Here is a 57,671-nt window from a genome sequence, read left to right on the forward strand (position 1 = left end):
CGCCGCCAGCGTTCGTCCTGAGCCAGGATCAAACTCTCAATAAAAGTATGATAACATCTTGCGATGTTTAGCTCATTAAATATTTTGCTAGCGAATTGACTTCACTAAATTTAGTTTGGTTTTACTACAAGTAAAACCCCCTACACATTTGGTTCGTCTTATTCATTGTTCAGTTTTCAAAGGTCTACATGACAACCTGACAGGCTGTCTGTTGTCTTTTTGCGACAACTTCTAAATATTATCATTATTAGTTGAGTATGTCAACTAATTTTTCTAACTTTTTTTAAAAGTTTTTTTCGCACAACTTTTCTGCCTTTCATTTAGACAGCTTCTGAATTATAGCCCATATAGAAATAAAAAGTCAACAGTTAAATCTGATTTTTATTAATAATCTGTATTTTCTTTTATTTTCTTTAATGAATATTGAAATCAAGCACTTCTATTTCCTTTTGAAACACTTTAATGGTGGAGATACTTGCATTTTCAACTATGCCGCCTTTACGCAAGTTTTCTAGCGGGACTCCGGCTAGCGAACGGACCAAAGTTGTAATGGTAATCCCATGAGAGGTCACTAAAAGATTTTCTGCCCCTGAATTTTCTTCTATAATATTAAACAATGCTTTTTCAGCTCGCTCAATAAGTTCTGGATAGCTTTCTCCTCCGTGCGCGGCTGGATTATATAGTTGGGGAGAGGTTCTCAAATGCACGAATTCTTTTTCTTCTTTTATTTTTTCAACGTAACGGCCTTCCCATGTGCCAAAATACAGCTCTCTAAAACCTTTCTCCGGAACAGGTACTAATTCATTTCGCTTGTTTTCATCTATAATATATTTCGCAGTGTCCATTGCTCGTTGCAAATCACTGGAATACACTCGATCAAAAACAGTATCTTTCAGCATGATGCCAGCTGTCCGTGCTTGTTGAATGCCTTTTTCTGTCAAAGGGGAGTCAACTTTTCCGCCTTGCATTCTTCCTATGTAGTTGTACTCCGTCTGTCCATGTCTGACAAAATAAATTTTCATCATTAACCCCTCTTTTCTTTTTCAAGCTCTGCGCTCTCTATACTATTATTACTCAAAAAAGGGATTTACTCAAACATTTTAAAATTTTCGTTTAATTGTCTCAAATTAATCTGATATTTTAACAAAATTTGTTACAATGATAGGAAGAAATCCAACGATGGAGGAAAAGTCATGAAGATATTAGTTGTAGATGATGATAAAGAAATTGTAGAGTTGCTGAGTATTTATATTAAAAATGAAGGCTATGATGTTGTGAAGGCCTACGATGGAAAAGAAGCGATGACAAAAGTCATTACCAATCCTGATATCGATTTGATGATTTTGGATATCATGATGCCAAAAATGGATGGTATGGCGGTTGTCAAAGAATTACGTAAGGAATCGCAAATCCCCATTATTATGTTGACGGCAAAAATAACCGATATGGATAAAATCCAAGGTTTGGTCGCCGGGGCAGATGATTATGTCACCAAGCCTTTCAACCCTCTTGAAGTGATGGCACGCATCAAATCTTTGTTGCGCAGGACTCATATGCAGATCACGACTGACACACCAGACATTTTGGAAATTGGTCCGCTAATCATTAAAAAAGATTCCCATGAGGTGATGACAGAAAGCGGCACCGAAATCCAATTAACTGCGTTAGAGTTTGGCATCCTACATCTTTTGGCCAGTCACCCTAACCGGGTCTTTAGTGCCGAAGAAATTTTTGAACGGGTCTGGCAGCAGGAAAGTCTAGTGTCTGCTAAAACGGTGATGGTCCATGTCAGCCATTTACGAGACAAAATCGAAACCGCAACTGGCGGAGAAAAAGTCATTGAAACGGTTTGGGGAGTGGGCTATAAAATAAATGAAAATTAACAGGCAACCCACATCTAGGATTCGCTTGACCTCTAAGGAAAAAAGCGAACTCGTCCTTGAAGCGATCGTTACGATTATTTTACTGATCCTGCTGAACATTGCTATTTTAGCTGTCAGCCGTCTCGTTATCGACGGCAGTCAAGATTTGACGGATATCATCTACGGCTTCAAGGAAGTTTTATTTGAGAAGTTTCTCAACACTGCCGTCTATTCTTTGGGAAAAGTAGCCATGTTTTTTTTGATCATCATTGATATTTTCGTTTTGTTGTGGCGGCTGGTCCGGCGCTATCGTCAAATGCAGCTGCGCCATATCATCACAGAACTGCATTATATCGCAGACGGTAATTATGATCACAGGATTCCCTTTAAATTAAAAGGAGATCTAGGCAAAGTGGTTTCTAGTGTTAACGGCTTAGTAAACAGTACCGTCAATGCCATGGAAGAGGAACGGAGAATCGAAAAATCGAAAGATGAATTGATTACCAATATCAGCCATGATATTAGGACACCGTTAACTTCTATTATCGGTTACTTAGGTTTGATTGAGGAAGGACGTTACAAATCAGAAGCCGAGTTGCTCCGTTACACGAATACTGCTTATTCAAAAGCGAAGCAGATGAAAATATTAGTCGATGATTTATTTGAATATACTAAAGTCCGGCAAAAAAATACGCAGCTGAATATTATCACGTTTGATTTGCATCAATTGATGGAACAGCTGGTCATCGATTTTGAATTAGAAGCTGAGAAAAAAGACATGACGATTGATGTGATTTGTACACCTACCCCTTTCATTATGCAAGGGGACACAGAAAAGTTAGTCCGTGTTTTCAATAACTTAATCATTAACGCTTTTAAGTATGGCCGAGATGGGGATCAAATCATTCTTATGGCTGAAAAAATCGGGTCTGAAGCTGTGATCACCGTTAAAAATAACGGCTCGACTATTCCTCAGGAAGCTTTGAATCTGGTTTTTGAGCGTTTCTATCGGGTGGAATCCTCCCGTTCACAGGAAACCGGCGGAACTGGTTTAGGTCTGGCCATTACTCAAAGCATAATTGTTTTACATGGCGGTTATATTTATGTAAAATCGGATGGAGGATGGACTTCTTTCGTTATTCACTTGCCTATCGAAAGACCCGCTGATAATAGTTGAACAGAAGGAGATTTTCATGAAAAAACGTCACTCTGCCCAATCGATACTAACTTTTAGCTTATTATTTCTTTTATTTTTTTTCATCCCCCAGCAGGCTGACGCTTCGGAAGGGGACGTTGAGTTTGCAGTAGACGTTTCCGCTGCTATCGCCATTGATGCCGATACAGGAAAAATATTTTATGCGCAAAATGCCGAGGAAGCACTGCCTATTGCTTCTACTACAAAACTATTGACCATGTACTTGATTTTAGAGGCCATTGATAATGGCAGTTTATCTTGGGATGAAGAAATCATTATTTCTAAACATTTAGAAGAATTAAGCCATAATATTAACTTATCCAATGTTTTTCTCTTTGAAAACTACGCTTACTCAGTGAGAGATTTATTCATCGCCACTGAAAAAGTTTCTGCCAATGCGGCAGCCGTGGCCTTAGCAGAAAGAATAGCAGGCAGCGAACCAGCTTTTGTGGAGCTTATGCGAGCAAAACTGAATTCGTGGGGGATTAGAAGCGGCTATATTATCTCTGCTTCCGGTATCAACAACGATGACGCCCTAGGTCAAATTTTCCCAGGCAGTCAACCCGGGGAAGAAAACTTAATGTCTGCACGAGACCTTTCAATCGTTGCCTATCACTTAATAAAAGATTTTCCTGAAATTTTAGATTATACCTCTAAAAAATCAGAAATATTTGCAGCAGAGACTGAATTTGAAACCCTTTTGGTGGGCACCAATCAACTGCTGGAAGATCAAAAGTTTTATAAAGAAGGGGTCGACGGTCTAAAAACCGGCACCACCGAGCTGGCGGGGACTTGTTTTGTGGGTACTATAGCAAAAGAGGACCGGCGTGTGATTACTGTTGTTTTAAATGTGGAAACTTTTGAAGAAGATAGCGGGAAACGTTTCATTGAGACTGGCCGATTAATGGACCACGCCCTCAATGATTGGGAATATGCCTTAGTGTATCCTAAGAATTCTCCCATTCCTTCCCTTGATGACGTGATAGTGAAAAACAGCATCCAAGAAACAGCCTCTCTAAGGTTAAAGGACGATATTTTTATGTGGGTCAATAAAAAGCAGCCGGGTGATTTATCCCTCCGCTTTGAACCAGAGGCATCCGGTACTGACATCGACGGAAATTTACAAGCTCCGATTGCAAAAGATGAATATATCGGAAATATCATCATCGAAAGCCCTAGTCATTCTATGGACACAGTTTTTTTTGCTGGCCAAACATTGACTGCTGCCGTTTATGCTGACCAAGACATCGAGGTGCTGCCTTGGTATCTTAAAGTTTGGCAGTCAATCCAAAACTTCTTCGACAATCTTTTTTGATAGGATTTGACAAGTTTCCGCCCCTTCGCTATACTTTAGACATTACAAATAGCAACCCTTTGCGAGAATAGTACTGTTTCGTTTTCTTCAAGAGAATTAGCGGCTGGTGAGAGCTAATAAGAAAACAGACAAGAATCCGCCTCGCCAGAAAGAAAGTGAAGAAATAATTCACTTCGGTGTTGGCCGTTATCCAGCAATACAAGTGCAGTATTTTGATACTGAATTTGGGTGGTACCGCGAATAACTTTCAGTTCGTCCCAAGAGCCGTGGCTCTTAGGGCGAACTTTTTTATTTTTCAAAAATTTTAAGGAGGGAAAACGATGTTAGACATTAAAAATATTCGTAATAATTTTGAGGAAGTAAAGAAAAAATTAGAAACAAGGGGCGTTGATCCAAAACAATTAGATGATTATTTAGATTTAGATAAACAACGACGTCATTTGATTGTGCAAACCGAGGAAAAAAAGAAAACTCGGAACAAAGTCTCACAAGAAATCGCTCAATTAAAAAAACAAAAAGAAGATGCACAGGAAAAAATCAAAGAGATGCAAGTGGTGGGAGAAGAAATCAAGGACCTTGATGACGCTCTTCATCAAATCGATGAAAAAATTCAGGCTATTGCTTCTGGTTTGCCAAATCTGCCCCATGACAGTGTTCCTATTGGAGAAGATGAGGACGCCAATGTGGAAGTTCGCCGCTGGGGGGAGCCGAAAACATTTGATTTTGAAGTTAAACCTCATTGGGATCTGGGAGAAGACCTGGATATTTTAGACTTTGAAAGAGGAGCAAAAGTTTCTGGCAGCCGGTTCCTTTACTACAAAGGACTCGGTGCTCGTCTAGAGCGGGCGTTAATCAATTTTATGATTGATGTCCATGTCAGCGAGCATGGTTACACTGAATTATTGACTCCAAATTTAGTGAATAGTGCGTCAATGTACGGCACCGGACAATTTCCAAAATTCACTGAAGATGTGTTCCAAATTGAGGGAGAGGATTTGACGTTAATCCCAACCTCTGAAGTTCCTTTAACCAATTATTACCGGGGAGAAATCATTCCAGATGAAAGCTTGCCCCAATACTTTACGGCTTTCAGTCCTTGCTACCGTTCTGAGGCTGGCAGTGCCGGAAGAGATACTCGGGGATTGATTCGTCTCCATCAATTCAATAAAGTAGAGATGGTGAAGTTCACTGATCAGGAATCTTCTTATGATGAATTAGAAAAAATGACACAAAATGCTGAGGAAATTTTACAAAAGTTAAATCTGCCTTATCGTGTCCTAGCTTTATCCACTGGAGATATGGGCTTCTCAGCTGCTAAAACTTATGACTTGGAAGTTTGGGTTCCCAGCCAAAATGTGTATCGTGAAATCAGCTCTTGTTCTAACTGTACGGATTTCCAAGCCCGCCGCAGTAAAATCCGTTACCGTGACAATGACGGGAATTTAAAACTGGCGCATACGTTAAACGGCTCTGGACTTGCTGTCGGTCGTACCGTAGTAGGGATATTAGAAAACTACCAAAATGAAGACGGCAGTATCACCATACCTGAAGCACTGGTCCCTTACATGGGCGGCGTCACTAAAATAAGTAAGTAATAAAAAAAGGGGTCGAGAAGATAAAATCTGTCTCGACCTCTTGTTATATCAATTCAGCTAAAGGCGTATAATTTCTGCCTTGATCTTCTGCCACTTCTTTAATCGTCAATATACCACTAATCATGTTCACACCCTTATAAATCGCTGGATTGTCCTTTGCTGCCTGAACCACTCCTTTATTTGCGATTTCCAAAGCATAAGGTAATGTGCTGTTCGTTAACGCCAATGTTGACGTACGAGGCACCGCTCCGGGCATATTCGGCACAGCATAATGAATCACCCCGTGCCTCAAATAGGTTGGCTGGTCGTGGGAGCCTATTTTGTCAGTCGTCTCAAAAACCCCTCCCTGATCGATGGCTATATCGACTACCACCGAACCCGGCCGCATACTTTTAATCATCTCTTCCGTCACAAGTCTCGGCGCACGACGTCCGGGAACTAGCACTGCTCCAATGACCAAGTCGGATTCCGTCACCGCTTTTTGAATCGTATAAGGATTAGAAATCAAGGTCTGGATGCTGTTGCCGAAAATATTTTCCAGTTCAGCTAAACGGGCAGGATTAATATCTAAAATCGTTACTCTCGCCCCTAATCCGATGGCTACTTTTGCAGCATTCAATCCGGAAACGCCACCGCCGATGATTGCAACTTTTCCTCGCTCTACACCGGGCACTCCAGCCAGTAAAATACCTGAGCCGCCATTCGTCTTTTGCAGATATTGTGTCCCGATCTGAGTCGCCATTCTTCCGGCAACTTCTGACATAGGTGTCAAAAGAGGTAGACTGCCATTTCTTAATTGAACAGTCTCGTAGGCAATCGCGGTCACTTTTCTTGCCATTAATTCTTCTGTCAAGTCAGCAGCTGGTGCCAAATGCAAATAGGTGAATAAAATCAAATCTTTTCTTAAATAGTTGTATTCTCTTGCATCTGGTTCTTTGACTTTTATTACCATTTCAGATGCCCATATGTGCGGCACATCTTCGGTAACAGTCGCCCCAACTTGACGGTACTCTTCATCAGAAAAACCCGACTCCGTCCCTGCCTTGCTTTCAATCAGCACCTCATGTCCCGCTTCGATTAATGCCATTGCTCCTGCAGGTGTTATTGCCACCCGGTCTTCGTTATTTTTAACCTCTCTAGGCACACCTATTTTCATATTTTTTGCTTCCTTTCTAAAAAAATCCACAGCTTACCTTATAGTTATACTACAAATCGTGCCTCATGACTATCCTTCAACGCAAATTTTTCTCATCATTTTTTCATTAAAAAACCCCCGAAAGTCGATAAACGACTCCCGAGGGTTTGTTAAAATTGATTAACTTTCAATTGAATAGTTTGGTGCTTCTTTAGTGATTTGAATGTCATGAGGATGAGATTCTCTCAAACCTGCACCGCTCATTTGAATAAATTGTGCGTTGTCCCGCAACTCTGACAAGTCCGCTGCCCCGACATACCCCATGCCGGCTCTCAACCCGCCGACCATTTGAAAGACGATATCAGCAATAGAGCCTTTATAAGCCACACGACCTTCAATTCCTTCTGGGACTAATTTATTGGCTTCATTGGTTCCTCCTTGGAAGTAGCGGTCGCTTGACCCTTTTTCCATGGCCGCCAAAGAGCCCATGCCGCGGTAAGCTTTGAAACGTCTGCCTTGGAAAATCTCAAACTCGCCCGGGGATTCATCTGTTCCAGCCAGCATACTGCCTAACATGACAACGTGCCCGCCTGCTGCTAAAGCTTTGACGATATCTCCTGAGAACTTAATCCCTCCGTCAGCAATAATCGTCTTGCCGTATTTTCTGGCAATTGATGCAGCGTCATAAATCGCTGTCAGCTGAGGTACACCTACGCCTGCTACTACACGAGTTGTACAGATTGAACCCGGTCCGATACCAACTTTGACCACATCTGCTCCCGCTTCGTACAAAGCTTTCGTTCCTTCTGCGGTTGCCACATTTCCTACAATCAATGTCGCCTCAGGGAAATGATTGCGGATTTCTCTGATTTTCCGCAATACTCCTGCACTATGACCATGGGCGGTATCAATCACGATAGCATCTGCCCCTGCTTTCAATAATGCTGTGGCTCGTTCAAATGTATCGCTGGTAACACCTACAGCTGCCGCTGCTAATAAACGTCCATGTTCGTCTTTTGCCGCATCAGGAAATTCAATCACTTTTTCGATATCTTTGATTGTAATCAACCCGCTCAAACGATATTCATCGTCCACAATTGGGAGTTTTTCTATTTTATATTTTTGCAATGTTTTTTCTGCATCCTTTAGGGAAGTGCCTACAGGCGCAGTTACTAGATTTTCTTTTGTCATGACTTCGTCAATATCTACGCTGTAATCTGTAATAAAACGCAAATCACGATTGGTTAAAATACCTACCAGTTTTCGATTATCCAAAGAGTCTACTATTGGGACTCCGCTGATACGGTAACGGGACATGAGCGTCTCCGCTTCTTTCACCGTATGATCGGGAGTTAAGAAAAATGGATCAATAATCACGCCGCTTTCTGATCGCTTCACCTTGCGTACTTCATCTGCCTGAGCATCAATGGACATGTTTTTGTGAATGACCCCAAGGCCTCCTTGACGTGCCATTGCAATCGCCATTTTACTTTCGGTCACAGTGTCCATACTGGCACTCATAAAAGGGATATTCAGTTGCAGATTTTTAGCCAGTTTTATTTTAAGATCGACTTCATTCGGTAATACATGACTTTCTGCTGGAACCAATAAGACATCATCAAAGGTATAACCCTTTTTTACAAACTTTGTTTCCCAATTAGACATTGTTGTTCGCCACTCCCTAACTTGTTTTTTATCTATTAAAGTACCAAATCCAACATCAGAAGTCAATGAATGAGTTGTTTTCTCATCGCCTTCTAAACAAACTCTCTTTCTTTAAACATTCTCTTTTCATTATTTGTCGATGTTACACAATATCCGCTGTAAATTCATGATGACTAATAAGTGTCTTGTTAGTAAATAAAAAAGACACTAGCTTAGTAAAAGTTAGTGTCAAAATAATCACCGTGTAAACATACTGCCGGTAATATTGTATTTTTTTCTGATGTACCAACGTATCAGAAAAGCTCCGCCCCCGATAATCACGTAGAAAACCGGATCAAGAATTGGGTTGACTTGTAAAGGTATAAAGATTGTTCCCATAAAGACAACCATCCAACCCAAAATAATTCCTGCCATCAAAAACATAGACTTTAACATCCCTGGTTTTTTGGCGTTGGCATCAGCCGTGCCATTGGAAAGATAGACATACTTGCCAATGAAATAAAAAGCGGCTCCGCCGGTAAAAGACCCGATAAGCAATGTCAATATACCGTACTGCTGAGCACTGCTTGTCTTACTGATCAGAGGCATCACACCTGAAATCAACCCGAGAAAACCTAATAACATCAAGGAGTTATCCAACCATAATTCTGTAAATTCCATTTTTTTGGTAGGTTCAGGGGCTGCCAAAATATACTCTGTTCTTTCCGAGACTGTTCCAAATAGCTGTCTAGCTGTTTGACCCGTTTTTTGTCCTTCTACCAATAAGGGCAGCATCTCAGACAAAGCAAACACTTTTTTCTCTTCTGTTAAACTTGCTAAATCAAGTGCTTTTTTCAAATCAAAAATATACTGTTGATTTCTTTTTGTCAGCTGTTCTTCCAATTCTCGATTTTTTTTCACAAGTTCTCTTAATTCTTGTGTTTCCAAAGAAATCCCTCCACAAATGACAGACTTGTATTTTCATACGATAAAACTATTATACATTAAATCTAAACAACATGACATCACCATCTTGAACGATGTATTCTTTGCCTTCCAATCGCACGCGTCCGGCTTCTTTTGCTGCCAACATGCTGCCATAATTTTTTAAATCTTCAAAAGACACTGTCTCAGCACGGATAAAACCTTTTTCAAAATCTGTATGAATGATTCCGGCAGCTTGAGGGGCCTTCATGCCTTTTTTAAAGGTCCACGCCCGGACTTCTTGTTCTCCTGCTGTAAAATACGTTGCATACCCTAATAAGTCATAGGAAGCACGAATCAGCTGATCTAAACCAGATTCCTCAATCCCCAAAGCTTCTAAAAATTCTTCGCGGTCTTCCGCATCTAGTTCAGCAATTTCTTCTTCGGCACTGGCACAGACGATGATTACTTTTGCCTTTTCCTTTGCTGCAATTTCTTTAACGACTTGTACGTGGTGATTGCCTTCTGGGTCGGATACATCTTCTTCCGCCACATTTGCCACGTATAAAACAGGCTTGGTAGTAAGTAAAAACATACCCTTGACAATAGGTGCTTCGTCATCTGACCATTCCAGCGAACGGACAGGCTGACCAGCTTCCAATGCAGGTTTGATTTTTTCTAAAACAGCTAATTCAGCAACTGCGTCCTTGTCTTTAGTTTTTGCGACTTTTGCCACACGGTTGTAGCGTTTTTCCACTGATTCCAAATCTGTCAGCACGAGTTCTAAATCAATGGTCTCTATGTCTGATTTAGGATTGACTTCACCGTCGACATGAGTGATGTTCTCGTCATCAAAACAACGCACCACATGACAAATGGCGTCGACTTGACGGATATGGCTTAAAAACTGATTGCCTAGCCCTTCGCCCTTGCTTGCACCTTTGACAATTCCCGCAATATCAGTAAATTCAAACGTTGCCGGGACCGTTTTTTTAGGCTTGACTAGTTTAGTCAGCTCTTCCAAACGATTATCGGGAACTTCCACCATTCCTACATTTGGGTCGATAGTCGCAAAGGGATAATTGGCAGCTTCCACCCCTGCTTTCGTTATTGCATTAAAAAGAGTCGACTTCCCAACATTTGGCAAACCAACTATTCCAGCAGTTAATGACATAAAACTTCACTCTTTCATCTTTAATTTGACAAGACAAAAGGAGAGTCACGGCTCTCCTTTGATCTTGCAGGTCCGATATCTTTAATTTTTCAAAACACTAACAGTCTATTGGTCTTCTTTTTTCACCAATACACGCTTCATTTTTTTTTCAAATTCTCGGCGAGGCATCATCACGATATGTCGGCATTTTTCACAGCGGATTTTGATATCCATGCCCATGCGGATGATTTCCCAGCTATTCGTCTGACACGCATGAGGCTTTTTCATTTCTACTATATCGCCTAAACCGTACATACAGTTTACCTCCCTCATTTATTCATCAAATGATATTTCTAGAATATCTAATATCCGCGTCAAGTCATCTTTAGATAAATATTCAATCTCGATTTTTCCTTTTCCGCCTTTTTCCTGAATATTGACTGACGTCCCGAATTTGTCCATCAGACGTTCTTCACTTTCAGAAATGTAGTAAGGTTTGACAACTTTTCTAGTAATCACTGTTTTAGTCTTGGGTTTGCCGTCATCATTGTTTAAATCATTGACCAGCTTCTCCAATTGCCGCACAGTTAAATGCTCTGCGATGACTTTTTTTGCCACAGGAACGATTTGATTTTCATCTTTTAACCCCAAAAGTGTACGGGCGATGCCCATGGAAATTTTTTCTTCCTGCAACAACGCTTTTACCGACTCAGGCAAAGAAAGCAGTCGAAGATAGTTGGCGATATAAGGCCGGCTTTTTCCAAGCTTTTCTGCCAGCTCAGACTGCGTCAAATCTAAATTAGTCATCAGCATATCATACGCTTCGGCTTCTTCCAAAGCATTTAAGTCTTCTCTTTGCAGGTTTTCCAACACTGCGATCTGCATCATGGCGGCTTCATCAAATTCACGGATGATCGCCGGTATGGTTTCTTTATTTGCTATTTTTGATGCTCTGAATCGTCTCTCTCCAGCAATGATTTCGTAACCCTTCACATCAGACTTGCGAACAATGATAGGCTGAAAAACTCCAGATTGTTCAATCGAGCTTGCCAACTCTTTCAAGCCTGCTTCATCAAATGTTTTCCGCGGCTGATAAGGATTGGGACGCAACTCAGAGAGCTTGATTTCTACGATTTGCTCTTTTTGCACATCTACTTCTTCAAAATTAGAAAAGTCCTGAAATAAGGCATCGATCCCTCGACCTAAGCCTTTACTATTTTTACTCATGAGCTAACACTTCCTTTGCTAAAGCAAGATACGTTTCAGCACCACGTGAACGAGGATCATAGTCAATAATCGGCAACCCGTGACTAGGAGCCTCAGATAATCTAACATTTCTCGGAATAATTGTGTCATAGACTCGTTCTCTAAAATATTTGCGTACTTCTTCGACTACTTCTGAGCCAAGATTCGTACGTGCGTCATACATTGTCAGCAACACGCCTTCAATCCTCAAATCCGGATTAAAATGCTTTTGGACCAGCCGGATCGTATTCAACAATTGACTTAATCCTTCCAATGCGTAGTATTCACACTGGACCGGAATCAAAATCGAATCACTCACTGTAAAAGCATTGATAGTTAAATGTCCTAGAGAGGGTGGACAATCAATTAAAATATAATCATATTCTTCACGAATATCCTTCAAGGCTGTTTTTAAGCGGGATTCTCTAGCCATCATCGGGGTCAGCTCGATTTCTGCTCCCGCTAATTGAATGGTTGCAGGGACAACATCCAAATTCTCTCTTGTTGTCTGATGGATGACATTGTCAACAGGTTCTTCATTTACTAATACATCATAAATATCCTTGCTTACATCAGATTTTCTGATACCCATCCCGCTCGTCGCATTTCCCTGAGCATCTATATCTATGATTAGCACTCTCTTACCATAATATGCAAGACATGCACCAAGATTTACTGTTGTTGTTGTTTTCCCAACGCCACCTTTTTGATTAGCCACTGAGATAATCCGTGCCATAGTCTTTCCTCCGATTCTTCTCACACTTAATTTCTCTTTCCACCTCTACGTCAACGTTCCTATTATAGCATAAGTTTTTCAATATTTCTTTAAAATCCTTCACTAAGTAAGAGGCTGTTTATTAGGGATTCCCGGCTTTCTGGGATACTTCCTTGGTGTTGCTTTTTTCTTTTGAACAACTACCAAATTACGTGTATCGTCCACTCCCGGCAACGCTATTTCGATTTCTTCGATAAATTTTCCGCCTAAGAGATTGATGGCTTTTCGCGCTTCCGCTACTTCCTCTTCGCTTTTCATGGCTTTCAAAGCCACAAAATACCCCTCTTGCTTTACTAAGGGCAGACATAATTCTGCCAGTACATTCAGACGGGCAACCGCTCGGGCAGTTACCAAATCAAACGATTCACGGAAGTCTTTGTTTTTACCAAATGTTTCTGCTCGATCATGGTACAAAAACACATCTGATAAGTTCAGCTTCTCCACTAGTTCCGTCAAAAACTTGATCCGTTTATTCAAAGAGTCAACGATCGTCACTTTCAACTCAGGAAAAGCTATTTTTAATGGGATGCTGGGAAATCCTGCCCCCGCTCCCACATCGCAAAGACTAAGATTTTTACGAAAAGTCTCTTCTGCGGAAACAAGCATCAGCGAGTCAAAAAAATGTTTTAAATACACTTCTTGCTTTTCGGTGATAGCAGTCAAGTTGATTTTTTTATTCCAATCCACTAACAAGTCAAAATAAAGTTCATATTGCTGCATTTGCTCATCAGTCAAATGGATGCCGTAATTTTCTAATCGCTCTTTAAACTCTTCAGGTGTCATGTCCATCCTCTTTCACTAGTCATTTTGTCTTAACTTTATCGTATCCTTACGCCAAGTTCAATAGTAGAGGTAGAATATCCTTCAATCATTTTCAATTAAGTTGTGTGTTTGTTATTTTATAGGTATCATAACAAATTTTTCAAAAATTGTTAGTTATTTGCATTTTATGGAAATACTAACTGTCAACAGCGGAAATTTGGCAGGGAGGTACTTATATCAAAAATAGTGAAAACAAATGCTCGCCTGACTAAAGGCATTAAAAAATTAGAATCAGCCAATAGTCTCTTGGCTGATTCTAGTTACTTAATATAAGGATGGTCCTTTGCCTCAGCTTAGTCAATAGCTTAATCCTTTTCAAAATGCTGCTACGACATAATTGATACCAGTAATCATAAAGTAAAAACCAACTAAAAATGCTAAAGTAAACGCGGATAGTAATGGATTGAACATCAATACGAACCCCAAAATGATTCCCAAGACATTCGCAGCAACAGTAAACCAATAAAAAGGGCGGCTGACTAACTTAATCACTTTTGCCACAGATAGTTCCCCCACAGAATCCATAATGAACCAAACAGCAAAAAAGTATGGAAGCAAAGACAAACTGACTCCAATATTAAAGATAAGAAGCACACCCACAACAATGTCCAGAATCCCAAGTACAATCAGAATTTTTGATTTATAGCCCGTGTACTCTTTCATTTTATTCCTGATCAATAACTCAAAAATACCTTTTGCCACGGCCGTCATTCCAAACATCATCACCACAGCAATCAAACTGCCCTCAGGATTTCTAAAAGACATCAGTGAGATAAGAATATAAAGAATGCCGATAATCAAGTAACTCCAGTTGAAATTTTTCCCTCGCTCCATTATTGACACCTCCCTTTTCTTTCCTTACTTTCATTCTATACCTTTTATGAATGTTTGTTAAAAAATTGCTGTTTTTTTAACAAACATTCAGGCCCTAACATGGGGCTAGAAATAGATAGTTCGCTGAAAAAGCCTTGCTAGTTTGAAAAAACCAAAAGTTCGGCTGCAAAAGTGTCCAAACGGTCAATAGTTTCTAACAAGTCTTCTTTTGTTACTTTTGGTGAAATTGTACAAATCCTAATAACTTTTTTGTTTTTTAATTCTGTTGTCAAAATGTTGGCCCAACCGCTTCCTTGAATTTTTTGGGCAATTTTACTATTCAATTGATCCAGTTCTTCTTCTGTTTTTGATTTATCTATATATCTGAAGTTAATCATTGCCAGTTGTGCAGAACTGACTATCTCCCAATGACTGCTTTTTTTGAGTTCCGTCTCCAAATATTTAGCCATCTCAATACTGTAGTCAATGTTTTCAGCCAGCTTATCCGTTCCCAATACTTGCAATGTCAGCCACAATTTTACTCCCAAAGCGGGGCGGGAAAGTTCAGGTCCGATATCCCAAGAATCTATCTGCTGTCCACTGTGGGCGTCCTGTAAATAAGAAGGGTCATCGCTAAAACTTTTCAACAGCGTCTTTTTATCTTTGACCAGTACCATGGCACAAGTATATGTTTGATAAAGCCACTTGTGCGCATCCAAGATGGTACTGTCTGCATACTCGATTCCTTTTAGAAGTGAGGCATTCTTTTTTGACATAATGACAGAAGCTCCAAATGCGCCGTCCACATGAAACCACACATTATGACGCTGACAAACTTTTCCCAAATCTTCCAACGGATCAATTGTGCCTGAATTTGTAGTTCCAGACGTTCCTATCACTACAAAAGGTATCAACCCTTTTTGCTGGTCTTCCTGAATCATTTCCTCCAAAGACTCAGGAATCATTTTCAGCGCCCCATCTGTTTTCACCCGGCGAATTCTACTATCGGGAATGCCTGCCATCCGCAAGCCTTTGTTGATACTATGATGAGCCTGAGCTGACACATAGGCGACACCTTTAGTAATTTGATCCAGCTCCAACTTATCATCTCTTGCGGCAATCAAAGCGGTCAAATTAGCTAGCGAACCGCCAGAAACGAAAACTCCGCCAAAATCCTTTGTATAACCCATTTTCTGACAAAAATAATCAATCAGCAATTTATGTATTTGCGCAATCACCGGTGCTGAAAACCAACCGGCGGCATTAGGATTGTATAAAGTCGTCAAGATGTCTCCCAACTTTGACACATCTTCTACGGGTGCCGGCACAAATGCAAAGCTTCGCGGATGCTCACCGACTACCCGATAAGGAAAGACTTCTTCTTTCAGCACTTGAACCATTTCTTTCAACGGCCGACCATCGGCTGGAAAATCTAATTGGATAATTTTTTCAAATGCTTCTGATGACGGTTCTTTATACGTCAGCTGTTGATTTTTATCCACTGTTTTTTCCTCAAAATAAGTTGATATGATGTTTGACAATTGTTCTTTCATTGGATGATGTCCCATTATTTCCTCTCCCTTAAATTAAACTTTTGTTTTTTCTATTATTATATACCTTTTTTGTTGCCTATCCTTCCATTGTATACCTCTCTTATCTCTTTTTAAAACCTTTCGTATCTCAAGCACAAATTAGTCGTCAGATTTTAGGCCAAAGCTGCTCCCTTGGTGAATTAAGCGATGAGCGACACCATTATGATTATCATTCGTACTGAGTTTCCATGATACATATTAGATAGCACCATAAGCTAAGAAGCGATTTTATGAATGAAAAATAAAAAACAACTGAAGCTTTCTCAGCTGTTTTTCACTAAAATAATGTCACAAAAACTGATAACTTTTATGTGCTTTGCCCAGTGCCTGAGCTTTATAAATCCATGAACCTCCCTCACCCTCGCCGTCATTAGAACAAATCAGAAGCTCTGATGTTTCCGGAATCAACATAGGATGTGTGGAACGGAGCATCTGATGATTCAAACGCTCCGGCAGCAGCACTTGATGGACTGGATAGCCAGAAGAATTAAAAACCAGCACCCGCCCTTGCATATACATAGCGACATAAAGATTGCCCTCATCATCAATACAGCAAGAATCCGGCCCTTCCAATCCTGTAAAATGATAAGGAACACTGCTGCCAAAAGCCGGAATCGTCACGCCATCTTCTTCCAGCGCCCAGTAATGTAAACGATTGTTGCTCATTTCAGTCACCCATAAAGCATTTTGTTCAGGCGCTAACGCAACACCATTAGGGACGGCTAAATTCCCCATCACTTTTGTTATTTGCTGATAATCAGGAGACACATAGTAAACTCCTCCCGCAGGTTCACAGGAATAGCCTTTAAAATCAGTAAAATAAAAACCGCCTTTCTGATCAAAAACTAAATCATCAATAACGAAATGCTGTTCCTTTCCTACAATAATAGACTGTTCTTTTCCGTCAGGAGACAATGCAATCACAAAGCCGGAGTCTTTAAAATTTCCTAAACAAGCCACAAATAATCGTCCATCTCGGTGGATTTTTATTGCTGCCGGATTCTCACCTGATAATTCAGCGATTTTTATCAGTTTCTTGTCAGGCAGTACCAATTTGAAGATAGTGCCTCCAAAAACTTCGACAAAATACAAATTTCCTTCCCGGTCAAAACATAGTCCTTCCAATTGAAGTTGTTTTTCAGAAACACAAAACCACGGCTCTGCAATTTGTGTCGGCAAATCTTTTTCTGACACAGGCAATTGATCTGCCCTTAACCAATCTTCAAGATTTTTTGATTTTTTATGCATGGCGTCAGCCCCCTTATCTTATATTTTTACTACTCAGCTCCTATAGTATACCAAAGAAAAGAAAGCGTTTTTCATGTCCGCCAAAAAAATAGAAATATTTAATAAGTTCCTTTAGTACATAGCAGATTCTTGTTTAATTAAAGACGGATTATTAGCCTTCTAGATGCTGAATATCTACTAAAACAATTTAATTTTAGCAACAAAAAAACAGCCACAATTTCTGGCTGTTTGATTGGATAGCTAACAAAATTTATTTCTTCTTTTCAACTTCAAAAATCCGCCAATCAGCAACAAAATAATGAGTTGTGAGAAAAACACAAGGACGAAAGGGTTCATCAATAAATTTTCCATGGTACATTCACTCCTCACATAAGAAAACCAGATGTTACTGTCAAGAAGAGCACATCATCTATGCTTTACTTCATTATAACGAGTGACTGTAAAATCAGGTTTAATTTCATGTAAAAAGAATGTAAACATGACTATCATTTGTTTTTATATTTTATTTAGAAAGGCGCTCTTTATAAATCGCGGAACGGTTCAATAATCTCATCAATTTTTCGATTCATTTCATCATCAAGAGACCAATCCAAACTTCCAAGATTCACCTCTAATTGTTCAACAGAAGACACTCCGGCAATAATGCTTGTAACTTCCGGCTGTTGTCTTAACCAGTTCAAACTCAACTGTACCAACGGTTTGCCAATATCACCAGCAATACTATCAAGTTTTTTTGCTGCTTCCAAGTATTGCATATATCTTAAATCATCATTGAGCTTGGGATTGCCTGCCCGCTCATCTTTATCAGAATAATACCTGCCGCCGTTAAAAAATCTCCCCGCTAACAACCCTTGAAATAATGGCAGATAGGGGAAAAACGCCTGTCCATATTTACGGACAATCGGGAAAATTTCTTTCTCTGTCTGATACTCAAGCGTGTGATTACGATAATCCAACGTGTTTCTTTCCAGCATATTATACAAAGACTGCTGACTATTTATATCAATCAAACTCATCATTTTTTCTGCATCCTGAGCCGAAAAATTACTTAGTCCCAAGTAACGTGTTTTTCCGGATTTTTTCAAAATATCCAACGCCTCAGCTGTTTCCTCAAGAGAGGTCTGATGATCCGGCCAGTGAAGATGAATCAAATCCACATAATCTGTTCCCAATCTCTTTAAACTGCGGTCAACTTCCCACAAAATACTTTCTTTTGTCAGATTATAAGCCGCACCCCCGCCAGTATTATCCCATACTCTGCCTACTTTTGTAGCGATAAATGCCTTATCCCGTTTTCCTTTGAGAGCTTTTCCGACAATTTTTTCTGATACCCCATTTCCATACAAAGGAGCTGTGTCTATCATGTTGATGCCTTCATCTAAACCGTAGTGAATCGTTTTGATAAATTCTTTTTCATCCCAATTATCCCAGCCTCCGCCAAATCTCCACGTTCCGATACCAATGGCTGAAAGTTTTTCAGGAATTTGTTTCGTTTCTTTATAAATCATCCTATCTTCTCCACCTCTCACTGTTATTTTTATCTGTTTTCTTTAATGTACCATAATCCCTTGTTTTATTAAAATAAGTTCCCTCCAACCGAATTTTTAAACAAAATTTGGTGAAAGAGAACTTTTTATCATCTAAAATCTTAGACAAGCGGCTATAAATAATCTTTTCTCAGAACATCATCGCTCAACTGTGTTAAATATTTTGGCGCAACATCAAAAACCGTCTGAGCACCGTAAACTTTTTCATCCGCTAATCTGACACATGCTCTAGCATAGGCAACAATCACGCTGGCGGTGAATTCCGGATTACTCTGCAAATCTAATGAAAAATCGTAAACTTGTTTCATTCCCTCTGAAGTCTCACCTACTCGGAGTACTTTCCCGCCATGGGGCATCCCCTGTTTGTGTTCCGATTCCAACGTCTTTTGAGAAATGAAATGCACCGTCGTATCGTAGTCGGAAAAATAATTCGGCATCTCGATAATTTCATTTTTTATTTTTTCTTGATCTGCCCCTTCCTCAAGTACCACAAAGCATTCCCGAACATGTTTATCCCTCGCTGTTAGTTCCAATTTCTCCCCAGCTTTCAACCGTTCGATAATTTCATCATTAGGAATTGTATACTGTACCGCATCTGCCACACCAGAAACACGCCGCAGTGCATCGGAATGCCCTTGACTAACCCCTTTCCCCCAAAAAGTTAATGTTTCCCCTTGGGGTAAAATACTTTTTGCAATCAATCGATTCAAACTAAACAATCCGGGATCCCAGCCAACAGAAATAATTGAAGTCTTTTGATGCTCTTTTGCTATTTTATCTACTGCCAAAAAATGCTCAGGTATTTTAGCATGAGTATCAAAGCTGTCCACAGTATTAAACCATTGTGTCAGTTTTGGCGTCTGTTCAGGCAAATCTGTGGCAGAGCCGCCGCAAAGGATGCAAACATCGATATCCTCTTTTTTGTTCATCAATTCAGCCATTGGAAACACTGGACTTCCTTCTGATGAGACTGTCTCCGGTTTTCTTCTAGTAAAAATTCCTATCAGGGACATGTCAGAATTTTTTTTGATTGCTTTCTCTACACCACGTCCTAAATTACCATAACCTACTATTGCTACTCTTATCATTTGTCTCATCTCTTTTCATTTGTCTATTCTTAATGTTGTAACTACTTAAGCTTATATAAAAATTTTACACTTTTTTCTTTTATTTAGCTAGCTTGGCATATAGGGAGCTAGATAAACATTGGCAAATTTATTTTGATTACACTTGAAAGTAGCCTTATTCTGCTTGGACATTCAAGTCTTTTGTTCGAAAAAATAACCCTCAACTTAATTAAAAATAGATTGAGCCGTTTCAACCAAATTATTTAGTCAACTAGCGGTTGATATTAAGAAATCAACCATCAGTGCATAGTAATTTCATTTTTACTGCAGTATCATAAGTTCAGGAGGTGAGAATATGTGTCCAATTGGAATCGGGAAATTTATCGCCAGTCGTCGTAAACAATCTAATATGACACAAATGGAACTTGCAGAGAAAGTTGGGGTTACCAACAGAGCTGTTTCAAAATGGGAAACAGGCAAAAGTATTCCCGATGTTTCGATCATGCTAGAGCTTTGCGAAATATTAAATATAAGTGTCAACGAATTACTTCGTGGAAAAAAATTAAATATCAGTGAAGAAAAAGAGGAAGCGGAACAACACACCTTGACAATGCTTGTCGCTAAAAACGAACTAGAAAACTTTCAAATTTTAACTGAGATACTCATCTTTGCAGGTATTGCGATTGCAACTACATTGACTTCTATTTTCGCAGTAACTACTTTACAAAAAATTATTACGCTATTAATTGGAGGGTTTGTCTGGGGATATGGTCTTTGGATGAGGATAAAAATAAAAAAAGCAATCAAGAAAATCAATTAACACCGAAATAACTTTCATAATCACAAAATGATTATTCAATAAAAAACAACCACAGATATTTATGTCAAAGTCACACTGTCTAGACAAAACAAAACTGCTGAATTATTTGCAAAATATATGACTTTTTAGCCAAATGGCATTCAATCAAAAGAGAGGTCGTCTCTGACCTCTCCTAAACGTTGATACATCAACACTTTATTCACTTATGGTCTGATACTTCCCCTGTTCCAGATAAACCATCAGAATACTGATATCTGCTGGGTTGACACCGCTGATACGGCTGGCTTGGGCAATTGTCGTCGGCTGTATTTTTATCAGCTTCTGACGAGCTTCTGTGGCCAAACTGTCGATAGCTTCATAGTCAATATTATCTGGAATTTTTTTAGCTTCCATCCGTTTCAGCTTGTCCACCTTGTCCATGGCTTTTTTGATATATCCTTCATACTTGATTTGTATTTCGATTTGCTCAATGACTCGGCGATCAAGTTTCTCGGAATCTTCAGCAAAAAACGGCAACAAGTCCAGATAGGTCATTTCTGGACGTTTTAATAAATCCGATACCAAAATACCATCTTTCAACAACGCAGAGTTTTTACTTGCCAAAAAGTCTTGCAACTCTGGGGTTGGTTTTAAACGTGTCTTTTTAAGACGCTTCAACTCTTCTTCCACTTGATGTTTTTTGTCTCTATACTTTTGATACTGTTCTTCAGAGACTAGCCCAATGTTATAGCCTTTTTCTGTCAAACGGAAATCAGCATTATCATGTCTCAAAATCAAACGATACTCTGCTCTGGAAGTTAACAGACGATATGGCTCATTCGTTCCCTTAGTGACCAAATCATCAATCATCACCCCAATGTAGCCGTCACTGCGTTTTAAAACAAAAGGTTCCTTGCCTTCGATTTTTAAAACAGCATTGATTCCTGCCATCAGTCCTTGACCAGCCGCTTCTTCATAACCGCTAGTACCGTTTGTTTGGCCAGCGGTGAAAAGATTTTCTATTGTTTTTGTCTCTAGTGTGGGCCAAAGTTGGTGGGGAACGACCACATCGTATTCAATCGCATAGCCGCTGCGCATCATTTCTGCCTTCTCCAACCCCGGAATCGTGTGAAGCATCTTGTGCTGGACGTCCTCTGGCAAAGAAGTGGATAACCCCTGAACATATATTTCTTCTGTATCTTTTCCTTCAGGCTCCAAAAATATCTGATGACGGGGTTTGTCGCTGAAGCGGACCACTTTATCTTCGATTGATGGACAGTAGCGTGCCCCCACTCCCTCAACGATACCTGTAAACATCGGCGCCCGATGTAAATTCTCACGAATAACTTCATGGGTCTTACCATTAGAATAAGTCAGCCAACAAGACCATTGTTGGGTTTTATAATCTTTATCTGCCGTAGCAAAACTAAAATGATTAGGCGTTTTATCTCCCGGCTGTTCTTCAGTAACACTATAGTCTATGGAACTGGAACGAATTCTTGGAGGTGTGCCTGTTTTGAAGCGGTCAATTTCCAAACCTAGGGATTTCAAATTTTCCGATAGTTTCAAAGAAGGCTGAGAATTATTCGGACCTGATGAATATTTTAATTCACCAATAATAATCTCTCCCCGCAAAGCAGTACCTGCAGTGATGATTACCGCTTGTGCATAATACTCTGCACCGGTCGAAGTCACGACACCGCGACAGACCCCCTCCTCTACAATCAGCTCGTCCACCATTCCTTGGCGGAGAATCAAGTTTTCTTGCCGTTCCAAAGTATGTTTCATGCTTTCTGAATAGTCATTCTTATCTGCCTGAGCTCTCAACGCACGAACGGCAGGTCCTTTGCCAGTATTCAGCATACGCATTTGAATGTATGTCTTATCAATATTTCGGCCCATCTCGCCGCCCAAAGCATCGATTTCCCTAACCACTACACCTTTTGCCGGACCGCCTAGAGACGGATTACAAGGCATGAATGCTACCATGTCTAAGTTAATCGTCAATAATAATGTTCGATGACCCATTCTTGCTGAAGCTAGTGCTGCTTCTGACCCGGCATGTCCAGCCCCCACAACAATGATGTCGTACTCTTCTGCAAAATATCTTTCCATCCTTGTCTTCCTTTCCTACTTTCCTAGACAAAATTGACTGAATAATTGAGTGATCAATTCATCTTGAACACTTTCTCCAATGATTTCCCCAAGCAAATCCCATGCACGGGTCATATCAATCTGTACTAAATCCACCGGCATTTCCTGCTCAATACCAAAGACTACTTCATCCAGTGCTGAGTCCGTTTCTTCTAATAAACCAATATGACGGACATTGGACACATAGGTTCCATCTTGTTCCCCTAGATTTCCGCCAAAAAACAAGTCGACGATTCGTTCTTCCAGCTTGTCCACACCAGAACTATCCAAGACAGATATCTCTACCACATCTTTTTCTTCTACATGTTGATATAAAACTGATTTATCCAGCTGGTTGACTAAATCCATTTTGTTCAAAATAACAATCCGTTTCAACTCAGCCGTATTTTGAAGCAGCTGGATATCTTCTTCACTTAATGGTTCCCCTTGATCCAGCAATAATAAAATAAAATCAGCTTCTTTCAAGGCTTTCAGACTGCGCTCTACCCCGATTTTTTCTACGATATCCTCTGTTTCTCTGATACCTGCTGTGTCGATTAATTTCAACGGCACACCCCTGACATTGACATATTCTTCAATCACATCACGGGTCGTCCCTGCAATATCGGTAACGATAGCTTTGTCTTCTTTTAATAAGTAATTCAATAAACTTGATTTTCCCACATTCGGCCGCCCGATGATGGCTGTTGCCAGACCTTCTCTTAATATTTTTCCTTGTTTGGCGGTCTGCAATAAATGACCTACTTGATTTTTAACAATCTGAGCTTTTTCTTTCAACATTTGTGAGGTCATTTCTTCCACATCATCATACTCAGGATAATCAATATTCACTTCCACTTGTGCTAAGGTTTCCAAAATCTCCTGCCTTAAATTCCTAATCAAATGGGATAAATTACCATCCAGTTGTGTCAATGCCACATGCATGGCTTTATCAGTTTTAGCACGGATCAAGTCCATGACTGCTTCCGCTTGAGATAAATCAATACGCCCATTTAAAAATGCCCGTTTCGTAAATTCACCGGGTTCAGCCAAACGTGCCCCTTGTCTTAAGAGCAGCTGCAAGAGCTGATTGGTGACTACCATGCCGCCATGACAATTGATTTCTACGATATTTTCCCTAGTGAAGGTACGAGGAGCTAATAATACCGTAACCATGACTTCATCAAGCATCTGGTGGTTTTTAGGATCCTCTATATGTCCATAATGGATAGTGTGACTGGACGCTGTTTTTAAACTGTCTTTAGCAACAAAAATCTTATCTGCAATTTCGACCGCTTCTTGTCCGCTTAGACGGACAATACTGATTGCCCCTTCTCCTGGAGGTGTGGAAATCGCTGCGATCGTATCAAATTCCTTGGTTATATTCACTTTGCCGCCGTCCTCTCCATTTAAATTTTCACAAAAAAAAGTGCCCACTCCACCCCATAGTTTCTTGGAGTGAATTAGCACTTTGACTGCTTCATTCAACGTTATCTGCCTTAAAGTCATTATGATCATACATTATTTTTAACCCAATGGCAACTAAAAAAAAAGAACCCTTCACCGTTCAGTGAAAAAGAGTCCTTTTTTTATCATCGTATTTCTACTTTGATAAGAATGATTACCATAAGAAATATACGCTAATTCGTACCTAGTTGTCAACCGCATTTCCCATTAAAAAACATCTTTTTGGGGTTCCACCACAAGATAGCGGTAAGGTTCTTCCCCTTCGGAATGGGTTTTGACATAAGGGTGATCTGTTAAAATACCATGAATGATTTTTCTTTCAAACGCAGGCATTGGTTCCAAGGAAACCGGACGCCCTGTTTCTTCCACTCTGCGGGCCGTTTTTATCGCCAGCTTTTCCATGGTTGCCTGACGTCGCTCACGGTAGTCTCCCACATTTACCACTACAGATAAACGTTCTTTAGAGACTCTATGGACAAACACTTGGGATAAATACTGCATGGCATTCAACACCCTGCCGTGTTTTCCAATCAACATGCCGGCTTTTTTACTCTCTAGATGGAAGACAATCAACTCTTTTTCTCTAGCGACTTTCACCATGGCTGGTGCTCCCAGTTCTCTCGTCACATCAGTCAGATACAGTGCAAGTTCGGTGATTGTTTGATCTTCTGACAGATTTTCAAGGACCTTCGTATACGTTCCTTTATCAGTGACTTTTTCAGATGCTGTTTCGTCTCCGGACTTTACATCTTCCTTAGTCTTTTTTTCCTTAGTATCTGCGGGCTGCTCTACTGGTGTCAATTCAACTAAAGCTTCTTTTTTGCCAAAACCTAGAAATCCTTTTTTTTCTTCTTCGATAATTTTAATGTCTACTGATTCCCTCGTTAATCCTAACGATTTTAGACCCGTTTCGATGGCTTGCGCTACTGTTGCTCCTTTAAATTGTGACACAAAATGACCTCCTTTGAATCATTTAGTTCCTACAGTATAACATTTTATTTTTTTTGACGTTTTTTTCTTGGACTTTTGGCTTTTTGTAAGGCTCTCGCCAATTCTTTTTTCTTTCGTTCTTCCTCTTCCTGCTCACGACGAGCTTTAAAAGGATTGTTGATCAATAATGTCTGAATCACTTGGAAACCATTTGACACCACCCAGTACAGGGATAGACCGCTAGCTAAAGAGACTCCCATACCAAAAATCATCAAAGGCATCGCATAGTTCATGATCGTCATGCTTGCATTACTTTCTGGTTGAGACATTGTCGTCAACTTGCTGCTGGCAAAAGTGAAGATTGCCGCCAAAATAGGAAGTATCAGCGTTTTATCTGGTGTTCCCAATTCTACCCATAAAAATTGACCGCTTGTCAACTGAGGAGAACGAGAAATAGCTTGCCATACCGCCATCATGATCGGCATCTGAATCAGTAAAGGTAAGCATCCGGCAAACATATTGACCCCATGTTCATCGTAAAGTTTTTGCTGTTCTTCTTGAAGCTTACGCTGAGTTTCCGGATCCTTAGAAGCATATTTTTCTTGTAACTTTTTAATCTCGGGTTGAATCTTCTGTGTTTTCTTTGTGGACTGAGTTTGATAATGCATCAACGGCAATAAAATAATCCGTACAATCACTGTGAACAGAATAATCCCGATCCCTTTATTTCCTCCAAAAGAAAGGAAATCAATGACACGGGCAAAGTTATAAACGATGTATCTTTCCCAGATACCTGAGCTGTCTGCACTTACTTCCCCTGTACCGCAAGCGGTTAAAAATATAACTAGACCAATCATTCCCAAAAATAATAATAATCTTTTCTTAGATTTCAGTTTCTTCACTCTTGCTACCTCGCGTTCTATCGTTTAATTACATTCGCCAAACTTAACACATGATGAATGTTTTTTTTTACCTCTTCATAAGACAATGTTAGGATGGCCGGTCGGGCAATCAAAATCAAATCATAATTGCTGTCGATCTCTTCCCGCATCTCGGTCAAAGCCAGTCTCAGAAATCGTTTGACCTTATTTCTTTCAACGGCATTTCCAACTTTTTTTCCTACTGATAATCCCACTCTAAAAAAGGATCCTTCTCTTTTTTTTATATAAACGACCAAATTTTTATTAGCAAAGGAATGTCGTTCATTCATAATTTCTCGAAATTCAGTTTCTTTTTTTATCCGGTATTTCTTTTTCATACAGATTTCCTTTCATCTGCAGCGTAACAAATTTTGCACTCTTCCATGATAGCATAAAAGCACGGAAAAAAACTAAAAATTGGCAGATATAAATAAAAAAACCACTGAATAAGTTCAGCGGTTTATCCCGCATTCAGCTGCGCTGTCTGCCACTCATACTAGTGGGAAATAAAGCGCCTCAAAATGCCCGATTAGTTCAACTAGATTCAGTAAGGGATAAAAAATATACCACTGAATAAGTCTTACTTTATGCAGATAATACTTTTCTTCCCTTACGGCGTCTGCTTGCTAACACTCGACGACCATTTTTTGTGCTCATGCGTTTGCGGAATCCATGGACTCTTTTATGTTTACGTTTGCTTGGTTGATAGGTTCTTTTCATCCCGAGCCACCTCCTTGACTTTTTATGTATCTACTCTCTAAATTAACTAGACAGACCTTAGTATTATACGAATTTATCGAAAATATGTCAACTTTTTATCTGAGCAATTTTTAAAAATTTTTTTTAACTATCCACAAATTTTGTGGATAAACTTTATTTTCTGTGGAAAACCACCTTATTCGCTTATAACAATCCACAAGGTTTTCATGAGCTTACTCACATATCCATACTTGTTAACATGTTTTTCCACAAAGAGTCCTCCCTTGTGTATAACCCTTTTAAATCCTATAACAACACACTTTCTTTTCCACATACGTTTGTTCTTATTAGAAAATCCCTATAAAATTACTCACAATTTTGACCTGCTGTGGAAAACTGCCAATTTAATTTGTGAGTTTCTTTTCCCCAATCTTTAACATCAGTGGAAAACTTTTTTTTTTAATGCTAAAATAAGAAAGACATTCTATGAGTGAGGAGGAAATGAAAAATGCCAAATATCGAATATATTTGGAAAGAGTTGGAAGACAGTTATCGTAAAATTTTAACTACCCCCAGCTTCAATGCCTGGATCGAACAAGCTTCCCCCATCAGTCTTGTTGATAATTTATTAACGATTGAAGTGCCTTCTGCCTTACACAAAGAATACTGGGAGAAGAATCTGTCTACCAAAATCGTTGAAACGGGCTTTCAATTAACAGGAGAAGAAATCACCCCCGTTTTTATTATTCAAAATAATCAGCCGGCGATTGAAGAGCCGACGATTGAGGAACATACTGTTTTGACTGAACAAGCCAGACAAAGCAGCAGAAAAGCTTTTTTAAATCCTAAATATATTTTTGATACGTTTGTTATCGGTAAAGGAAACCAGATGGCCCACGCTGCTGCTTTAGTGGTAGCAGAAGATCCTGGAGGTACCTACAATCCTTTATTTTTTTATGGCGGCGTGGGTCTAGGTAAAACTCACTTAATGCATGCTATCGGTCATCAGATGTTGTTGAACTATCCTGATGCCAAAGTGAAATACGTGAGCAGCGAAACTTTTGCCAATGATTTTATTAATTCAATCCAAAATCGGACATCAGAAGAATTTCGCCAAGCCTATCGAAACGTTGATTTACTATTAGTAGATGATATACAGTTTTTCGCAGAAAAAGAAGGCACACAGGAGGAATTTTTCCATACGTTTAATGCACTGTACAATGATGGCAGACAAATTGTTTTAACTAGCGACCGCTTGCCTAATGAAATTCCTAAATTACAGGAACGGCTTGTTTCTCGGTTTGCTTGGGGCCTATCAGTAGATATCACCCCTCCTGACTTGGAAACTAGAATCGCTATTTTAAGAAAAAAAGCTGATGCAGAACGACTTGAAATCCCGAACGACACGTTAAGCTACATCGCCGGTCAAATCGACTCCAATATTCGAGAGTTAGAAGGGGCTCTGGTACGTGTCCAAGCTTACGCAACAATGAATGGTCAAGACATTACCACCAGTCTTGCTGCGGATTCGCTGAAAACATTGCGGCCAGTCATTCAAAAAAACCAGCTGTCGATTTTAGCGATCCAAGAAAAAGTATGCGAATATTATCATATTGAATTGAAAGATTTAAAAGGCAAACGCCGTGTCAAATCCATTGTACTCCCGAGACAGATTGCAATGTATTTATCTAGGGAATTAACCGATAACTCTCTTCCTAAAATAGGAGCAGAATTTGGGGGCAAAGATCATACCACAGTGATCCATTCCCATGAAAAAATTGAAAAACTGTTAGAATCAGACAGCAAACTAGTAAAAGAAGTCGATGACATCAAAGGCATGCTCTTAATTTAGCCTGTGAATAACTATTAAAAAAAACACTAGTTATTCACATGTTTTACACAAGTGGAAAACTATTCGTACTTTTAGCTTGACCCTTGTTTTCCACAGAATACACAGGACCTACTACTACTATTATCTTTTAATATATATATATAATATAAAAGAAAGGAATTCCCTTATCATGAAATTTATTTTAAATCGTAACGTCTTTTTAAACGAGTTAAATGTTGTTCAACGTGCTATTTCTTCTAAGACCACGATTCCGATTTTAACTGGGATTAAAATTGAACTCAGTCAGGAAGGTCTCTTATTAACTGGTAGTAATGGAGATATCTCCATTGAAAAATTTTTACCGAAAGAAAATGAAAAAGCTCAATTATTAATTGAAAGTACCGGTGCTGTTGTTTTACAAGCTCGATTTTTTGGAGATATCGTCAGAAAATTACCAGAAGAATTATTTACTTTCGAGGTTTTAGATAACCTCCAAGTCAAAATCTCTTCCGGTTCAGCAGAATTTGTTGTTAATGGCATCGGAGCTGACAGCTACCCTCACTTGCCGGTTATTGAGGAAGAAAACCAATTAAAATTGTCTATCCGCGTATTAAACAAAATCATTAATGAAACAGTTTTTGCAGTTTCCATGCATGAAAGCCGCCCAATCTTGACCGGTGTTCATTTTACTTTGGAAGCAGAAAAGTTACTTGCTGTTGCTACTGATAGTCACCGACTGTCTCAAAGGGAAATTCCTATCACAGATGTCAGTCAAAACTTTGATATCGTTATTCCTGGTAAAAGTTTGATAGAACTATCCCGTTCCTTCTCAGACGAAGAAGAAACAGTGGAAATAAATATCATGGAAAACCAAGTATTGTTTCGCACAGAAAACATGAATTTTTATTCCCGTCTTCTTGAAGGGAAATACCCAGATACGAAAAGATTGATTCCAGCAAGTTTTAATACAGAAATCGAATTCAATGCCCCATCCTTAATGGCAGCGATCGATCGTGCCTCGTTGCTGTCCCACGAAGGTCGAAACAATGTGGTTCGTTTGTCCATTCAGGCGGATGAAGTTACTATTTACGGAAATTCTCCTGAAATCGGAAATGTGCAGGAAGAACTGACCTTTAAAAAAGTTTCTGGTGACCCGTTGGAGATATCCTTTAATCCGGATTATATGAAAGATGCGCTAAAAGCCTTTGGAGCTATCGATATTACGATAAAATTTATTTCAGCTCTGCGCCCCTTCACTTTAGAACCAACGGACAACGGCTTATCATTTATTCAACTAATCACACCAGTCAGAACAAGTTAAAAAAAATTATCTGGTTAATAGTGTGGTTTAAACATAAACTGAATATAAATCAGCCAACCGGTGAAGGGGTAACTCTTCGCCGGTTTCGTTATTTAATAGTTAATCAAACCTTGAACAATATAAATCTGTTCACCTAGAGGCTAAAAATTGCGGTACAAAAGAAGACACTTTAATTAAAAAGCAGTTATTGCTTTTTGATTGTTTATTGAATATATAGACTGTATCAGAGCAAAAATATCTCAGGTATACAACCTGAAAAATTTCTTAATATATATTTTATAACGGAATAGTCAACGTTGCTAAATCTTCAGTAACCAATAGACTGCTATCACTCATTTAATATTAAATTGTTAGAGATGTGTAATTAGCAAAAGAAAGGTTAAAAAATAAGAATGTCAAAGGGGTTTATAGTGGACTATCTTCAGATAATAAAAACTTTTGATAGATAGATTTCATGTATTGATTTATGGTAATAACAAAGGAGCGTATTATGGAGCTGTCACAAAAATTAAAAAATAGACGAAAAGAAATTAAACTAACTCAAGAAGAAGTAGCTGAAAAAATTCATGTTTCTAGACAAACCATTTCAAACTGGGAAACAGGACGAACACTGCCGGACATCAATAGTTTAGTTATGATTAGCAATGTTTATGAAATTTCGCTAGACAAATTAATCAAGGGAGATGAACAGATAATAAAAAGGTTAAGTGAAGATACAAAAGAAACAGATATGTGGTTTATTTTCTCGTTATTAATTAGTAATATATTTTCTTCTTTTATCGCTAATCAGGCAAAAAATTTACCATTAAAACTTACTGTTTTACTTTTACTAGTTCAGACAATCAGTATGGGTTACATAGGGATGAATGGTTTTAATTTTTTGCAAAAAAGAGAAGCTAGTTACAAAAAGGAAGAAAATATAAAAACATCCAAATATACTGTTACTTTATACGATATAGTGTATGCCACAACAATAGTATGTGGTGTGGTAGTGATTTTCTATACCTTACTATCAATAGAATAATTAAGATGACTAGGTTGCAGTTGCTTAAAAGATAGACTAAAAACTCTAATTTTTAAGCAACTGTTTTTTTATGTGAAAAATTTCAGAAATTCTAAAAACTAAAAAAAAGCTAATTTTAAAGGAGGTAATCATTTTAGGATTAAACACCTTTTTTTGACCAAAAAGGCTTAAATCAAATAGTATTGATGTTTATTTGGTTTTACCTATAAAAAATGGTATAATAGACGAGTAGTCATTAGTGAGAAGAAGGTGATATTTTGAAGAAAAAATTCATTATTCAAGGTGAGTTTATTACCTTGGGTCAATTTTTAAAAGAAGTTGATCAAATTTCAAGTGGCGGTATGGCCAAGTGGTATTTACAAGAGCACGCCGTTTTTGTAGACGGAGAACTTGAAAATCGCAGAGGCAAAAAGCTTTATCCGGGAACGATGGTAGAATTACCTGATGGAGGTATTTTTTTTATGGCTAAAAATCCGGAAACCCCTCTTTCCAATGAGGAACTAACTGATGAAGCTGACTAGATTGTCTCTTGAAAATTACCGCAACTATCACGAATTGGATTTGAATTTTTCTCAATCACTTAACATTTTTTTAGGAGAAAATGCTCAAGGAAAAACTAATTTATTAGAGAGTATTTATGTTCTCGCTATGACAAGGAGTCATCGGACCAATCAGGAAAAAGAAATCATTCAGTGGGGAAAAGATTATGCTAGAATCAGCGGTGAAATAGAGAAAAAAAACAGCCAGTTGATATTAGAAATGTCTATCACTCCCAATGGTAAGAAGACTAAAATCAATCATTTGGAACAAAGAAAATTAAGCGATTATGTGGGAAAACTCAATGTGGTGTTATTTGCCCCAGAAGATTTGTCTTTGATTAAGGGTTCGCCTCAACTTAGAAGACGTTTTATCGACATGGAGTTAGGACAGATTGATCCATTATATCTTTATTATCTCACGGTGTATCAAAAAGTTTTAAAACAGCGTAACCGTTATTTAAAGAAGACGGGGAATAATAAAGTAGATTTTACTTATTTAGAAATCCTTACGGAGCAGCTGGCTTCTTCTGGAAGTCATGTTATTTATTTAAGACATCAATTTTTACAAAAACTAGAAAAATGGGCACAAATCATCCACGGAAAAGTCACAGGACATAATGAAAAATTATCTATGCGTTATGTCCCCACAATCGATATTACTCCTGATATGTCTGTAGAAAATATCAAGGAAGCTTTCATCGAAAAGATGGAAAAAAACTTAAAACGGGACCTGCTTAGTCAAAGCACCAGTTTAGGTCCCCACCGGGATGAATTAATGTTTTTTATTGATGAAAAAAATGTTCAGAGTTTTGGTTCACAAGGACAGCAGCGAACGACAGCATTAAGTGTGAAATTAGCTGAACTAGAACTGGTTCGGGAAGAAATAGGGGAATACCCGATTTTATTACTTGATGATGTGATGAGTGAGTTGGATGATGACCGACAAATTCATTTATTGGAAACTATTGATGGTAAGATTCAAACGTTTCTTTCAACTACGACACTCACTCATTTGAGTCATAAAATGACCACTACCCCAGAAATTTTTAATGTGGTGAATGGAAAGATCAAATAATCAAATAATCAGAACTGATGTTATCAATCAGATGAATGGAAAGGATTTGAAGCAACTAAATGACTGAAGAAAAAGATAAAGTAGAACATGAATATGATGCTAGCCAAATTCAAGTTTTAGAAGGATTAGAAGCTGTTAGAAAACGTCCAGGAATGTATATTGGTTCGACCAGCGGACAAGGATTGCATCATTTAGTTTGGGAAATAGTTGATAATTCTATCGATGAAGCTTTAGCCGGCTATTGCGATGAAATCAATGTTTTTATCGAAGTAGATGGAAGTATCACAGTGATTGATAACGGTCGTGGGATTCCAGTAGGGATTCAAGCAAAGACCGGTCGTCCCGCAGTGGAAACAGTTTTTACCGTCCTGCATGCCGGAGGAAAATTTGGCGGCGGGGGCTATAAGGTATCTGGCGGACTTCACGGTGTGGGGTCTTCAGTTGTCAATGCTTTATCTTCTACTCTGGAAGTAAAAGTTTATAAGGATGGGAAAATTCATTATCAAGAATTTTCAAGGGGTCTTGTGGTAGATGATTTGAAAGTAATCGGTGAAACAGACAGACAAGGAACCACCGTTCATTTTATTCCAGATCAGGAAATTTTTAAAGAAACAGTGGAATTTGAATTTGATAAATTAGCGACACGTCTAAGGGAACTGGCTTTCTTGAACAGAGGACTGAAATTGACTGTCGAAGACAAGCGAGAAGGACGAGAAAAAGAAGCAGAGTATCATTATGAAGGCGGGATTAAAAGCTACGTAGAGCACTTGAATGCTAACAAAACAGTTTTGTTTGATCACCCGATTTACATTGAGGGAGAGCAAGATGAGATCATCATCGAAGTCGCTTTGCAATACACAGATGGTTTCCACACTAATTTATTGAGTTTCGCCAACAACATTCATACTTATGAAGGCGGGACACATGAAGTCGGTTTTAAAACTGCCTTGACTCGTGCTATCAATGATTACGGGAAAAGAAAAGGACTTATCAAGGAAACAGAAGATAACCTTTCTGGAGAAGACGTGCGTGAAGGAATGACCGCCGTCATTTCAATTAAACACCCTGATCCTCAGTTTGAAGGTCAGACCAAGACTAAATTAGGAAATTCAGAAGTTCGCGGTGTTACGGATCGATTATTTTCTGAAGCACTTTCAAAATTTTTATTGGAAAATCCTTCCGTAGGGAAACAAGTGGTAGATAAAGGGATTTTGGCTTCTAAAGCTAGAATGGCAGCTAAAAGAGCGCGTGAGATGACTCGCCGTAAAGGAGCTTTAGAAATCAGCAATTTGCCGGGGAAATTAGCGGATTGCTCCAGCAGAGACCCAGAAAGATGTGAATTATTCATAGTTGAGGGAGATTCCGCGGGAGGCTCTGCTAAACAAGGAAGAGATCGTGAATTTCAAGCGATTTTACCGATCCGCGGAAAAATTTTGAATGTGGAAAAAGCTTCCATGGATAAAATTTTAGGCAACGAAGAAATCCGCTCCCTATTTACTGCCATGGGGACAGGGTTTGGAGACGATTTCGATGTGTCAAAAGCTCGGTATCATAAACTGGTCATTATGACAGATGCAGATGTGGATGGTGCTCATATCAGAACATTACTCCTAACTTTATTCTATCGCTATATGCGTCCCATTGTGGAAGCTGGTTTTGTCTATATTGCCCAGCCGCCCCTATACGGTGTCAAGCAGGGTAAAAAAATCACCTATATACAGCCTGGAAAAGATGCAGATGATAACTTGGCAGCAACTATTGAAGCACTGCCAGAGACGCCTAAGCCGTCAATACAGCGTTACAAAGGTTTAGGGGAAATGGACGATCATCAGCTATGGGAAACCACCATGGATCCCCAAAATCGCGTGATGCTGCGGGTCACTGTGGACGATGCCATCAAGGCCGATGAAATATTCGAAAAACTGATGGGTGACCGTGTGGAACCTAGAAGAGAGTTTATCGAAATCAATGCTCGGTATGTCAGCAATTTGGATGTATAAAGTATAAATTAAAGTGAAAAGTAAGGAGAAAAACATTCATGTCAGAAGAATTAAATGAAAATATTATTGATGTCAATCTAACCAGTGAAATGGAAACATCATTTATTGACTACGCAATGAGTGTTATCGTGTCCCGAGCTTTACCTGATGTGAGAGACGGCTTAAAACCAGTACACAGACGTATTTTGTATGGAATGTATGAACTGGGAATCACACCAGACAAACCTCATAAAAAGTCTGCCAGAATCGTTGGGGATGTGATGGGTAAATATCACCCTCACGGCGACAGTGCAATCTATGAATCCATGGTCAGAATGGCACAGCCCTTCAGCTACCGCAACATGCTTGTGGATGGTCATGGGAACTTCGGATCGGTCGATGGCGACGGTGCAGCGGCGATGCGGTACACTGAGGCGCGTATGAGTAAAATCGCCTTGGAGCTGCTAAGGGACCTCAACAAAGACACCATTGATTTTCAGATGAACTATGATGAATCTGAAAAAGAACCTAGTGTTTTACCTGCAAGATTTCCTAACTTGTTAGTGAACGGGACGACAGGGATTGCTGTTGGTATGGCTACAAATATCCCGCCTCATAATTTAGGGGAAGTCATCAGTGCAGTAAAATTATTGATGGATGATGCTGATGTTACGACGATGGAACTGATGGAGGTAATACCGGGACCAGACTTTCCAACAGGGGGACTGGTCATGGGAAAATCGGGCATCCGACGAGCCTATGAAACAGGCAGAGGTTCTATCACAGTCAGGGCAAAAGTTGAAATTGAAGAGATGACTAACGGAAAAGAACGAATCCTCGTTTCAGAGTTGCCTTACATGGTAAACAAAGCAAAATTAATCGAACGTATTTCGGACTTGCACCGAGAAAAACGTATTGAAGGGATTACTGATCTGAGAGATGAATCTTCCAGAGAGGGTATGCGTATAGTCATTGAAATTCGCCGAGATATGAGTGCATCAGTCGTATTGAATAACTTGTATAAGTTGACGGCATTGCAGAGTTCTTTCGGATTTAATATGTTAGCGATTGTCAATGGAGAGCCTAAGTTATTAGGTTTGAAAGCTATCCTAGAGCATTATCTCGCACATCAGGAAGACGTTATTAGACGGAGAACTCTTTTTGATAAAAGACGTGCGGAAGATCGCGCACACATTTTGGAAGGTTTAAGGATTGCTCTAGACCATATTGATGAAATTATAAAAATCATCCGTGGTTCCCAATCTGATGAAATCGCCAAAAATGCCTTGATTGAGACGTTTGAATTATCTGATCGTCAAGCACAAGCTATCTTGGATATGCGTTTACGACGCCTGACAGGTTTGGAAAGAGATAAAATCGAAAAAGAATATCAGGAATTATTAGAATTAATTGCTGATTTAACAGATATTTTGGAAAATCATCATCGTATTTTAGAAATTATTTCCACAGAATTAGATGAAATCAAGCGGAAGTACAGTGATGACCGCCGGACAGAGTTACTGATAGGAGAAGTCCTAAGTCTTGAAGATGAAGACTTGATCGAAGAAGAAGATATCGTGATCACATTGACTCATAATGGTTATATCAAACGTTTGCCAAGTTCAGAATTCCGGACGCAAAAACGTGGAGGCCGTGGAGTTCAAGGGATGGGAATGCATGACGATGATTTTGTTGAAACATTGATTTCATGTTCTACCCATGATTCCTTACTCTTCTTTACGAATACCGGGAAAGTTTACCGTGCCAAAGGGTATGAGATACCAGAGTACGGAAGAACAGCCAAAGGACTTCCTATCATCAATTTGCTGGGAGTGGACTCATCTGAAAAAGTTCAAGCTATTATCAATGTTTCAGGTGTCGCAGATGAGGAGAAATATCTCTTCTTTACAACTCGAATGGGAGTAGTGAAGAGGACCAATGCTTCTGCCTTTGCAAATATCCGCAGCAATGGGTTAATTGCCATCGGTCTGAAAGAAAATGATGAGCTGATTAACGTTTCTATTACTAATGGGAAGAAAAATGTGATTATCGGGACTCGTTTAGGCTATTCTGTGACGTTTAATGAAAATACCGTAAGAGATATGGGACGAACTGCAACAGGAGTTCGTGGGGTACGCCTAAGAGAAAACGATTTTGTCATTGGTATGGATATTTTGGAACCAGAAAGTGAAGTCTTTATTATCACGGAAAAAGGTTATGGTAAACGGACCTCTTCAAGTGAGTATCCAGTGAAAGGACGAGGCGGAAAAGGAATAAAAACTGCCAATATCACTCCGAAAAATGGACCACTGGTTGGTTTGACCACGGTTAGCGGAGATGAAGATGTTCTAGTAATCACTGACCAAGGAGTCATTATCAGATTCAGTATCGATTCTGTCTCTCAAACAGGCAGAGCAACACAAGGCGTTCGACTGATTAGAGTCGATGACCAAACAAAAGTTGCCACTATGGCAATTGTTGAGCCAGATGAAGATGATGAAACAGAAGAAGAAACCACAGAAAAAGAGTAAAAAGAAAGTAATCAGTAATTTAGGTTATTGATTACTTTCTTAGCTTGATTTTATTGTTTTTTCGTAGTATAGTATTTAATTGTGGGTAGTGTAACAACTACTCTTCCTTGCTCTAATGAAACATTGGAGCCAGAGACCATAAGGAGGTGTAATCAATGAGCAAATCAACGAATTATGAAATCACATACATCATTCGTCCAAACATTGATGAAGAAGCTAAAAATGCTTTAGTAGAACGTTTCGATGCAATTTTGAAAGATAACGGTACTGAGGTTTTAGAATCGAAAGATTGGGAAAAACGCCGTCTAGCTTACGAAATCAATGATTTTCGTGAGGGATTTTACCGTATCGTAAAAGTTTCTTCTGAAAACGCAAAAGGCATCAATGAATTTGATCGTCTTGCAAAAATTAATGATGATATCTTACGTCATATGATTGTCAAAGAAGAAAACTAAAAATGTTTCACGTGAAACATTTTTGAGCGGAAGGGGGCTGTAAATGTGATTAACAATGTTGTACTTGTAGGAAGACTGACTAGAGATCCAGATTTACGCTATACTTCTAGTGGTTTAGCAGTCGCTACGTTTACTCTTGCGATTGATCGTCGGTTTACGAATCAAGCCGGAGAACGCGAAACTGATTTTATCCAATGTGTTATTTGGAGAAAGAGTGCAGAAACTCTAGCTAACTATACACGCAAAGGATCCTTAATCGGGGTTGAAGGAAGAATTCAAACACGTAACTATGAAAACCAACAAGGCCAAAGAGTTTATGTGACAGAAGTCCTGTGTGATTCTTTCCATTTCTTAGAGTCTAAAGCGACAAACGAGCAAAGAGTAAGCAACCAACCGTATAGCGGTGGTAATACTAGCGGCAATCAACAGTTTAATCAATCATTTAACCAATCTTCAAACCCATCACAGAATAGTAGTCCTAGTACTCCTGATTTCGGCAGAGATGCAGATCCTTTTGCCTCTAGCTCGCAAATCGATATTTCTGATGATGACTTACCATTCTAAAATCGAGGAGGGAATATAATGGCGCAACAAAGAAGAGGCGGAAGAAAACCCCGTCGTAAAGTATGTTATTTTTGTGCAAATCACATAGACCATGTAGATTATAAAAACGTAGAACTATTAAAAGGTAAATTTATTTCAGAAAGAGGAAAAATTTTACCTCGTCGTGTGACAGGAACATGTGCTAAACATCAAAGAACATTGACAACATCAATCAAACGTTCTAGAATCATGGCATTATTGCCATTCGTAGCAGAAGAATAATAAATTTTAAAGATTTGCAGAAATGCAAGTCTTTTTTATTTGTAAATGAAGGTTTCATGAAATGTTTTGGAAAAAATTAATATAAAATTTTCCTGAAGTATATGATGTTTAAGTTTTTTTATATATAATAGATGAGAATCCGAATAGTTTAGAGAATGGTTTAGAAAAAAATAGACTTGTTTTAAAATGTTTCACGTGAAACATTTTGGTTGAGTAACAAGGTTTATTGCTTGTGTGATTTGTGTTAGAATGGATAAGAGAAAACATACAAAGGTGTGAAATGAATATGAAAGTTATTTTTTTATCAGATGTTAAAGGACAAGGAAAAAAAGGTGAAGTTAAAGAAGTTTCAAGCGGGTATGCTCAAAATTTTCTTATAAAAAAAGGATTAGCAAAAGAAGCAACAGCAGCAGGCTTATCTGAATTAAAAGCCAAACAGAAGGCGAGAGAAAGAGAAGAAGCAGAATTAAAAGCCGAGGCTGAAGAATTGAAAAAAGCCATCGAATCTGAAAGTTTTGAAGTGCTGCTAAAAGCAAAATCAGGTGAGGATGGAAGATTGTTTGGTTCGATTACTTCGAAACAAATTGCAGAAGGACTAAAAAAAGAACACAAACTTAAAGTCGACCGACGTAAAATGGACTTGCCTCAACCTATCAGAGCTTTAGGGTACACAAGGGTTCCGATTAAGCTGCATTCGGAAGTAACAGCTGTGCTGAAGGTTCATGTGGTGAATGAATAATACGTTAAGTATAAGGGGAATGAGTAAATGAGTGAATTAATGCAAGATAGAATTCCTCCTCAAAATATTGAAGCAGAGCAAGCTGTACTGGGTTCAGTTTTTTTAGATTCTGATGCCATTATAGAAGCTATGGAATATCTTACAAGTGAAAGCTTTTATCGCAGAAGCCATCAGCTGATTTTCCAAATGATGAGCCATTTGAATGACCGTAACGAGGCTATCGATGTTATTACAGTCAAAGATCAGCTAGAAACTTTGAATTTATTAGAAGATGTGGGTGGTCTGAATTATTTAACTGAACTAGCGCTGGTCGTCCCAACAGCAGCAAATGTAGGACACTATGCTAGAATTGTTGAAGAAAAATCTTTGTTACGGAATTTAATCGCGACTGCAACTGAAATTGTGACTAAAGGCTTTGAACAAAGGGATGATGTGGAAGCAATTTTGGACGAAGCTGAGAAGAAAATCCTAGAGGTTTCTGAGAAAAGAAATCGCTCAGGCTTCTTACCTATTTCTGAAGTGTTGAATACTTCTTTCGCGGAAATTGATCGCTTATCCCAATTAGAGGAAGATATTACAGGACTGCCAACGGGATACTTAGCTTTGGATAAGATGACCGCAGGATTGCAGGCGGAAGAACTGATTATTTTAGCAGCTAGACCTGCAGTAGGGAAGACTGCTTTTGCTTTAAATATCGCTCAAAATGTCGGAACAAAAACTGATCGTGCAGTGGCTGTATTCAGTCTTGAAATGGGGGCTGAGGCATTGGTCAATCGGATGCTTTGTGCTGAAGGAACGATTGAAGCCAGTCATTTAAAAACAGGTCAGCTGACTGAAGAAGAATGGTCAAACTTGATTATGGCCATGGGAAGTCTGTCCAAGGCTGATATATATATCGACGATACGCCAGGGATAAAAATCAGTGAAATCCGTGCAAAGTGCCGGAAGTTAGCTCAGGAAAACGGAAACTTAGGGTTGATATTAATTGATTACTTGCAGTTGATTGAAGGTAATAATAAAGAAAACCGGCAACAGGAAGTTTCTGATATTTCCCGACAATTAAAAAAATTAGCGAAAGAATTAAAAGTTCCTGTCCTTGCACTTTCTCAGTTGTCACGTGGAGTGGAACAGCGTCAAGATAAAAGACCGGTGTTAAGTGATATTCGGGAATCGGGGTCTATTGAACAAGACGCAGACATCGTGGCATTTCTTTATCGAGAAGATTATTATCAGCGAGACAGTGATGAGGATGCCGATGAAAGAGAAGAAAATGATATCATCGAAGTTATCATTGAAAAAAACAGAAGTGGTGCCCGAGGGACTGTGGAATTGCTCTTTATCAAACAGTTTAATAAATTTTCATCAATTTCAAACCGAACAGATTTTTAATGTTCGGTTTTTGTTGTTTTAAATGTTGGTTACAATGTTATAGTTCGCCTATATCTTGTTTAAAAAATCATAGTATTTTTAATGTTCGATATTTATTGATTTTATGGGTATAACTTGGTAAAATAAGCAAGAATTAGAAATTAATTGTAGAGGAGCCTTCATATGCCGTCAATAGTAGTTGTGGGAACACAGTGGGGAGACGAGGGAAAGGGAAAAATCACAGATTTTTTAAGTGAAAATGCCGAAGTGATTGCTCGTTACCAAGGAGGAGATAACGCTGGACATACAATCAAGTTTGACGGCGTAACGTATAAATTGCATCTCGTTCCTTCAGGGATTTTTTATGAAGAAAAAATAAGTGTGATTGGAAATGGTGTTGTCATCAATCCCAAGTCATTGACAGAAGAATTAAAATATTTAGAAGATCAGGGCATCGAGACGAAAAATCTTAGAATTTCAGATCGGGCCCATGTTGTTTTACCTTACCATATCAAGCTGGATCAATTGCAAGAAGAGTCTAAAGGGGACCAAAAAATCGGGACAACAATCAAAGGGATAGGACCCGCTTATATGGACAAAGCAGCAAGGGTAGGCATCAGGATTGCAGATTTACTTGATGAAGAAGTTTTTGCTGAAAGATTAGAAATAAATTTAAAAGAAAAAAATCTTCAATTTGTTAAAGTTTATGACGATGAACCAATGGATTTTTCTGAAATTTTCAAAGAATACTATCAGTATGGACAGGAAATCAAAAAATATGTATGTGATACATCGGTTGTTTTGAATGATGCGCTGGATAATGGCAAACGGGTCTTGTTTGAAGGGGCACAGGGGGTCATGCTGGACATTGATCAAGGTACCTATCCTTTTGTCACCTCCTCCAATCCTGTTGCCGGAGGCGTTACTATCGGCAGCGGTGTCGGGCCTTCTAAAATCGACAAGGTGGTTGGGGTCTGTAAAGCGTACACATCAAGAGTCGGGGACGGACCATTTCCAACAGAGCTGTTTGGTGAAGTTGGTGATCGAATCCGTGAAATTGGAAAAGAATATGGAACCACGACTGGGCGACCTAGACGAGTGGGCTGGTTTGATTCAGTTGTCATGCGGCATTCAAAGCGTGTCTCAGGCCTGACTAATTTATCTTTAAATTCAATTGATGTGTTAAGTGGTCTAAAGACAGTGAAAATCTGTACGGCGTATGAGCTCGATGGCAAAAAAATCTATCACTATCCTGCCAGCTTAAAAGAACTGTCTCGCTGCACACCGGTTTACGAAGAATTACCTGGTTGGTCAGAAGATATTACCAAGTGCAAAACATTGGCAGAATTACCTGAAAATGCCAGAAGATATATTCATTTTATATCTGAGTTGGTGGGTGTCCGCATTTCGACATTTTCAGTAGGGCCAGACCGTTCTCAAACAAATATTCTTGAGGGCGTGTGGGGAAATTATTAGCTTTTGAAGATTGTTTTATGATTGATAATGGGATTTTGGTAAAAGATGAAGGACAATCTAGGAGGAGCATCAAAATGAACTTTAGAATTTTAACGGACTCATGTTGTGATTTACCCTATGATTTGTTGGAAAAAGAGAATGTCCAGATTGTTTCCATGGTTGTGACATTGGATGGGAAAGAGTATGAAGATGATTTAGGCAAAACTTTTAGCAGTCAATGGCTGATCAAAGAGCTTCAGCAAGGGAAATTGGCAGCTACTTCTCAAATAAATATCGGTGTCTACTTAGAAAAATTTAAAGAAATGCTGGAAGAAAATCAAATACCTATCATCTATTTAGGTTTTTCCTCCGGTTTAAGCGGGTCTTATTCTAACGCTGTAGCAGCGTTAGATATGCTGAATGAGGAGAAAGGCTCAAAAGCGCCTATTCATTTGATCGATTCGAAACAAGCGTGCCTTGGAGAGGGGATGCTGGTGAAGGAATTAATAGATTTGAGAAATCAGCAGGCGGGCGTAGAAGAAGCGTTAGATACAATCAATCAATTAAAAACAAGAGTCCAATCCTGGGTGACGGTAGATGATTTAAAATATTTGGAACGAGGCGGCAGAATTTCTAAAACTACTGCGACCGTGGGAAGTTTAATGAACATAAAGCCGATTATTGTCGTCAATGACCAAGGGAAATTGATTAACCAAGGGAAAGTCCGGGGGCGCCGGAAATCACTGGATAAGTTGGTAGAGCAAACCAAGGAACATATTTCGATAGGGGACACTTCGGCTATTTATATCGCCTATGCGGGAGATATTGAGGCTGGGGAACACTTAAAGGAATCTTTGTCAGACTTAGGGCTTCCTATTGAGATGTATCCTATGGGGCCTACGATTGCTTGTCACACAGGAGCAGGGGCGCTGGCAGTATTTTCTATCGTGAAATAAAAGATGCTCAGAAAGTTTTAAAGAACTTTCTGAGCATCTTTTTATTTTATCAATTTAATAATAACTCTGTTTGAGCGAGATTAATTTACTTAACTTATTAAATTTTAAGCAATTATTCTACTTGGATATCAAAGATCCCTTTTTTCTTAACATTTACATAATACTGTAAATCATACACTGTTTTTCCTTGTGACATGTCGTTTAAAATTTGTTTAAGTTCTTTTTCAGCATCTTCTCTTGTTTTATACCATCCTAATGCTACGGTGTTATCACCCCAAAAGCTGTGGCTATCCACACCCATCAGCAGGATTTCTGGATGATAACCCTTTTTCCACATTACTGGGGATAAAACAAACTTATAAAAAGAAGACACCTTGCCATTGAGCACACTGGTTATGGAGATTTTATTGCTTCCTTTAGTGTTCATAGTAGAACTGGAGGCTTCCTCCATTGAGTTGTCCAGCAATGAGTCTATGGAGACTTCAAAATATTTTGACAAGGTAATCAATTTATCAAAATCCGGCTGGGCAGTGCCGTTTTCGTAACGAGAAATCGATTGTCTGGAAACGTCCAGCAATTCTGATAATTGTTCTTGGGAAATTCCTTTTTCTTTTCGTAACTCTTTTAACTTTTCACCAAACATTGCTTCACCTCCTATATCTGTATATTAAAGAAAGGGTCTTAAAAAGGCAAGATTCATTCTGTTGCATAGACGCAACTTATAGTTGCAAACACGAAAAGTATGAAATAAAAGGGGTTTTTAGTAAAATTAAATATCTTTTTTTAGAAATTCTGATAAAGCATACTAAAAAATCACCTTCCAGATAATTTTAAAATATCTGAGAGGTGGTTTTTTTAAATCTCATGAGTGACAGCTTCTATAATTTAAAGTTTAGTATAGTTTTCGCTTTTCTATTAATTTCTTATCTGCCCGTCACCGTAGATAATATATTTGATGGAAGTTAATTCTTCTAACCCCATAGGACCTCTGGCGTGAAGTTTTTGAGTACTGATGCCGATTTCTCCGCCAAATCCAAACATACTGCCATCAGTGAAGCGGGTGGAAGCATTAGCATAGACTGCAGCAGCATCTACTTGCTGTAAGAAGGCTTGAGTTGCAGAATAATTTTCACTGACAATAACCTCTGAATGTTTTGAACTGTAAGTTTGGATATGTTTCAAAGCTTCTTCCAGTGAGTTGACAGTTTTAATCGCTAAAATGTAATCTAAAAATTCGGTAGCATAATCTTCGTCTGTTGCAGGTATCCAATTTTTTAAATATTGGCCGGCATTTTCATCGGCTCTTATTTCAACATTGAATTCAGCCAAGCGTTTTTCAATCACTGGCAGCAAAACTTTTGCAACGTCTTGATGGATAATGAGAGTTTCCAAGGCATTACAGACGGATGGGCGCTGACATTTGCCATTGATAAGTATTTCAACCGCTTTTGCATGGTCAGCTTCCTTATCAATGTACAGATGACAATTTCCCGTCCCTGTTTCAATGACTGGCACGGTAGCATTTTTGACGACTGTTTGGATAAGATTAGCCCCGCCTCTAGGAATAAGTAAATCGAGGTATTCGTTTAATGTCATTAATTTAACGGCTGTTTCATGTGAAACATCTTCAATGTATTGAATAGCGTGTTTAGGGACACCGCAAGATGCCAGAGCTTCCTGCATCAAGGAGACTAAAAGTTTATTAGAGTGAAAGGCATCCTTTCCCCCTCTTAAAATAACCGCATTGCCTGCTTTAAAGCATAAAGTAGCAGCTTCCACCGTTACATTCGGACGTGCTTCATAAATGATACCGATGACACCAATCGGCACTCTTTTTTTCCCAATCAGCAAATTATCATCTGTCTGCCACATTTTATCCACATTACCGATGGGATCTTTTAAATCGATGATGGTTTCAATACTTTCAATCATGTTTGCTATCCTATCTTCTGTTAAAAGCAGTCGGTCGATAATGGCACTTGTTTTTCCGGCACTTTTGGCCTGTTCGATATCTTTATTATTTACTTCAATAATTTTTGAAGTATTTTTTTTTAGATTATCGATCATTTTTTGGAGAACTAAATTTTTGTTTTTTGACTCTAAGTTGTTAAGAAAGACAGCAGCTTCTTTTCCCTGCTGCCCTATTTGATTTAAACTATCCATACGGCTCTCTTCCTTTCTACTTTCCAAACAAAGTCCCTATTTCTTTTCCATCTAAAATATCAAAGAGAATACTAGGTTTTTTCCCGTTAGCTAAAACAACTTTTCCATTGTTGTTTAAAATGAGTTCTGCTGCTTTTAGCTTGGTAATCATGCCGCCAGTCCCTAATTCACTGCCTTTATCTCCGGAACACTCAAATAAATCAGCTGTGATTTCAGGAATATGATGAAAAATTTTGGCTTTTTTATTTGTTCGCGGGTCATCAGAATAGAAACCGTCGATGTCTGATAAAATAATGAGCAGATCAGCCTGCACGAGATTTGCTACGATGGCTGATAACTGGTCGTTGTCACCAAACACAGTTTGATGATTTAATTCATCAACAGCAACACTGTCGTTTTCATTAACAATCGGGATGATTCCCATTTTGAGCAGTTCATGAAAAGTATTGTAAACATTTCTTCGGCTTTCTGGAAAATCAATAACGTCTCTTGTCAGCAACACTTGAGCTGATTTTTGATGATAGACTTTGAAGCGCTGGTTATATAAATTCATTAATTCTAATTGACCGATAGCCGCAAGTGCTTGCTGTTCCGCAATGGATTGAGGCTTGTATGGCAAATTAAGATGAACCATGCCGGCACCGATAGCTCCCGATGACACGAGGATGATTTCATATTCTTGTGTTGCCAAGTCTGACAACGTAAAGGATAGCTGGTCAATAGCCTTTAAATTCATTCGACCGTTAGGCAAAATTAAGGAGCTCGTGCCTACCTTTACTACAATTCGTTTAACAGTTTTAATAGATGTCCGCAAGTTCATTCGCTCCTTTATAGATTCATCCAGTGCGTTAAGACTAAATATCCTATCACATGGGATAATTGGCTTTCATTATATCAAAAGATTAAGATTAAAAAAAGATTAAACTAAGGTTTGTTTATCATAATCAACTAACCATGCTCTATAAAATCATTTCAGGAAAATTGTACAAGCAGATTCTAAAAAGTAACTAAAATAAAAAAAGCTGAGAAAATTAATTCTCAGCTTTTGAATTAAGAGTAAATTTCTTTAACTTTAGCTTGAACCCGCTGGTTTTCCAAAAAGTCATCATAAGATGAATTTGGATAATCTACAACACCTTTAGCAGAAACAGCGATGATTCTGTTGGCAGTTGTTTGGATAAACTGATGGTCATGGGAAGCAAATAGGATGGCGCCTTTAAAAACAATCAAACCATCATTCAATGCCGTAATAGATTCCAAGTCCAAGTGATTTGTCGGGTCATCAAGGACCAAGACATTCGCTTTAGACAACATTAATTTAGAAAGCATACAACGGACCTTTTCCCCACCGGATAGGACGTTCACAGGTTTCATCACGTCTTCTCCAGAGAACAACATACGGCCGAGAAAACTTCTTAGGAAAGTATTATCGTCCTCTTCTTTGGAAGCGTACTGTCTCAACCAATCCAAAATCGTTATGTCAGAAGAAAATTCAGTAGAATTATCCTTTGGCAAGTAAGCTTGAGAGGTTGTGACTCCCCAGCGGAAAGAGCCTGAATCAGGTTCGATTTCTCCCATCAATATTTTAAATAAGGTCGTCAAAACAATGTCATTATTTGATAGGAAGGCAGCTTTATCGCCTTTTGCCAGTGTAAATGAAACATTATCTAAAACTTTTTTTCCATCGATCGTTTTAGAAATATTTTCCACGTGCAGCAAGTCGTTTCCTATCTCTCTCTCAGGTGAAAACCCAACGAATGGATAGCGCCGAGAGGAAGGTTGAATATCTTCAATATCAATTTTTTCCAACATTTTTTTCCTGGATGTTGCTTGTTTTGATTTGGAAGCATTGGCACTGAATCTCGCGATAAATTCTTGTAATTCCTTGACTTTTTCTTCTTTTTTAGCATTTTGGTCTGCTTGCAATTTTGCTGCTAACTGGCTTGATTCCAGCCAAAAATCATAGTTGCCCACAAATAATTTTATTTTTCCGAAGTCTAAATCTGCCATGTGTGTACACACAGTATTTAAAAAGTAGCGGTCATGGGAAACAACAATCACAGTGTTTTCAAAATTGATCAAAAACTCTTGTAACCACTCGATAGATTTGGTATCTAATCCATTTGTTGGCTCGTCTAACAGTAAGACGTCCGGCTGACCAAACAGAGCTTGGGCAAGCAGGACTTTAACTTTTTGTCCTTCCGGCAGTTCACTCATTTTTTTGTCATGGAGTTCTTCTGAAATATTTAAACCTTGCAGCAGTGTGGCAGCTTCCGGTTCAGCTTCCCAGCCGTTTAACTCAGCAAACTCCCCTTCCAGTTCTGCAGCCATGTTGCCGTCTTCTTCTGAAAAATCTTCTTTCATATAAAGGGCATCTTTTTCCTTCATTACTTCATAAAGTCGTTTATGACCCATAATCACTGTTTCCAAAACAGTGAAATCTTCAAAGCCAAAGTGATCCTGTGCCAAAGTGGCCAGACGTTCATCAGGCCCTAGTGAGACATTTCCTGTACTTGGGTCCAATTCCCCGGATAGAATTTTTAAAAATGTTGACTTTCCAGCTCCGTTGGCACCAATCAACCCGTAACAATTGCCGGGAGTGAATTTAATATTGACGTTATCAAAAAGTTTACGATCAGGTAATTGTAAACTTACATCAGTTACTGTAATCATGTGTAGCTCCTCTTCTTGTAGAATTTTCTCTCTAGTGCATTATAACGATTAACCGGGGCTTTCGCAAGATAATCATTGAGGAGAATGGAAGGAGTGGGCTCCTTTTCTTTTATCTACCCATGCGAAATGAATTCGTAGGCTTTTTTCTCTGTCAGTGTAGAGATTGGTTAAACAAGTAAAGTCTTTGTTCTGTCTCCCCGGCTTTTCCGTCATCACGATCACTGTTTCTATCCAAGGTTATGCATCACCATGGTTTTGATTCAAACATAGAGAAACTATTAAAAATTGTAAAAAGGTTAAGGAGAAGGAACTCTCCTCGACCTTTTTAGTTTGTAAATAAATCTAATGTCTTAGGATTTCAGCTTGATTTATGAGTCGATACTATGTGTCCAGTCTTCATTCTAAAAGTTATAACAGTAAGGGAATCAGTAAGTTTCTGTTACTTAATACCCGTATCTAATATTTAACAGGGAAATTAATTGTTTTAACTTATCTGACTGGTCTTTTGATAAAGTGATCTCCTCTTTTCTGATAACGCTGGAAATATCCATCGTCATCCGGCTCAAAATATAGGGAATCGCCGTCTGCTGTCTTTCCAAGTCCTCTTGATAGTTAATCAAGAGCTTTTGTAATGAGTAGCTTTTCGGATCATTCTTTAACTCGCTGAGCAGCTCTGTGATGAGAGTGACTGCTTGCTCTTTTCGTTCTTTTCCCCCTGCAAACCATTTTAACTTTTCCATAGATGTACACTCCTTGAACATGTCTAAAATTTTTTTCACATGTTGTCTTTGAATTCGGAAACAATTCTCAAAAACATTAAACATCATATAAATGAAAATATTACGAATTTTTCAACATTTACACAGACAGTTTACTCTCTCAAAAAAACAATATCAAGTATAAGATTTGTTGCTGGTCCTCAACATTTCCTCTCAATTATGGGATCTGTCATTTTGTTCATAGCCATCTTTCAGCTTAAAAAGGAGCAGCCATTGAATGGTTTATGGAGAAAAGAAGCAGTGAGTTGTTAGAGATTTTGAAAAGTTCATAAATAAAAAAACACCTTCTAATAATCAGAAAGTGTCTAGTAATCGTAATGATATGTTAGAGTAGCCCGTGTTCCCCAGTAGCAAAGTCAAAGTAAGCATCCTGATGTTTGATTTTTTCAACTGTCCGATCATCTCTAACGCCTCCAAAGGAATAACCTGTATAAATAATACGGTTGCCCTCAATTGAAACGTAATAAGCGAATCCACCACCAAATCTAATAATAAGTTGGGTGGTTTCTTCATCTCCATACCCGTAGTGCGCCTGATTTTTTGAGTCAGCAGTGATAGCTAAATTACTAAGGTCATCCATCACATACATTTTAAAGTAGTTCAGAATTTGTTCTTCTGTTGGCGGAGTTACTTCAACTGACCCGTCGGTATTTTTAAAACTAATGCCTGCGTAGGATAAGCTATCTAAAAAAAGTTGCTTAATTTCTGTGCTTTCTTTAACTTTTGCTGTTGCCTGTTGAATCATTGGCTGATTTTTCTTATAATAATCCAGCAACTCTTCTTTTGAAACTAATGTTTCCTCCACAGGAGTGGCTTCATATCCTGTTATTCCTACATAACATACCCCTTGAAGTGGTAAAATTCCATTTTCATCAATAATTAGATGAAAGATGGGATGACCGGAGCCGGCACCGCTATGAATTTGGAAGTAAAGATCATTGCCCTCAATTATATAATTTAAGTCTAGACCTTCCAACCCCGGGTAGTCATTGATTCGTCGATCTACGGTGTTGGCATATAGCAAGATTTGTTCTGATAATGATAATGTATCAAACTCGCTTGTTTCAGTAGTTTCAGAAGTCTTTGTACTACTTTCCGTGAGTTCAGCGGTTTCATCTGTGGTTATGTCAGTAGATTTGTCGTCTGCTGGTTTCTTGCTACAACCTCCTAACAGGCTAAACAATAATAGGGTCATTAGTAACGTTAATTTGTATTTCATTGATACGCTCCTTCAATTCTTTTATAAGATAATAGACCAGTGACAAAAGATCTAAATCGTCCAGTGTTTCAATTTTAATGGTGGTTGATTTTTGTAAGCAACAAAGCAAATAACTGTATCACTCACGGGACAATAAAGGTCATCCCAAAAGGCAAAAACATCGGTTTAATGAACGGCTGTCGAAGCCTTGAAGCTGGCTGGCAAGGACCGTTGTTATCAGTTGTTGTTTTCTTGAGTACAGCTGAATACAGTATATCCTTTTTCAATCAATATAGCGATCTTAAATTAATTAAACTATCGTGTTATGAATCCTTCCATCTAACCTCCGCTTTTTGTTCAATGACAAACTTCCTGCTCCATTGTTTTTTGAAGGGAAGGTTTTTGTTTGAAATAAAATAACGGTTGCTTTATAGTGAAAGTATTCAGTTAGATGAGGCTTGTTGTGATGGGGGAAGGGGGTCGGCGAATTGGAGGAAACAGTTAAAGCTATATTAAAAAATCTTTACGATCTAAATGTAAGCGCATTACGACAAAATAAAAGAGGCTGGCAAAATATTGTCTATGAGGTGGAGACGGACACCGCTGATTTTATTATGCGTTGTACGCCAAAGGCTAATCGGGGAAAAGAAGACATCTTGGGGGAGGCGGAGTGGCTCCTTCATCTAAAAAATCATCTGGAAGTCCCCTCTCCGGTAGCAACCATTCAAAATAATTATTGTATTGATTTGGAAGATACCTCTACTCCTTATTATTTTGTTTTATTTGATAAGATTGAAGGACAGCACATTAGTTACAACTCTTATCTGAATCGACCGGAATTATTTTATAAACTAGGTGTAGAGATTGGCAAGGTACATGCCAACAGCAGAGACTTCACTTTAAAAAGGGGCACACGCCGTCAGTGGCATGATAATCAATATTTGCAGGAGTTTGGACAACATATTCCCAAAAATCAAATCAAGGTTTACGAAAGTTGCGCTTTGCTGGTGGAAGAAATAAAGAAAGCGACAGAAGGCTCTTGTGATTATGGCTTGGTCCACGGGGATATCCATCATGAAAATTTTTTGTTCAATGAAGACAGGCTGATTATCATCGACTATGACGAGAGTCAGTATAGCTTGTTGTGTGAAGATTTCTCGGTGGCATTGTATTATACCTTGTATGGGATGTTAAATAATAATGGTCAGCGGGATAAGATTGCCAAAGAATTCTGCTATCATTTTCAGTTAGGATACAAAGAACAGTTTTCAGATGCCTGTGATTTATCTTTTGTTCCATTGTATTTACGTTTAAGGGAATTGATTGCCTACGTGGGGGCCTACAAAAAATGGGATTTTGACCATCTTTCTGCTTGGCAAGCGGGATTTTTACAGGAAAGCCGTCAAAGGATAGAAAATCATCAACCTATTTTTCAATTTCAAGAAAACAAGTGGTCATTTTATGCTGAAGTTGGTGAGTATAAACAGACTTGGGAGAGGGAGATGATGGGATTTGAAGAACAACAGTAGCACTGTGGCAGCATATATCAGTCAGTTTCCTGAAGACAGACAAGATATTTTGAGGAAAATCCGTCAAGAGATCAAAGAGGCGGCACCAAATGCAACAGAAATGATCAAGTATGGCATGCCTACTTATTATCAAAAAGAAAACTTGGTTCATTTTGCCAATGCCAAACATCACATCGGGTTTTATCCCACACCAGCCGCAATCGAAAAATTTTCTGAGGAGCTGGCTGAGTATAAAACCAGCAAAGGGGCGGTTCAGTTTCCTTTGTCCCGACCGATTCCCTATGACTTGATAAAAAAAATCACTTTGTGGAGAGTCCAACAAGTTGAATAAAAAACTAAACGATTACAAAAAAACTGAGAGACTGATGAAAAATAATTGATAGAGATAAAACAAGCCTCACATTCTTGAAACATCAAGAACATGGGGCTTGTTTATTTGTTAGGCAATTTTTTGAAAAAATTTGATTCTGATAGTCAGCTTAGGCTTGACGATTTAACAGTTGAGTGGTCAATTTTATCAACGTTTCTCTAGTGTTTTCTTTAGTTTCCGGTAATTTAGATAGTTGTTCCAAAGCCTTTTGCGTGTATTCTTCCGCTAGTATGCGAGCTTTGGTGATACCGTCAGCCTGTTTGACGATGTCATAAATCTTTTGTGTGTCTTCATCGCTCATCTTGATTTTTTTATCAAGGTAGGGCATCAGTTCTTGTCGGTGGGATGTCATGGCACAAATCAGCGGCAAAGAATAAATTCCTTGACGGACATCTTTTAAGACGGGTTTGCCGATAGTTGTTTCATTCTGGGAATAGTCTAAAATATCATCTAAAATTTGAAACGCAATGCCGATATTCAAACCGATGTCTTTTGCTTGGGAAGACAAATCGGCAGCAGCGTTGTTCTCAAATGCACCCAAAAAGCAGCTTAAAGAAAATAATTCGGCGGTCTTTCCGGAGATGTTTTTGATATAACTTTCCACAGAGATGTTGTAATCGTAGCGGTCATCCATTTGCCCCAGTTCCCCATCAAGAATTTTCTCCATACTATTTGCATTCAATTGAATGCTTTTTAAAGAGGAGACATGATGTGCCAGAAGCTTAAAACACACGATGAAAAGATAATCACCTGCATAAACTGCCACATCTTTTCCAAATTTATGCTGGATGGTTTGCAAGCTTCTTCGAGTGGCCGCTTCATCCACTATGTCATCATGGATCAATGTCGCAGTATGAAGTGTTTCAATCGACGCAGCCAAAGCAATGGTTTTTTGTGTGTCCTTCTTTTTTCCGAATTGTGAAAAAAGGAAAAGGTAGGCTGGTCTCAATAATTTTCCACCGGAATGGATCATTTCCAAGATAGCATTTTCCACTTCTTTATTCGCCAAGTTGATGGATGTCTCCATTAAATCAAGCGTGCGCTCTAATTCAGTTTTGAGTGATGGATAGTCTTCCCATAATGGATGTATCTTCACAGTGTGTACTCCTTTAGTTTAATGACCCAGCGGTTCTTTTTTATGTAAATACTTGTTAAGATTTCGCTTGTTAGATAAAGAGTTGAATAAGAATAATTATGTTTCCAGCTCTGCTTGAAATTGTTGAAGCAGTTTGATGTTTTTCAGCAGATAGTTAGCAGCGATTCCCACAGCGATTCCAGCGAGAATCCCAATGCCTGACAGGATAGGCAAGTATAACATAACCGACCACGAACGGGCAATAAAACTGGCGACCATCAGCTGGCCCACGTTATGCAGAAAACCGCCCACTGAACTGATGCCGATCACACTGACACGCTCAGGACCTAATTTTTTTACAAGGAGCATGCCAGAAAAACTAAGCAGAGCCCCTGCCGCACTGTAAATGAAGGTTGAAATAGTTCCTCCCAGCAGAGTCGTCAAAAGTAATCTCATGCAAACAAGGAGAAAACTTTCTTTTTTTGTCAAAGTAAAAATAGCGATAATCGTGATCAGATTTGCCAAACCAAGTTTCGCACCCGGAGCGATGGCAAAAGGAAAAGGAATCATGTTTTCCAGCAGACCGATAATCACTCCCTGAGCTACCAATAAGGAGATGTAAATAAGCTTTTTATTTTTTTTCATTCATGAGAGCTCCTTCTAAAAAGCTGAATTTTTTAGCTGGCATTGGTAACGGTCCAAGGGAAAAGAAAAGTTCTAGAGAAAACTCCCTAGAACTTTTATCTGTTGGCAGGGAAATCAGTCTTGTCCATAGATGGATTTGACCTCGCCGTACCACCACTTGTGCAGCGTACGCTGAATCCAAGGTTGTACCCACTTGTCTAATCCAAGAGTTCTTCCTGAGCCGTTCATCAAAGCGAAGGCCACAGGGATAAACCAAATATTTACCCAGTAAAACATTCCTGACAGACAAAACGTCAGAACTAATGCAATGGTTGTAGCACTGCTTAACCAAGTGAAAAGGCCAGCAATCAAAGCTAGTGCTAAAGCTATTTCAAAGAAAACCATAAATTTTTGGAAAAACATGGCAACATCGTTGTTCGGCATAATAAACTGCATCATCTTCGTAAACCAAGCTGGTGAGTTTTCTATAACGACCATTGGCTGCTCTCCAAAGGCATAGCTTAGACCAAACTTGGCTACTTCAGTAGCGCCATCGACAGCATCAGTAGCGGCAGTTGCAGCGTCAACAGCTTCCGTAGCACCGGTTGCGGCATCTGCCGCGTCCTTAGCATATTCCCAAGTCCATGGGAAGACAGAATCTCCTACAAACCAAGAGCCTTCACCAAACCATGTACTTGGTTTCAAGACTTCCCCATTACCAATCATTTTCTTTCCGGCTTCAACTAACCAGACTAAACCGTAGAAAACACGTAACGGCACGCTCCATAAGACGTTGCTGTTGCGAGAGGAGTGTCCCCGAGTGACGTTTCTTTCGTTTTCAACGCGGAAAAACTCATGCATCATATATTGGAAAGCATAGTGCCCAGAACGGATATCAAAGAAGTATTTCAAATTGATGATATGCTTCATAATGATTGCTAGAAAACCACTTAAATGAATTTTATCAAATAAACTAGCCACACCAAATTTAGAACCTACGGAAACCATATAACCTTGATAGTTTCCTTTGAAAGCTTTCTTTTCCGTCTGATGGATATCTGCCAAAATATTCATGGCAGCGTAGTGAGCAGTGCCTTCTGCCGCTTGAACAATCTGTGGTGTAGGTGTATTTTCAAATTCTTCATAATAGACGATATCACCTACCACGTAAATGCCTTTATCTTCAAACCCTACCGCCTGCAAAAATTCATTGGCGGCCAGCCGATTAGCGTGGGCTGTTTCCATCCCAAAGTCTTTAACATCACTGTTGGCTTGAACACCAGCAGTCCAAATCAACGTTCTTGTTGGGATTTTGGTACCGTCTTGTAACCTTACTTCTTTTTCGCTGACTTCAACAACGGGCGAGCTTTTCAGAATCTCCACACCTTTTTTAACAAGGTAGCGCTCGGCGATGTCTGCATCATAGCGTTCTAGCATATTTAAAATGGTTGGCAGTGCTTCGACCACTTTGAGAGAAATCTCATCAGGAGAAATCTTATTTTTCTTTGCAATACTTTTTTTGAGATCGACAAGTTCACCAATCATCTCAATTCCGGTAAAACCAGAGCCGCAGACCACAAAAGTCAGCATCTCACGTCGAATGTTTTCGTCTGGTTCCAAAGCAGCACGGGCAACGGTTTGTTCGATATGTTCACGCAAAAGAATCGCGTCCTCCATAGACCATAAAGAAAATCCGTGTTGCCTTACTCCGGGTACACCGAAGTCATTAGCTTCAGCTCCCATGCCGATGATGACATAATCGAATTCGTAACTTCCCTTTTGAGTGTAAACCACTTTATTTTCTTTATCGATGGATGTCACTGTATCTGTCACAAGCTTAACGTTTTTTCTGCGGCAGAATAAACGCTGTAAATCATATTGTATTGCTTCCGGCTCAACTCGGCCTCCCGCAACTTCGTGTAGTTCTGTCATCATTGTTTGATAAGAATGACGATCAATTAGAGTGATTTCAACATCTGGATTTTTTTTAAGTTTTTTTGATAAAAACTTGGTACCAAAAACCCCAGCGTAACCAGCTCCAACTACGACTATTTTTATTTTTGCCATAGTGTTCTCCCCTTCTCCAATTTAAAAAAAAGATTGCTGAAAATGTTTGATAATAATTACACAATCAGACATATTATAATTATATTTAGTTAAAAAGTCTACTAAAAATGCTTACTTTTCATCTGAAAATAAACTGTGAATTTAATGAAAAATAGTTAAAAAAAGTTGCTAAATGACCGAGGATAAGGTAGAATACCCTTGTATCATATTTCACAAGGTGTAATCAATAACTATAAGGTGGGAATTATAATGAAAAAAACAAGATTTTTGTCAGGCGTTGCCCTAATTGCAGTGTCAGGTATGTTATTTGTAGGCTGCCAAAGTGACGATGCTGCTAAGGATAAAACGGAAGAATCAACAGTCGAAACTGCAGAGACTTCTGAAAAAGAAGAAGCAAAACAAGTAGCGGGAGCACCCCTAAAAGACGGCACATTTACGTTGGAAGAAAAAAATTATTCTAATGATTACCGTGCGACTTTCTCAATTACAGTAAAAGACGGCAAAATTACAGAGTCAAATTTTGACAACGTCAATGCAGATGGGGAGTCTAAAAAAGACAACGAAGAATACAACGAAACAATGAAAGAAAAATCAGGGACAGGACCAGCCGAATTTATTCCTAAATTGAATGAATTATTTGTTGACGCACAAAATGCTGGAGGCATTGATATTGAAGCAGTAACTGGTGCCACACATTCTGCCCGCAGCTTTGTTAACTATGCACAACAATTGGTGCAAGCGGCGCAAGCTGGCAATACTGAAACAATCGAAATCAACAACGGCGGCGAATTACAAGACGGCACTTACACCTTAGAAGAAAAAAATTATTCTAATGGTTACCGTGTAGTCTTCAGCATTACTGTAGAAGGTAATAAAATCACAGAATCTAACTATGACTATGTAGATGCTGATGGAAAATCTAAAATCGACGACCAAGAATACAATGAAAAGATGAAAGAAATCGCTGGAACTAACGCTGAAGAATTTATTCCTAAATTCAATGAAGGATTAGTTCAAGAACAAGTGCCATCAGAAATCGATGTGGTTACTGGTGCGACTCATTCATTCAACGCGTTCCAAATGTATGCTGAACAGCTGATCAATGCTGCAGAAAAAGGCAATACAGATAAAATCGAAGTTGATAATATTGTCTTTGAATAATCTTCACCCAGTTAACTATCTAAGACAACAGACTGCCTCGTGCGGTTTGTTGTTTTTGTTTTAAGTTGAATCGCTTTAAATTTATTTTAAAAACAGGTAGGATATAGAAAATATATCGTTCCTAGGAAAGGAGTGGGCAAAATGAAAAAAAACCTCCTAAGACTATCTTTTTTCTTCTTAATCGCAGGGGTGTTCCTGTTTGCAGCTTGCGGGAGAACAGAAAAAACGGAAAATAACGTCTCGGTCAATAAAGAAGCTTACAGTGAGCAGCAATATTTAATGGGAACCTATGTGAGGATTCAAATCTTTGATGACGGGAAAAAAGAGGTATTGTCCCAAGCGTTTGATAAAGTAAAAGAACTAGCGGATAAAATCACGGTGAATGAACCCGATGCGGAAAATTCAGAAGTGGCAGAAATCAATCGGCAGGCAGGGGTCGAGCCGGTCAAAGTGTCTTCGGATGTTTTCAATTTGATCAAAACAGCCTACGCCTACTCCGAGATTCCGGAGCAGGGGTTTGACTTGTCCGTTGGACCGATCACAGAATTATGGCATATCGGGTTCGATGATGCCAGAAAACCCGAACAGTCTGAAATAGATGAGGCATTGAAATTAGTCAACCATGAAGATGTGATTTTAGATGAGAAAGAAAAGACAGTTTTTCTCAAGGAAAAAAACATGGCGCTGGATTTGGGTGCCATCGCCAAAGGATTTATCACAGATGAAGTTGTTGAAGTTCTGAAAAAAAATCACGTCACGACTGCCATAATCGATTTAGGCGGTAATATTTATGTGATGGGCCAAAGCCCAAAAAAAGAAAATGGTTTTTGGACAGTGGGAATTCAGGACCCTGAGAAAGAGCGCAACCAAGTTGTGGGTTCTTTACCCGCCACAGATCAGTCGCTGGTGACTTCGGGCATCTATGAAAGAAACTTGGAAGTCGACGGCAAACTTTATCATCATTTATTTGATGCTAAGACCGGCTATCCTTTTGAAAATGAGTTGGCCGGTGTGTCCATCATTTCTGAAAAATCAATTGACGGAGATGGTTTGT

The 57,671-nt window shown here is 38.9% G+C and carries 52 protein-coding genes and 1 other annotated feature (1 of these 53 running past the window's edge); of the genes, 23 read left to right on the plus strand and 29 right to left on the minus strand.

Features of this window, described 5'->3' with window-relative positions:
• Positions 1 to 413: 413 nt before the first annotated feature.
• On the minus strand, positions 414 to 1,022 hold the full coding sequence (locus CBF29_RS06915; RefSeq protein WP_170170017.1) for a histidine phosphatase family protein: 609 nt from the start codon (positions 1,020 to 1,022) through the stop codon (positions 414 to 416).
• Positions 1,023 to 1,193: 171 nt separating this feature from the next.
• Here CBF29_RS06915 and croR point away from each other — a divergent pair, with 171 nt between their 5' ends.
• The 4 genes from croR (at position 1,194) to serS (ending at position 5,967) form a co-directional block, all read left to right on the plus strand.
• A complete protein-coding gene (gene croR, locus CBF29_RS06920; protein WP_126808844.1) occupies positions 1,194 to 1,883 on the plus strand; it encodes a response regulator transcription factor CroR in 690 nt (229 codons plus the stop codon).
• Positions 1,873 to 3,039 (plus strand): sensor histidine kinase, encoded by a 1,167-nt coding sequence (locus tag CBF29_RS06925; RefSeq protein WP_126808846.1) that lies wholly within the window; start codon positions 1,873 to 1,875, stop codon positions 3,037 to 3,039. The genes croR and CBF29_RS06925 overlap by 11 nt, the downstream gene beginning before the upstream one ends.
• Positions 3,040 to 3,055: 16 nt before the next feature.
• Positions 3,056 to 4,372, plus strand: coding sequence for a serine hydrolase (locus tag CBF29_RS06930; RefSeq protein WP_170170018.1), 1,317 nt, complete (start codon positions 3,056 to 3,058; stop codon positions 4,370 to 4,372).
• Positions 4,373 to 4,425: 53 nt separating this feature from the next.
• Positions 4,426 to 4,635: a binding site (T-box leader), on the plus strand.
• A 57-nt stretch (positions 4,636 to 4,692) separates the two neighbouring features.
• Positions 4,693 to 5,967 (plus strand): serine--tRNA ligase, encoded by a 1,275-nt coding sequence (gene serS / locus CBF29_RS06935; protein WP_126808850.1) that lies wholly within the window; start codon positions 4,693 to 4,695, stop codon positions 5,965 to 5,967.
• Between the two features lie 43 nt (positions 5,968 to 6,010).
• Here serS and ald read toward each other — a convergent pair whose 3' ends face one another.
• From ald to CBF29_RS07000, 13 genes are all read right to left on the minus strand, one after another.
• Positions 6,011 to 7,123 (minus strand): alanine dehydrogenase, encoded by a 1,113-nt coding sequence (ald, locus tag CBF29_RS06940; RefSeq protein ID WP_126808853.1) that lies wholly within the window; start codon positions 7,121 to 7,123, stop codon positions 6,011 to 6,013.
• 159 nt (positions 7,124 to 7,282) lie between these two features.
• Entirely contained in the window at positions 7,283 to 8,767 is a 1,485-nt protein-coding gene (gene guaB / locus CBF29_RS06945) for an IMP dehydrogenase (protein ID WP_126808855.1), read from the minus strand.
• Between the two features lie 237 nt (positions 8,768 to 9,004).
• Positions 9,005 to 9,694, minus strand: a complete 690-nt coding sequence (locus CBF29_RS06950; RefSeq protein WP_126808857.1) for a DUF1129 domain-containing protein — start codon at positions 9,692 to 9,694, stop codon at positions 9,005 to 9,007.
• Between the two features lie 49 nt (positions 9,695 to 9,743).
• Positions 9,744 to 10,844, minus strand: a complete 1,101-nt coding sequence (ychF, locus tag CBF29_RS06955; RefSeq protein ID WP_126808859.1) for a redox-regulated ATPase YchF — start codon at positions 10,842 to 10,844, stop codon at positions 9,744 to 9,746.
• 105 nt (positions 10,845 to 10,949) lie between these two features.
• The gene (locus CBF29_RS06960; protein WP_126808862.1) at positions 10,950 to 11,138 is read right to left on the minus strand and encodes a DUF951 domain-containing protein; all 189 of its coding nucleotides are present in this window, start codon (positions 11,136 to 11,138) and stop codon (positions 10,950 to 10,952) included.
• Between the two features lie 18 nt (positions 11,139 to 11,156).
• Positions 11,157 to 12,050, minus strand: a complete 894-nt coding sequence (locus tag CBF29_RS06965; RefSeq protein WP_126808864.1) for a ParB/RepB/Spo0J family partition protein — start codon at positions 12,048 to 12,050, stop codon at positions 11,157 to 11,159.
• On the minus strand, positions 12,043 to 12,804 hold the full coding sequence (locus CBF29_RS06970; protein ID WP_126808866.1) for a ParA family protein: 762 nt from the start codon (positions 12,802 to 12,804) through the stop codon (positions 12,043 to 12,045). The genes CBF29_RS06965 and CBF29_RS06970 overlap by 8 nt, the downstream gene beginning before the upstream one ends.
• 102 nt (positions 12,805 to 12,906) lie before the next feature.
• A complete protein-coding gene (gene rsmG, locus CBF29_RS06975) occupies positions 12,907 to 13,626 on the minus strand; it encodes a 16S rRNA (guanine(527)-N(7))-methyltransferase RsmG (RefSeq protein WP_126808868.1) in 720 nt (239 codons plus the stop codon).
• 354 nt (positions 13,627 to 13,980) lie between these two features.
• On the minus strand, positions 13,981 to 14,499 hold the full coding sequence (locus CBF29_RS06980; protein ID WP_126808870.1) for an HdeD family acid-resistance protein: 519 nt from the start codon (positions 14,497 to 14,499) through the stop codon (positions 13,981 to 13,983).
• Positions 14,500 to 14,636: 137 nt separating this feature from the next.
• The gene (locus CBF29_RS06985) at positions 14,637 to 16,046 is read right to left on the minus strand and encodes a pyridoxal phosphate-dependent decarboxylase family protein (protein ID WP_126808881.1); all 1,410 of its coding nucleotides are present in this window, start codon (positions 16,044 to 16,046) and stop codon (positions 14,637 to 14,639) included.
• Positions 16,047 to 16,358: 312 nt separating this feature from the next.
• Complete coding sequence (locus tag CBF29_RS06990) at positions 16,359 to 17,318, minus strand: SMP-30/gluconolactonase/LRE family protein (protein ID WP_126808883.1); 960 nt, start codon at positions 17,316 to 17,318, stop codon at positions 16,359 to 16,361.
• Positions 17,319 to 17,839: 521 nt separating this feature from the next.
• Entirely contained in the window at positions 17,840 to 18,826 is a 987-nt protein-coding gene (locus CBF29_RS06995) for an aldo/keto reductase (RefSeq protein WP_126808885.1), read from the minus strand.
• 152 nt (positions 18,827 to 18,978) lie between these two features.
• Entirely contained in the window at positions 18,979 to 19,953 is a 975-nt protein-coding gene (locus tag CBF29_RS07000) for a diaminopimelate dehydrogenase (protein WP_126808887.1), read from the minus strand.
• Between the two features lie 334 nt (positions 19,954 to 20,287).
• Here CBF29_RS07000 and CBF29_RS07005 point away from each other — a divergent pair, with 334 nt between their 5' ends.
• A complete protein-coding gene (locus CBF29_RS07005; protein WP_126808890.1) occupies positions 20,288 to 20,752 on the plus strand; it encodes a helix-turn-helix domain-containing protein in 465 nt (154 codons plus the stop codon).
• 195 nt (positions 20,753 to 20,947) lie between these two features.
• Here the strand turns inward: CBF29_RS07005 and mnmG are convergent, their stop codons facing one another.
• The 6 genes from mnmG to rpmH form a co-directional block, all read right to left on the minus strand.
• Positions 20,948 to 22,846 (minus strand): tRNA uridine-5-carboxymethylaminomethyl(34) synthesis enzyme MnmG, encoded by a 1,899-nt coding sequence (mnmG, locus tag CBF29_RS07010; RefSeq protein WP_126808892.1) that lies wholly within the window; start codon positions 22,844 to 22,846, stop codon positions 20,948 to 20,950.
• Between the two features lie 15 nt (positions 22,847 to 22,861).
• On the minus strand, positions 22,862 to 24,253 hold the full coding sequence (mnmE, locus tag CBF29_RS07015; protein ID WP_245987295.1) for a tRNA uridine-5-carboxymethylaminomethyl(34) synthesis GTPase MnmE: 1,392 nt from the start codon (positions 24,251 to 24,253) through the stop codon (positions 22,862 to 22,864).
• Between the two features lie 285 nt (positions 24,254 to 24,538).
• Complete coding sequence (gene jag, locus CBF29_RS07020; RefSeq protein ID WP_126808894.1) at positions 24,539 to 25,282, minus strand: RNA-binding cell elongation regulator Jag/EloR; 744 nt, start codon at positions 25,280 to 25,282, stop codon at positions 24,539 to 24,541.
• A gap of 44 nt (positions 25,283 to 25,326) precedes the next feature.
• Entirely contained in the window at positions 25,327 to 26,154 is an 828-nt protein-coding gene (locus CBF29_RS07025) for a YidC/Oxa1 family membrane protein insertase (protein WP_126809143.1), read from the minus strand.
• A gap of 26 nt (positions 26,155 to 26,180) precedes the next feature.
• Complete coding sequence (rnpA, locus tag CBF29_RS07030) at positions 26,181 to 26,519, minus strand: ribonuclease P protein component (protein WP_126808896.1); 339 nt, start codon at positions 26,517 to 26,519, stop codon at positions 26,181 to 26,183.
• 247 nt (positions 26,520 to 26,766) lie between these two features.
• A complete protein-coding gene (gene rpmH / locus CBF29_RS07035) occupies positions 26,767 to 26,901 on the minus strand; it encodes a 50S ribosomal protein L34 (RefSeq protein WP_126808899.1) in 135 nt (44 codons plus the stop codon).
• A 487-nt stretch (positions 26,902 to 27,388) separates the two neighbouring features.
• Between rpmH and dnaA the strand changes: the two genes are divergently transcribed.
• The 14 genes from dnaA to CBF29_RS07105 all read left to right on the plus strand — a co-directional run bounded on the left by dnaA (position 27,389) and on the right by CBF29_RS07105 (position 42,978).
• Complete coding sequence (dnaA, locus tag CBF29_RS07040) at positions 27,389 to 28,732, plus strand: chromosomal replication initiator protein DnaA (RefSeq protein ID WP_126808901.1); 1,344 nt, start codon at positions 27,389 to 27,391, stop codon at positions 28,730 to 28,732.
• Between the two features lie 169 nt (positions 28,733 to 28,901).
• On the plus strand, positions 28,902 to 30,032 hold the full coding sequence (gene dnaN / locus CBF29_RS07045; RefSeq protein WP_126808903.1) for a DNA polymerase III subunit beta: 1,131 nt from the start codon (positions 28,902 to 28,904) through the stop codon (positions 30,030 to 30,032).
• Positions 30,033 to 30,522: 490 nt separating this feature from the next.
• Complete coding sequence (locus tag CBF29_RS07050; protein ID WP_126808905.1) at positions 30,523 to 31,056, plus strand: helix-turn-helix domain-containing protein; 534 nt, start codon at positions 30,523 to 30,525, stop codon at positions 31,054 to 31,056.
• 257 nt (positions 31,057 to 31,313) lie between these two features.
• Positions 31,314 to 31,577, plus strand: a complete 264-nt coding sequence (yaaA, locus tag CBF29_RS07055; protein ID WP_126808907.1) for a S4 domain-containing protein YaaA — start codon at positions 31,314 to 31,316, stop codon at positions 31,575 to 31,577.
• Positions 31,564 to 32,670, plus strand: coding sequence for a DNA replication/repair protein RecF (gene recF, locus CBF29_RS07060; protein ID WP_126808910.1), 1,107 nt, complete (start codon positions 31,564 to 31,566; stop codon positions 32,668 to 32,670). Before yaaA ends, recF begins: the two co-directional genes overlap by 14 nt.
• Before the next feature lie 59 nt (positions 32,671 to 32,729).
• Entirely contained in the window at positions 32,730 to 34,670 is a 1,941-nt protein-coding gene (gyrB, locus tag CBF29_RS07065) for a DNA topoisomerase (ATP-hydrolyzing) subunit B (RefSeq protein ID WP_126808912.1), read from the plus strand.
• 38 nt (positions 34,671 to 34,708) lie between these two features.
• Positions 34,709 to 37,180: a DNA gyrase subunit A gene (gene gyrA / locus CBF29_RS07070; RefSeq protein WP_126808914.1), complete on the plus strand. Its 2,472-nt coding sequence runs from the start codon at positions 34,709 to 34,711 to the stop codon at positions 37,178 to 37,180.
• 155 nt (positions 37,181 to 37,335) lie between these two features.
• On the plus strand, positions 37,336 to 37,635 hold the full coding sequence (gene rpsF, locus CBF29_RS07075; protein ID WP_126808916.1) for a 30S ribosomal protein S6: 300 nt from the start codon (positions 37,336 to 37,338) through the stop codon (positions 37,633 to 37,635).
• Positions 37,636 to 37,680: 45 nt separating this feature from the next.
• Positions 37,681 to 38,199 (plus strand): single-stranded DNA-binding protein, encoded by a 519-nt coding sequence (gene ssb / locus CBF29_RS07080; RefSeq protein WP_126808918.1) that lies wholly within the window; start codon positions 37,681 to 37,683, stop codon positions 38,197 to 38,199.
• Positions 38,200 to 38,217: 18 nt separating this feature from the next.
• The gene (gene rpsR, locus CBF29_RS07085; protein WP_126808921.1) at positions 38,218 to 38,460 is read left to right on the plus strand and encodes a 30S ribosomal protein S18; all 243 of its coding nucleotides are present in this window, start codon (positions 38,218 to 38,220) and stop codon (positions 38,458 to 38,460) included.
• Between the two features lie 286 nt (positions 38,461 to 38,746).
• Positions 38,747 to 39,199, plus strand: coding sequence for a 50S ribosomal protein L9 (gene rplI, locus CBF29_RS07090; protein ID WP_126808923.1), 453 nt, complete (start codon positions 38,747 to 38,749; stop codon positions 39,197 to 39,199).
• 27 nt (positions 39,200 to 39,226) lie between these two features.
• Entirely contained in the window at positions 39,227 to 40,588 is a 1,362-nt protein-coding gene (gene dnaB, locus CBF29_RS07095; RefSeq protein ID WP_126808925.1) for a replicative DNA helicase, read from the plus strand.
• Between the two features lie 162 nt (positions 40,589 to 40,750).
• Positions 40,751 to 42,043 carry an adenylosuccinate synthase gene (locus tag CBF29_RS07100; protein ID WP_126808927.1) on the plus strand — a complete coding sequence of 431 codons (1,293 nt, stop codon included), beginning with the start codon at positions 40,751 to 40,753 and terminating at the stop codon, positions 42,041 to 42,043.
• Between the two features lie 74 nt (positions 42,044 to 42,117).
• Complete coding sequence (locus tag CBF29_RS07105; RefSeq protein WP_126808930.1) at positions 42,118 to 42,978, plus strand: DegV family protein; 861 nt, start codon at positions 42,118 to 42,120, stop codon at positions 42,976 to 42,978.
• Positions 42,979 to 43,090: 112 nt separating this feature from the next.
• Here CBF29_RS07105 and CBF29_RS07110 read toward each other — a convergent pair whose 3' ends face one another.
• From CBF29_RS07110 to CBF29_RS07135, 6 genes are all read right to left on the minus strand, one after another.
• A complete protein-coding gene (locus tag CBF29_RS07110; RefSeq protein WP_126808932.1) occupies positions 43,091 to 43,621 on the minus strand; it encodes a helix-turn-helix domain-containing protein in 531 nt (176 codons plus the stop codon).
• A gap of 272 nt (positions 43,622 to 43,893) precedes the next feature.
• Positions 43,894 to 45,141, minus strand: a complete 1,248-nt coding sequence (locus tag CBF29_RS07115; protein WP_126808934.1) for a glutamate-5-semialdehyde dehydrogenase — start codon at positions 45,139 to 45,141, stop codon at positions 43,894 to 43,896.
• Positions 45,142 to 45,157: 16 nt separating this feature from the next.
• Positions 45,158 to 45,955 carry a glutamate 5-kinase gene (gene proB, locus CBF29_RS07120; RefSeq protein ID WP_126808937.1) on the minus strand — a complete coding sequence of 266 codons (798 nt, stop codon included), beginning with the start codon at positions 45,953 to 45,955 and terminating at the stop codon, positions 45,158 to 45,160.
• A 236-nt stretch (positions 45,956 to 46,191) separates the two neighbouring features.
• Positions 46,192 to 47,814 carry an ABC-F family ATP-binding cassette domain-containing protein gene (locus CBF29_RS07125; RefSeq protein WP_126808939.1) on the minus strand — a complete coding sequence of 541 codons (1,623 nt, stop codon included), beginning with the start codon at positions 47,812 to 47,814 and terminating at the stop codon, positions 46,192 to 46,194.
• Positions 47,815 to 48,257: 443 nt separating this feature from the next.
• The gene (locus CBF29_RS07130) at positions 48,258 to 48,554 is read right to left on the minus strand and encodes a bacteriocin immunity protein (RefSeq protein WP_126808941.1); all 297 of its coding nucleotides are present in this window, start codon (positions 48,552 to 48,554) and stop codon (positions 48,258 to 48,260) included.
• Between the two features lie 364 nt (positions 48,555 to 48,918).
• On the minus strand, positions 48,919 to 49,812 hold the full coding sequence (locus CBF29_RS07135) for a hypothetical protein (RefSeq protein ID WP_126808943.1): 894 nt from the start codon (positions 49,810 to 49,812) through the stop codon (positions 48,919 to 48,921).
• A gap of 467 nt (positions 49,813 to 50,279) precedes the next feature.
• Here CBF29_RS07135 and CBF29_RS07140 point away from each other — a divergent pair, with 467 nt between their 5' ends.
• Positions 50,280 to 51,320 (plus strand): phosphotransferase enzyme family protein, encoded by a 1,041-nt coding sequence (locus tag CBF29_RS07140; RefSeq protein WP_126808945.1) that lies wholly within the window; start codon positions 50,280 to 50,282, stop codon positions 51,318 to 51,320.
• The gene (locus tag CBF29_RS07145; protein WP_126808947.1) at positions 51,304 to 51,651 is read left to right on the plus strand and encodes an iron chaperone; all 348 of its coding nucleotides are present in this window, start codon (positions 51,304 to 51,306) and stop codon (positions 51,649 to 51,651) included. Before CBF29_RS07140 ends, CBF29_RS07145 begins: the two co-directional genes overlap by 17 nt.
• A 148-nt stretch (positions 51,652 to 51,799) precedes the next feature.
• Here the strand turns inward: CBF29_RS07145 and CBF29_RS07150 are convergent, their stop codons facing one another.
• The 3 genes from CBF29_RS07150 to CBF29_RS07160 form a co-directional block, all read right to left on the minus strand.
• Positions 51,800 to 52,786, minus strand: coding sequence for a polyprenyl synthetase family protein (locus tag CBF29_RS07150; protein WP_211334257.1), 987 nt, complete (start codon positions 52,784 to 52,786; stop codon positions 51,800 to 51,802).
• Positions 52,787 to 52,882: 96 nt separating this feature from the next.
• Positions 52,883 to 53,410: a Gx transporter family protein gene (locus CBF29_RS07155; protein ID WP_126808949.1), complete on the minus strand. Its 528-nt coding sequence runs from the start codon at positions 53,408 to 53,410 to the stop codon at positions 52,883 to 52,885.
• Between the two features lie 114 nt (positions 53,411 to 53,524).
• Positions 53,525 to 55,456, minus strand: coding sequence for an NAD(P)/FAD-dependent oxidoreductase (locus CBF29_RS07160; protein WP_126808952.1), 1,932 nt, complete (start codon positions 55,454 to 55,456; stop codon positions 53,525 to 53,527).
• 249 nt (positions 55,457 to 55,705) lie between these two features.
• On the opposite strand from CBF29_RS07160, the gene pplA reads away from it, so the two are divergent.
• Positions 55,706 to 56,617 carry an extracellular electron transfer flavoprotein PplA gene (gene pplA, locus CBF29_RS07165; protein ID WP_126808954.1) on the plus strand — a complete coding sequence of 304 codons (912 nt, stop codon included), beginning with the start codon at positions 55,706 to 55,708 and terminating at the stop codon, positions 56,615 to 56,617.
• 141 nt (positions 56,618 to 56,758) lie between these two features.
• A protein-coding gene (locus tag CBF29_RS07170) for an FAD:protein FMN transferase (protein WP_126808957.1) crosses the window boundary here: on the plus strand, positions 56,759 to 57,671 show its 5' portion. 185 nt of this gene lie beyond the right edge of the window; the window shows 913 of its 1,098 coding nt (coding positions 1–913); its start codon is at positions 56,759 to 56,761; its stop codon lies off the right edge, out of view.

Source organism: Vagococcus elongatus (assembly GCF_003987645.1).
Classification (GTDB): Bacteria; Bacillota; Bacilli; order Lactobacillales; family Vagococcaceae; genus Vagococcus_A; species Vagococcus_A elongatus.

Coding starts and splice junctions, on each gene's coding strand:
- CBF29_RS06915 (WP_170170017.1), bottom strand. CDS start 1,022: ATGAAAATTTATTTTGTCAGACATGGACAGACGGAGTACAACTACATA.
- croR (WP_126808844.1), top strand. CDS start 1,194: ATGAAGATATTAGTTGTAGATGATGATAAAGAAATTGTAGAGTTGCTG.
- CBF29_RS06925 (WP_126808846.1), top strand. CDS start 1,873: ATGAAAATTAACAGGCAACCCACATCTAGGATTCGCTTGACCTCTAAG.
- CBF29_RS06930 (WP_170170018.1), top strand. CDS start 3,056: ATGAAAAAACGTCACTCTGCCCAATCGATACTAACTTTTAGCTTATTA.
- serS (WP_126808850.1), top strand. CDS start 4,693: ATGTTAGACATTAAAAATATTCGTAATAATTTTGAGGAAGTAAAGAAA.
- ald (WP_126808853.1), bottom strand. CDS start 7,123: ATGAAAATAGGTGTGCCTAGAGAGGTTAAAAATAACGAAGACCGGGTG.
- guaB (WP_126808855.1), bottom strand. CDS start 8,767: ATGTCTAATTGGGAAACAAAGTTTGTAAAAAAGGGTTATACCTTTGAT.
- ychF (WP_126808859.1), bottom strand. CDS start 10,844: ATGTCATTAACTGCTGGAATAGTTGGTTTGCCAAATGTTGGGAAGTCG.
- CBF29_RS06960 (WP_126808862.1), bottom strand. CDS start 11,138: ATGTACGGTTTAGGCGATATAGTAGAAATGAAAAAGCCTCATGCGTGT.
- CBF29_RS06965 (WP_126808864.1), bottom strand. CDS start 12,050: ATGAGTAAAAATAGTAAAGGCTTAGGTCGAGGGATCGATGCCTTATTT.
- CBF29_RS06970 (WP_126808866.1), bottom strand. CDS start 12,804: ATGGCACGGATTATCTCAGTGGCTAATCAAAAAGGTGGCGTTGGGAAA.
- rsmG (WP_126808868.1), bottom strand. CDS start 13,626: ATGACACCTGAAGAGTTTAAAGAGCGATTAGAAAATTACGGCATCCAT.
- CBF29_RS06980 (WP_126808870.1), bottom strand. CDS start 14,499: ATGGAGCGAGGGAAAAATTTCAACTGGAGTTACTTGATTATCGGCATT.
- CBF29_RS06985 (WP_126808881.1), bottom strand. CDS start 16,046: ATGGGACATCATCCAATGAAAGAACAATTGTCAAACATCATATCAACT.
- CBF29_RS06990 (WP_126808883.1), bottom strand. CDS start 17,318: ATGCATAAAAAATCAAAAAATCTTGAAGATTGGTTAAGGGCAGATCAA.
- CBF29_RS06995 (WP_126808885.1), bottom strand. CDS start 18,826: ATGATTTATAAAGAAACGAAACAAATTCCTGAAAAACTTTCAGCCATT.
- CBF29_RS07000 (WP_126808887.1), bottom strand. CDS start 19,953: ATGATAAGAGTAGCAATAGTAGGTTATGGTAATTTAGGACGTGGTGTA.
- CBF29_RS07005 (WP_126808890.1), top strand. CDS start 20,288: ATGTGTCCAATTGGAATCGGGAAATTTATCGCCAGTCGTCGTAAACAA.
- mnmG (WP_126808892.1), bottom strand. CDS start 22,846: ATGGAAAGATATTTTGCAGAAGAGTACGACATCATTGTTGTGGGGGCT.
- rnpA (WP_126808896.1), bottom strand. CDS start 26,519: ATGAAAAAGAAATACCGGATAAAAAAAGAAACTGAATTTCGAGAAATT.
- rpmH (WP_126808899.1), bottom strand. CDS start 26,901: ATGAAAAGAACCTATCAACCAAGCAAACGTAAACATAAAAGAGTCCAT.
- dnaA (WP_126808901.1), top strand. CDS start 27,389: ATGCCAAATATCGAATATATTTGGAAAGAGTTGGAAGACAGTTATCGT.
- dnaN (WP_126808903.1), top strand. CDS start 28,902: ATGAAATTTATTTTAAATCGTAACGTCTTTTTAAACGAGTTAAATGTT.
- CBF29_RS07050 (WP_126808905.1), top strand. CDS start 30,523: ATGGAGCTGTCACAAAAATTAAAAAATAGACGAAAAGAAATTAAACTA.
- recF (WP_126808910.1), top strand. CDS start 31,564: ATGAAGCTGACTAGATTGTCTCTTGAAAATTACCGCAACTATCACGAA.
- gyrB (WP_126808912.1), top strand. CDS start 32,730: ATGACTGAAGAAAAAGATAAAGTAGAACATGAATATGATGCTAGCCAA.
- gyrA (WP_126808914.1), top strand. CDS start 34,709: ATGTCAGAAGAATTAAATGAAAATATTATTGATGTCAATCTAACCAGT.
- rpsF (WP_126808916.1), top strand. CDS start 37,336: ATGAGCAAATCAACGAATTATGAAATCACATACATCATTCGTCCAAAC.
- rpsR (WP_126808921.1), top strand. CDS start 38,218: ATGGCGCAACAAAGAAGAGGCGGAAGAAAACCCCGTCGTAAAGTATGT.
- rplI (WP_126808923.1), top strand. CDS start 38,747: ATGAAAGTTATTTTTTTATCAGATGTTAAAGGACAAGGAAAAAAAGGT.
- dnaB (WP_126808925.1), top strand. CDS start 39,227: ATGAGTGAATTAATGCAAGATAGAATTCCTCCTCAAAATATTGAAGCA.
- CBF29_RS07100 (WP_126808927.1), top strand. CDS start 40,751: ATGCCGTCAATAGTAGTTGTGGGAACACAGTGGGGAGACGAGGGAAAG.
- CBF29_RS07105 (WP_126808930.1), top strand. CDS start 42,118: ATGAACTTTAGAATTTTAACGGACTCATGTTGTGATTTACCCTATGAT.
- CBF29_RS07110 (WP_126808932.1), bottom strand. CDS start 43,621: ATGTTTGGTGAAAAGTTAAAAGAGTTACGAAAAGAAAAAGGAATTTCC.
- CBF29_RS07115 (WP_126808934.1), bottom strand. CDS start 45,141: ATGGATAGTTTAAATCAAATAGGGCAGCAGGGAAAAGAAGCTGCTGTC.
- CBF29_RS07125 (WP_126808939.1), bottom strand. CDS start 47,814: ATGATTACAGTAACTGATGTAAGTTTACAATTACCTGATCGTAAACTT.
- CBF29_RS07130 (WP_126808941.1), bottom strand. CDS start 48,554: ATGGAAAAGTTAAAATGGTTTGCAGGGGGAAAAGAACGAAAAGAGCAA.
- CBF29_RS07135 (WP_126808943.1), bottom strand. CDS start 49,812: ATGAAATACAAATTAACGTTACTAATGACCCTATTATTGTTTAGCCTG.
- CBF29_RS07155 (WP_126808949.1), bottom strand. CDS start 53,410: ATGAAAAAAAATAAAAAGCTTATTTACATCTCCTTATTGGTAGCTCAG.
- CBF29_RS07160 (WP_126808952.1), bottom strand. CDS start 55,456: ATGGCAAAAATAAAAATAGTCGTAGTTGGAGCTGGTTACGCTGGGGTT.
- pplA (WP_126808954.1), top strand. CDS start 55,706: ATGAAAAAAACAAGATTTTTGTCAGGCGTTGCCCTAATTGCAGTGTCA.